Origin of the sequence: Pseudomonas sp. MH9.3 (assembly GCF_034354675.1) — a bacterium.
In the GTDB taxonomy this organism is placed as follows: domain Bacteria; phylum Pseudomonadota; class Gammaproteobacteria; order Pseudomonadales; family Pseudomonadaceae; genus Aquipseudomonas.
The window spans coordinates 4,529,559-4,585,729 of record NZ_CP133785.1; the positions used below are offsets into that span (position 1 = coordinate 4,529,559).

A 56,171-nucleotide genomic window follows, 5' to 3' on the forward strand; every position below is an offset into this window, starting at 1 on the left:
GCCCAGGGGCATTGGGGCCGGCTTGAAGGCCAGGGGCACTCGCCCGGTCACCAAATTCGCCAGCGTGCTGGTGATGTCACTGCGGTTGATGACGGGCGCGTGTTCGGCATAACGCCTGGCCAGCGGCTTGAGGGCTGCCTGCAGTTCGGCCTGGTCGTCCTGCGGCAGGTAACGTGAGGGATCGGCCTGATCACCGATCACGCGCGGGGTCAGGATGAACAGGCGTTCGCGACGATTGTTCTTGCGTTCGCTGGAGGAGAACAACACCTTGCCCAGTAGCGGTATATCCCCCAGCAAAGGGATCTTGTTGCGCCTGTCGGTGCTTTCGGTGACATGGAATCCACCGACCACCAGCGAGCGTTTTTCCGCCATCACCGCCTGCGTGCTGACATTGCCCCGGCGCACATCGGGGCCCAGGCGATTGGGGTCCGACTCGTCGAAGTTGCCGTCCTCGATGTCCACCAGCAGGTGAACCTGATGAGTGCCGCGGGTGGTAATCACCCTCGGCACCACTTGCAGGCTGGTGCCCACAGTAATGGGCAGTATAGTCGCGACCTCGGTGCCTGCTGTCAGGTACTGGGTGCGATTGAAGTCAATCACCGAAGGCTGGTTTTCCAGGGTGAGGACCGAGGGGTTGGAGACCATGGTTGCCAGGCCGCGTTGCTCCAGCGCCCGTATTTTGGCAAAGAAACGGTCACGGTTTTCGATCGACAGCTGCGATGAACTTCCCGGTGCCAGCCTCATGTCGCTGCTGAAACGACTGTTGCCCCAGTTGACCCCGAATTCGCGCAATTGACTGCGTTCTATGTCCAGGATGATGGCGTCGATTTCCACCATTTTTCGCGCGACGTCGAGCTGGGAAATCAGCTCGCGGTACATCGCTTGCCGCTCCGGCAGGTCATAGATCAGCACGGCGTTGTTACGCACATCGGCTTCGACGCGGATTCGGCCGGACGACACGGGGGCTCGCGGGGTAAGCGTTGCGCCGGTCTCCAACGGCCCGCCGTTCGCTGTCTGGCCGAGCATCTGCCCCAGCATCGGATTGTTCAACCTTGGATAACTCGGCGTGATGGGCGACGGCTTGGATGAAGAGGACCGTGGACTCATCGTCGACAGTGTGGAAGGCGACCGAGGCTCCAACAACCCGCGCAGCATGCTGGCGACGCCAGGAATGGATATTTTCTCGCCGCGATAATCTATCTGGCGATCTCCTGCGTTGGCGAATTTCAGCGGATAGCTGAGCACGCTCTGTTTTTCGTCGGCTGATTTACGCTGGCTACTGAATTGCTTGATCTGGTCGATGTAACGCTTGGGACCGGAGACCAGCACCACGCCATCATCGGGCAGTTCGCCCCAGCCGAAACGGCTGTCGAGCAGGCCGATATCGGTCAGGGCTCGCTTGAGGTCGGCGACGGTTTCGGCGGAGACTTCAAGGCGTGCGGACTCTTGCAGGTCCAGCGTGCTGATATAAAGCGTGTTGTTGTAGAGGTACCACTGGAAGCGGTGTTCCACCCCCAGTCTGTCGAGTAATGACTGCGGGGTATTGGCGCGTATCTTGCCATTTACGATGCCGTCCAGTAGGCCATCGATCTGCAACTGTGTGCCAAATGTCTGAGCGAAATCTTCCAGCACATCCCGCAGGGGCTTATGTTCGGCCTCGTAGGCGTAAGCGGTGTTTTTCCAGTCGGAGGGAATAGCGGCGACGGCGCTGTGAAGCGGTGCCAATAAAAAGGGCAGCGCGAGCAGGAGGCGCCATTGAGTGCGCTTAGCCTGGTGTGCGGGCGAATTTAAACGCAAGCGGGTGTGCTTGTGGGTCTTGCTATGCATGACAGGGTCTCTGTTTCAGTGCGCGAGCGCACTTGATGAAGTGAGCGTTGATTCGCACCCGGCCTTCGTCAGGCGCGCCGTTACGCTGCGCCAGGTCTCGTCTGGGTTGCATTGCGATTAAAGGGGGTTCAACCGCTGCAGCTGACTGCAATCGCGTAGCAGGGATTGCAGCAAGCAGAGGTGACCGGCGCCCGGCGAAAAGCCCGACGCGCCGTGCGGGGGGCCCGGGCTGAACTGCCCTGGAGGCTCCCGTGACGTTGCTGCCAGTCACTAGGCGACGTTGATGGCGTTTTTCAGGGTTTCGTGTTTGTAATTGACATAGACCGAGGTCACGGCGTAGCTATTGGCAACGACGATCTTCTCCTGCATAAGCTGGTCGAAGACTCTTGAGAGTTCCTCGTCGTCACCTCCAGCGGAAATATCCTCGTCGATCTGTCCAAAAGCCTTATCGGAGCGGCTCCGCTGGCGGTAGAGGCTATCAAGTATGCGGGCGTCATTATTCATTGCTTTAACTCCGGTGGGGGTCTACTCCTGTGTGGCAACTGATAGGTGTCCAGTTCCTTCGGCGGATTAATTTGTTAACAAAAAAGCAGAACAGAGTGTTCATTTGATTTGGCCCTGGGGCGGGATCGGCACCAGGCTGTCCACGGCATCCGTCCAGTTGATGTGATACCCGCCATCGTCTGTTTCAACAATCAGCGACTGGGCGGCAAGCCCGGCTTCAACCCGAAGCGTCCAGGGCACATCACAGTGTTGGATGAGCCAGAGCTCGACGGATTCGCGGTCCTGCGGATTGCACAGCAAGTTGGCCTCGACCGGCGGCAATCCGGCTGCCAGTAATTTATCGAGCAGTGCACTGATGCGTTGGGCAGGTGGGGCCTCATCGAGCAAGCTTCTAATGGCCGTATTGATGACTGAGGTGGCAACGCGCTCAAGATTCTCGGCCATTGCCAGGCGTTCTGACTCCCAACGATGAAGTTGGGCATTGGCGCGTTGCCAGAACTCACTGCTGGCGTTGTCCAGCAGCTGTTGGCACTTGGCTTGGGCCTGATTTATGAGCGCCTGTGCCTGAGCTTCGGCCTGTTCAAGCATCTGACGGGCGTGGGTATGTTCGACGAGCATTTCCCTGGATATCAGCGCTGTCGGCAGGTCGTCGGGGCGGGTGTGCAGCTCAATCTTGCGGGCGCAAAACATGCTTGGCGTTCTCCGGGGGGACGTGTAGCGCATCAACGGTGGGGGTCGAGGTCGCACGCCAAATGGCGGCTTGCCATAAAATACCCAGCCGGCCTTGAGTGTCCTCAAGCTTTGGGTATTGCTCCAGCTCAAGCACCCTCTGACAGGCAAAGCTCAGGCGCAGCCGCTGCCACACCGGCGGTGAGACCCACGCCCGCAGGTAGTGCAGCGGGTCGTCGATGGTTGCCGGTGTCGGGTCAGGCGGCAGTGCCTTGGCCAGGCGCTGGCACCAAAGCAGCTGTTCCTGATTGAGCCGACTGTGGTGAGGTGCGTTGTAGACCTCATTGACGAGTAGGAGTATGAGATCTCGTGATTGCGCGTCGATTTGCGCCAGTTGCAGCAGGGCCGGACTCATGGGTGGAGGAAGCTCGGGTTGGATATCGAACATCCTGCTCACCCGACCATGGTGGCTGCGTGAAAGCGCTGCTGTGTCCACAAAACCGGTTTGCGTGAGCCAGTCGATGTGGGCTTGCTGCCACGGGAAGGCCCACCACCTGACCCAATTGAGATCGTCACTCATGAGTGCGTGTTATCGCAGGGTCGTACCTTGTCTTTCGTCGCCACAGCAACCAGGCGACACCGCCCGACACGAGGACGACCAGCGGCATGAACAGGCTTATACGCCAGAATGCGAGATCGTGCTCGGGTAGCAGGAAAGGGCCGAGGTAGGCGAGTTGTTGTGTTTCCTTGTAAGCCGTGGCCGGTACGAAAACGACGGTAAGTTTTACCGTATTGTCTATCGCTGAGGCCATGCCGGGGAGGCTGCTGGCCACCATCCTGCGCACGCGCGCATTGATGTTGTCAGGGTCCAGCCGAGGGTCGTGCTTGATGAATACTGAGGCGGATGCCGGTTGTACGGGCTCGCCTGGCGCTATGCGTTCAGGCAACACCACATGCACCCGTGCGACGACTACACCGTCGATGTTCGACAAGGTCGCCTCCAGCTCCTGAGACAGCGCATAGATGTAGCGTGCGCGTTCTTCCAGTGGGGTAGAGATGACGCCTTCCTTGCGAAAGATCTGCCCCAAGGTCGAGCGTGCCACCTTGGGAAGTCCCACAGCGTCCAGTGTCCGAACCGCGCGATTGATGTCACTTGCTTTGACACGAACGGCGACGCCGTCTTTTCCCTGAATCTTTTGAGCCCGGATTTGTTTATCCGCCAGTTCAGCAATGATTTCATTGGCCTCCTGTTCGGAAATATTGCGATGAAGTTCGACGCTTTCACCGCAGCCCGTCAGCATCAGCGCCAATGAAAGAAATAACAGGGTGCTTAGACGGCGGAACATACCTCTACCCCATGCTTGAAATTTTGTCGCAGGCTTTTGCGATGGCGCCAACGACCTTGATCTGGGACATCACGTTTACCTGCGACTCGGCAAGAAGTTGGGGAAACTTGCTCGCGTCCGTTGTCTGCTTGTTCTGGCTTGCGTCACGAAACCCTTTGGACAGTTGTCTCGCTATCGTCGTCGACCCCGTAGCGGCCCACGTGGAGTCGGAAGAGGCGACGGCGTGCACGGTTCGTTTATCGATTTTGTCGGTCTGGTGTATTTCAGAGAGAAAAAAATTAATGTCAGACGCACGATCGTTCAGAGCAGGCGTGTCCGAGCGAGTGGTGATTTTTTCGCTTGTTGTAAACGCTGAGGGGGTGATGAACATTCGTTTCTCTCTTGTGGGTGTCGAGTGCGGCAAGCACAATGGGGAGGAAAGTCCCCTCAACGGTTGAGTTGAGAGGACCGCACCGCTTAAAAACGAATAGATTTGATATTGGTTATCGCGGCAGAGAATTTTTCATTCTCGGCGCCTTCTTTCGCCTTCTTCACTGCTTCCCATTTCTTTTGCTCTTCGATGCCTTTTGCTGCGACATCTTGTGGGCTTGTACCCAGGCCACCTACAGACATAGTTCACCTCTTGAATAGTAATAAAGTCTGATAGTTTTTTTCACTATCTCATTTTTTTTGAGCGATTTTTTAAGTGCTCATTTCATTCGTGGTGGGAAAGAAGTGAAGCGTTCCAATTTGTCTCGGAGGTGATGCGTCTAAAATTATTTCGGCGTAATGGATTACGATTGGAAAACTAAAAATTACCGCGAGAAGGGAAATTCCTTACGCTGATTTAGATAGCGAGTTGTTTCATCCGGTGGTAGAGCGTGCGCTTGGCAATGCCCATCTCAATGGCCACGCGATCCACGCAGCGGTCGTTGCGCAGCAATGACTCTTCGATCAGTGCTTTTTCGATTTCCTGCAGACGCGCTTTCAGGCTCATTTCATGGCCTTGCGGCTTGCTCAGGGGCAGCGAGAGCGGTGGCAGGCCCAGTACGAATCGCTTGGCCGTCGAGCGTAGTTCACGGATATTGCCCAACCAGCCTTGGCACAACAGCTGTTGCAACAGCTCGGCGGTAGGTGTCGGAGCAGCGCATTCGAAAAGCTCGGCTTCTTGCTGGACCATCTGCAGGAATAACGGGACGATCCTTTCTCGCTTGTCCCGCAGGGCCGGAAGCTGAATATTGACGACATTCAGGCGAAAGAACAGGTCACGCCTGAAAGTGCCCTGTTCGACCATCTCGTGCAGCGAACTCTGGGCCGAGGCGATGACTCGCATGTCCACGGGGATGAAGCGCGTCGAGCCCAGGCGTTCCACACCGCGCGACTCCAGCACACGCAGCAGTTTGGCCTGCAGGCTCAAAGGCATGCTGTCGATCTCATCGAGGTAAAGAGTGCCCAGATGGGCGGCCTCTACAAAGCCGGCCCGGGACTGCATCGCCCCGGTGAAGGCACCGCTGTTGACTCCAAACAGTTGGCTTTCTGCGAGACTTTCGGGAATGGCCGCACAGTTCACGGCAACGAAGTTACCTCGTCGCCCCGACAAGTAATGCACTCGTTGCGCCAGCGTGTCTTTGCCTGTGCCGGTTTCTCCGAGTAACAGGATATCTATATTGAGTGGCGCAGTACGATGAAGCGTGCTTTCAATGTCTGAGCCTTCCAGGAATGAAAAATCGTTTTCAATTTCCCCAGGAAAGGAGTCCGGCATCGAAAGAGTGCTCCATTATTTATATGCAATTAAGAAAGCAGTCATCAACTGCTGGTCTGTGGCGTGCAAATTATAGATTCCGCGCGTGAGTCTTAAAGTAGGAACTTGCGCGAGTGATGTAGGATAAATTAGATAGGGGGATGTTTTATTTTTACCCGATGCTTACACGTTAAACGTTTACCTGAAGAACCGCCCACAAAAAAGCCGATGCAGTGCATCGGCTTTTTTATTTGCGGTCAACGCCGCAGGCAATCTTTAGACGTTGAAACGGAAGTGCATCACGTCGCCATCTTTGACGATGTATTCCTTGCCTTCCAGGCGCCATTTACCGGCCTCCTTGGTACCCGCCTCGCCCTTGTACTGAATGAAGTCGTTGTAGGCGATCACTTCGGCGCGGATAAAGCCTTTTTCGAAGTCGGTGTGGATCACGCCGGCAGCCTGTGGCGCGGTAGCGCCAACCTTGACGGTCCACGCGCGGACTTCTTCAACGCCAGCGGTGAAGTAGGTCTGCAGGTTGAGCATTTCGTAGCCGGCACGGATTACACGGTTCAGGCCGGGCTCTTCCAGGCCCAGGGCCTCGAGGAACATGTCTTTTTCTTCGCCGTCATCGAGTTCGGCGATTTCTGCTTCGATCTTGTTGCACACCGGAACGACAATGGCGCCTTCTTCGTCGGCAATGGCCTTGACCACGTCGAGCAGCGGGTTGTTCTCAAAGCCGTCTTCGGCGACGTTGGCGATGTACATCACCGGCTTGGTGGTCAGCAGGTGGAAACCCTTGATCACCGCCTTCTCGTCGACGCCCATTTTTTTCATCAGGCTGCGTGCCGGCTTGCCTTCGGTGAAGTGTGCGATCAACTGTTCCAGCAGGCCTTTCTGGACCACGGCGTCCTTGTCCCCACCCTTGGCATTGCGCGCGACTTTCTGCAGTTGCTTCTCGCAGCTGTCGAGGTCGGCAAAGATCAGCTCCAGGTCGATGATCTCGATGTCGCGTTTCGGGTCGACGCTGTTGGAGACGTGAATCACGTTCTCGTCTTCAAAGCAGCGGACCACGTGGGCGATGGCATCGGTTTCACGGATGTTGGCCAAAAACTTGTTGCCCAGACCTTCACCTTTCGACGCGCCGGCCACCAGGCCTGCGATGTCGACGAACTCCATGGTGGTCGGCAGGACGCGCTTGGGGTTGACGATAGCCGCCAGGGCGTCCAGGCGCGGGTCCGGCATCGGTACGATACCGCTGTTGGGTTCGATGGTGCAGAAGGGGAAGTTCTCCGCCGAAATACCGGACTTGGTCAAAGCGTTGAACAAGGTGGATTTGCCGACGTTGGGCAGGCCGACGATGCCGCAATTGAATCCCATGGTGTTTCCCCTCGGTAAGAGTCAGGCCTTCTGGCTGTGCAGGTTTTTCATCGCGCGGTTCCATTCACCGGCGAAGATATCCGGCAGCACGCCGAGGGCAAAGTCGATGCTGGCATCGAGTTTTTCCTGTTCGGCGCGTGGCGCACGACCCAGGACGAAATTTGAAACCATACTGGCAACGCCCGGGTGGCCAATGCCAAGCCGCAGGCGGTAGAAATTATTCTGATTACCCAACTGCGCGATGATGTCGCGCAGACCATTGTGCCCGCCATGCCCGCCGCCCAGCTTGAGCTTGGCGACGCCGGGTGGCAGGTCCAGTTCGTCATGGGCCACCAGGATCTCTTCGGGTTTGATCCGGAAGAATCCCGCAAGCGCCGCGACAGCCTGGCCGCTGCGGTTCATGTAGGTGGTGGGAATCAGCAGACGAACATCCTGACCCTGGTGCGAGAAGCGCCCGGTCAGGCCAAAATATTTGCGGTCGGCCGCAAGGTTTACGCCTTGGGCGTGGGCAATACGCTCAACAAAAAGGGCCCCCGCGTTATGCCGGGTCTGTTCGTATTCGGCGCCTGGATTTCCCAGGCCAACGATCAGTTTGATGGCAGTCACGACAGGGGCCCTTCCTTTGGAGTTGTGGATAACATCGCCGCGCCAGGTGTGCGGCGAAAGGGGACGACAGGAGCTCACTTATCCAGAGATAAACTTCGCGTTATCGCCCGCTTTCTCGCTACGTTCCGGTCCGCGATGTTTCCTCAAGCTCCGACGTTACAGAGTGCATCACTCTGCAGCGGTTTCGCCTTCAGCAGCATCATCTTCTTCTACAACACGTGGCGCGTGGACGTTGGCAACAGCCTTGTCGTCGTTGTGAGCCAGTGCAACGAACTCAACGCCTTTAGGGGCCTTGAGGTCGGACAAGTGAATGATGGTGCCGATTTCAGCAGCCGACAGGTCGACTTCGATGAACTCAGGCAGGTCTTTCGGCAGGCAGGTCACTTCCAGTTCGGTAGTGGTGTGCGATACAACGCCGCCTTTCTTGACCGGAGCTTCTTCACCGATGAAATGCACAGGCACGATAGCGGTCAGTTTCTGGCCGGCTACAACGCGGATGAAGTCAGCGTGCAGGACGTGACCCTTGGACGGGTGGCGCTGCAGAGCCTTGATGATAACGTTCTGCTTCTTGCCGCCAACGTTCAGTTCGATAACGTGGCTGTAGGCAGCATCGTTTTCGAGCAGTTTGGCAACTTCTTTGGCCAGCATGCTGATGGACTCAGGGGCTTTGTCGCCACCGTAGACTACAGCTGGAACCAGGCTTGCGAGACGACGCAGGCGGCGGCTCGCACCTTTCCCCAGGTCGGAACGCAGTTCAGCATTCAAAGTAAAATCGTTCATGTTGTATCTCCAAATTAACCACATTCGCCCCAGCGTTTGCGACCAGCGCTAAAGGCGATATGGGCAAAAAAGCCCCGCCCCAACAGAATGCTGGGGCGGGGCGCTTTTCGTCAGGTTGATGTCGCCAAGGCCTGAGCCTTAACGGAACATCGCGCTGATCGATTCTTCGTTGCTGATACGGCGAACCGCTTCGGCAACGACCGGTGCGATATCCAGTTGACGGATACGCGCACAGGCTTGAGCAGCGGCGGACAACGGGATGGTGTTGGTCACCACCAGTTCGTCCAGCACGGAATTCTCGATGTTCTCGATCGCTCGGCCCGACAGCACAGGGTGTGTGCAATAGGCGAAGACTTTGGCCGCACCGTGCTCTTTCAAGGCTTTTGCCGCATGGCACAGGGTGCCGGCGGTGTCGACCATGTCATCAACCAGAATACAGGTACGCCCTTCGACATCACCGATGATATGCATCACTTCAGAGTGATTGGCTTTCTCGCGGCGTTTGTCGATGATCCCGAGATCAACGCCCAAGGATTTGGCAACAGCCCGTGCACGCACGACGCCGCCAATGTCCGGGGACACGATCATCAGGTTTTCAAAGCGCTGGTCTTCGATGTCATCCACCAGAACGGGGGAGCCGTAGATGTTATCTACCGGAATATCGAAGAACCCCTGGATCTGGTCAGCGTGCAGGTCAACTGTAAGCACACGGTCGATGCCTACCACGGTCAGCATGTCAGCAACGACTTTCGCGCTGATGGCCACACGTGCGGAGCGCGGACGGCGATCCTGACGGGCATAACCAAAGTAAGGGATTACAGCTGTGATTCGAGTTGCTGAGGAGCGGCGGAAGGCATCAGCCATCACGACGAGTTCCATCAGGTTATCGTTGGTCGGAGCGCAGGTCGGCTGAATAATGAAGACGTCTTTACCGCGAACGTTTTCATTGATCTCGGCTGTAATTTCGCCGTCGGAGAATTTACCGACAGAGATGTCACCGAGAGGGATATGCAGCTGACGTACGACACGTCGAGCCAGATCGGGGTTGGCGTTCCCCGTAAAGACCATCATCTTGGACACGCGCAGTACCTAGAGGCTGAGGGTAACCTGGATGAGTATAGGAAAATGGCAGGGGCGGCTGGATTCGAACCAACGCATGGCAGGATCAAAACCTGCTGCCTTACCGCTTGGCGACGCCCCTGTATCTGTTGCAACGAGTACCCAGTACTCGATTCCTTTTAGAGCAGACTTTGCAGCTTGCGATGCAACATCGAAACGTTGCTTCCCTTTGCTACAAATCCTGTAAGGGTCTCTGTAAGAAGGGCCGAGACTTTATCAGCTTCAGCTTTGCTTGGGAAGCCCCCAAACACACAACTTCCAGTGCCGGTTAATTTTGCTTCGGTAAATTTACCTAACAAATTCAAAGCGTTACGTACTTCTGGATAACGCCTTGCCACAACCGGCAAGCAGTCATTTCGACTGTTTCCCTTGGGAACGGGGCGCACTTTAATGGGAGGAGAGTTACGTGTCAACAGCGGATCTGAAAAAATTTCTGCTGTACTTACAGATACTTGCGGAACAAGCACAACATACCAAGGCTCTTCGGGGTATTCGGGGCTGAGTTTCTCGCCCACGCCCTCGGCAAAAGCCGCGTGCCCGCGCACGAAAACCGGAACGTCGGCACCCAGTGTCAGGCCCAAGGCTGCCAGGCGATCCTGGTCCCAGCCCAGTTGCCACAGGTGATTGAGACCCAGCAGGGTGGTCGCCGCATTCGAACTGCCGCCACCGATACCGCCGCCCATGGGCAGGATCTTGTCGATCCAGATATCGATGCCCAATGTGCAGCCGGATTGCGCTTGAAGTCTGCGGGCTGCCTTCACGATCAGATTGCTGTCGTGAGGTACGCCTTCAAATTCCGTGTGCAGTCGAATCACGCCGTCGTCGCGCAGGGCAAAGGTGAGTTCATCGCCATAGTCGAGAAATTGAAACAGCGTCTGCAACTCGTGGTAGCCGTCTTCACGGCGACCCAGAATGTGCAGCATCAGGTTGAGCTTGGCCGGGGAGGGCAGGGTCAGGCGCTCGCTCACGTCACTGCCCCAGCTTGCGCGGTTGCCAGTCCTTGATCACCAGCGTGACGTCAAGGTCGGTGCCATGCAGCTTGATGCGTTCGGGCAGCCAGTAGCCGCCTTGCTGTACATAACTCAAATACTCGACCTCCCAGCCATCCTGCTCCAGCGTGGCCAGACGGCTGTCGCCGTTGAGGCTCAGGCGACTCTTGCTGTCGGGTGCCGGCAGCCCGCGCACCCACCAGACCAGATGCGACACGGGCAACTTCCAGCCGATCTGCTGCTCCAGCAATGCTTCCGGAGACGTCGCCTCGTAGCGGCCCTGGTTGGCGACTTCCAGGCTCACCTGCCCCGGGCGGCCGGTCAGGCGTGCCGCGCCGCGGCCCAGCGGACCGGACAGGCGAATGTCGTAGTAATCCTGACGTTGCAGCCAGAACAGGGTTCCGCTGCCGGAATCTTTCGGCGCGCGCACCCCGACCTTGCCTTCTATCTGCCAGCCGTCGATGCTGCCGAGCTGGTCCTTGTGCTGTTGCCATTGCGCCGGGTTGCCCTGGCCTTCAACGGATTCGCGGCTGCCTGTGCCCGCGCAACCGGCGAGCAGGGCGATAAGACTGAATACAACAATGTGGCGCAGGAACATAAGCTTAAAGGGTCTCGGATCCGGTCAGGCGCTTGATGGTGCCGCGCAAAAGAGGGCTTTCGGGTTGTTCCTTGAGGAATTTTTCCCAGACTTGCCGGGCTTCGCGCTGCTTGCCATTGGCCCACAGCACTTCACCCAGGTGGGCAGCGACTTCCTGATCGGGAAAACGCTCCAGCGCCTGGCGCAGCAGGCGTTCGGCCTCGTCCAGGTTGCCCAGGCGGTAATTCACCCAGCCCAGGCTGTCGAGCACGGCCGGGTCTTCCGGATTGAGCTTGTGGGCCTGCTCGATCAGGGCCTTGGCCTCGGCATAGCGCGTGGTGCGGTCGGACAGGGTGTAGCCCAGAGCGTTGAGGGCCATGGCATTGTCCGGGTCGCGCTTGATGATCAGGCGCAGGTCTTTTTCCATCTGCGCCAGGTCATTGCGTTTTTCTGCCTGCATGGCGCGGGTATACAGCAGGTTCAGGTCGTCGGGGTATTGCAGCAAGGCTTGTTGCAGCAATTTCCAGGCGCGTTCGCCCTGCTTGTTGGCCGACAGTGTCTCGGCCTGGATCAGGTACAGCTGGATGGCGTAGTCCGGCTCGGCATCGCGCGCCGCCGCCAGGCGTTTTTCCGCCTCGTCGGTACGACCGTTGCTCATCAGGATATCGGCCTGGCGCAGCTGAGCCGGCAGGTAGTCATTGCCCGGGCCGACCTGGGCATATTCGAGCAGGGCGGCCTGCGGGTCGTTGCGCTCTTCAGCGATGCGGCCAAGGTTCAGGTGAGCCGAATCAACGTGGCTCTCACGCTGGATCAGTTCTTCCAGATACCCCTTGGCTTCCTCCCACGCCTTGGCTTCCAGGCACACCAGTGCCAGGGAGTAACGCAATTCGTCATCGTCGGGGTATTGCTGGACGAGGTTGGCGAACTGCACTTTGGCGTCCGCCATGCGGTCCTGTTCCACCAGCATGCGCGCGTAAGTCAGGCGCAGGCGCTTGTCTTCCGGGTATCGCTTGATGCTTTTTTCCAGCAATGGAATCGCTTCCTTGCCGCGATTGAGGTTCTGCAGCAGGCGCGCGCGCAGCAGGATCGGCGCGATTTCGCCGTCTTCCGGCGGGTTCTGTTCCAGCAGCTTGAGGGCGGCTTCGGCTTCATCATCCTGTTGCAGCAGCAAGGCCTTGCCAAAAATCAGCTGGCTGTTCTTCGGATGCTTTTGCAGCAGGCGGTCGAAGCTCTTCATCAGGCCATTGCGCGTGTCCTGGTCGGTGTCGGCGGCCGACAGCGCGAGGAAATCGAAGTGCGTGTCGCCCTTGCCCTGCAGGACTTTTTCCATATACACCATGGAATCGTCGTAGCGCCCGGCGCGCGCCAGCTGGACAGCCGCGGCCCGTTGCGCTTCGAGGTCATCCGGCGCGTTTTTCGCCCAGATCAGCGACGTGTCCAGCGCCGCCTGATCGGCTCCGAGGTACTCGGCGATGCGAAACGCCCGCTCGGAAATACCCGGGTCCTGGGTGTTGATGGCCTGAGTCACATAGTTATCCAGCGCAATATCGAAGCGATTGCGCTGCCCGGCCAGTTCAGCGCTCAGCAGGCTGAACACCGTTTCCTCACTGAACGAGGAATAAACCTTGGGCTTTTCAGGCGCGGGGGCGGTGTCTTCTGCCGGCGGCGTATCGCCCGGCGACACGGGTGCCATGGCCTGGCAGCCGCTGAGGAAGACAAAAGCTAGGAGCAACGCGGAGGATCTATTCATATAGGAAGAGGACGACTAACCTGCGGTCGGATCATCATGACACAAGCCTTCGGCCAAACATAACCGAGTCTCAGTGGGCGCCTTTATAGGCACAAGCTACTAGGACAATAGACGACGGTGGTTGTTCTGGATCTTTCGAAGTAGGACAATTGCCGGCTTCCCGACCTCATCAGCGATATTGAATGGCCTTCCTCGCACTCGGTATTAACCACAAGACTGCCTCAGTCGACGTGCGCGAGCGCGTGGCGTTTACGCCGGAGCAGTTGGTTGAGGCCTTGCAACAGCTCTGCCGGCTCACCGACAGCCGCGAAGCTGCAATCCTTTCGACCTGCAATCGCAGCGAGCTCTATATAGAGCAGGAACATCTGTCAGCGGATGTAGTGCTGCGCTGGCTCGCCGATTATCACCATTTGAGCCTCGACGACCTGCGCGCCAGCGCGTATGTGCACGAAGAGGATGCGGCCGTTCGTCACATGATGCGCGTCGCCTCCGGGCTTGATTCGCTGGTACTGGGCGAACCGCAGATCCTTGGTCAGATGAAGTCCGCCTATGCCGTCGCGCGCGAGGCCGGCACGGTCGGCCCGCTGTTGGGCCGTCTGTTCCAGGCCACGTTCAATTCTGCCAAGCAGGTGCGCACCGACACGGCCATCGGCGAAAACCCGGTGTCCGTCGCTTTTGCGGCGGTCAGCCTGGCCAAGCAGATTTTCAGCGATTTGCAACGCAGCCAGGCCCTGCTGATCGGCGCCGGCGAGACCATCACCCTGGTCGCCCGCCATCTGCACGAGCTGGGTGTGCAGCGCATCGTCGTCGCCAACCGCACCCTGGAACGCGCCAGCAGCCTGGCCGAACAGTTCGGTGCCCACGCGGTGTTGCTGTCGGATATTCCGGCCGAACTGGTGCGCAGTGATATCGTGATCAGCTCCACCGCCAGTCAATTGCCGATACTGGGCAAAGGCGCGGTAGAAAGTGCACTGAAGCTGCGCAAGCACAAGCCGATCTTCATGGTGGACATTGCCGTTCCACGGGATATCGAACCCGAAGTCGGCGAGTTGGACGACGTTTACCTCTATAGCGTCGATGACTTGCACGAAGTGGTCGCCGAAAACCTCAAGAGCCGCCAGGGCGCCGCCCAGGCCGCCGAGGAGATGGTCAGCGTCGGCGCCGAAGATTTCATGGTGCGCCTGCGCGAACTGGCGGCGGTGGACGTGCTCAAGGCCTATCGTCAACAGGGCGAACGCCTGCGTGACGAGGAGTTGATCAAGGCCCAGCGTCTGCTTGCCAACGGCAGCAGCGCCGAAGAGGTGCTGATGCAGCTGGCGCGTGGCCTGACCAACAAACTGCTCCACGCGCCCAGCGTACAGCTAAAAAAATTGACTGCCGAAGGCCGCCTCGATGCGCTGGCCATGGCCCAGGAACTCTTTGCCCTCGGTGAGGGCGCGTCAGACAGCTCTTCGGATAAAAAACCGCAATGAAAGCCTCACTGCTCAATAAACTGGACGTGCTCCAGGACCGTTTCGAAGAACTGACCGCCTTGCTTGGCGATGGCGAAGTCATTTCCGATCAGACCAAATTCCGCGCCTATTCCAAGGAATACGCCGAAGTTGAGCCTGTGGTCGCCACTTACAAAAATTTGCTGAAAGTGCAGGCCGACCTCGAAGGCGCCCAGGCGCTGCTCAAGGACAACGACCCGGACATGCGCGAAATGGCCGTGGAAGAAGTCCGCGAGGCCAAGGAAAAGCTGACTGAGCTGGAAGGCGACCTGCAACGCATGCTGCTGCCCAGGGACCCCAACGACGGGCGCAACGTATTCCTCGAAATCCGTGCCGGCACCGGCGGCGACGAAGCGGCCATTTTCTCCGGCGACCTGTTCCGCATGTACTCGCGCTACGCCGAGCGGCGCGGCTGGCGGGTGGAGATCCTGTCGGAAAACGAAGGCGAGCATGGTGGCTATAAAGAAGTCATCGCGCGGGTCGAGGGCGACAACGTCTACGGCAAGCTCAAGTTCGAGTCCGGCGCACATCGCGTGCAGCGGGTGCCGGCGACCGAGTCACAGGGCCGTATCCACACCTCGGCCTGTACCGTGGCGGTGTTGCCCGAGCCGGACGAGCAGGAAACCATCGAGATCAACCCGGCGGATCTGCGCGTCGACACCTACCGCTCCTCGGGCGCCGGTGGTCAGCACGTGAACAAGACCGACTCGGCGATCCGCATCACCCACTTGCCGTCGGGCATCGTGGTGGAATGCCAGGAAGAACGCTCCCAGCACAAGAACCGTGCGCGGGCCATGTCCTGGCTGTCGGCCAAGCTCAACGACCAGCAGACCAGCGCCGCCGCCAACGCCATTGCCAGCGAGCGCAAGCTGCTGGTGGGCTCGGGCGATCGCTCCGAGCGTATCCGCACCTACAATTTTGCCCAGGGCCGCGTCACCGACCACCGCGTCAACCTCACCCTTTATTCGCTCGACGAAATTCTTGCCGGCGGCGTGGACGCGGTGATCGAGCCGTTGCTGGCCGAATACCAGGCCGATCAACTCGCAGCCATTGGTGAATAAATGACCATCATCGCCAGCCTGTTGCGCGCCGCCGACCTGCCAGACTCGCCCACCGCGCGTCTGGATGTGGAGCTGCTGCTGGCGGCTGCGCTGGGCAAGTCGCGCAGCTACCTGCACACCTGGCCGGAAAAAATCGTCAGCAGCGAAGCGGCGCTCACGTTTGCCGGTTACCTGCAACGGCGCCGAGCCGGCGAGCCGGTGGCCTATATCCTCGGCCAGCAGGGTTTCTGGAAACTGGACCTGGAAGTGGCGCCGCACACGCTGATCCCGCGCCCGGACACCGAACTGCTGGTGGAGGCCGCGCTGGAATTGCTGCCGGCCACGCCCGCTACGGTGCTCGATCTGGGCACCGGCAGCGGCGCCATTGCCCTGGCCCTGGCCAGCGAGCGCCCGGCCTGGCAGGTGACCGCCGTTGATCGTGTGCTGGAGGCGGTGGCCCTGGCCGAGCGCAATCGCCAGCGGCTGCACCTTGCTAACGCCACGGTGCTGAGCAGTCATTGGTTCAGCGCCCTGGTCGGTCGTACATTTGATCTGATCATCAGCAACCCGCCCTACATTGCCGACAACGACCCGCACCTGGTGGCGGGCGATGTGCGTTTCGAGCCGGCCAGCGCGCTGGTGGCAGGCCGCGATGGCCTGGACGATCTGCGCTTGATCATCCAGCAGGCCGGGACTCACCTGAATGCCGGAGGCCGGCTGTTGCTCGAACACGGTTACGACCAGGCGCAGGCCGTGCGCGATCTGCTGCTGAGCCAGGGGTTCGAGGACGTTCACAGCCGCATCGACCTCGGCGGTCACGAACGCATCAGCCTGGGGCAATGGCCGTGCTGACCGACCAGGAGCTGTTGCGCTACAGCCGGCAGATTCTGTTGCAGCAGGTGGACATCGCAGGCCAGTTGCGCCTGAAAAACAGCCGCGCATTGATCGTCGGCCTGGGTGGCCTGGGCGCGCCGGTGGCGCTTTACCTCGCCGCAGCCGGCGTGGGCGAGCTGCACCTGGCCGACTTCGATACGGTCGACCTGACCAACCTGCAACGCCAGATCATCCACGACACCGACAGCGTCGGGCAGACCAAGGTCGACTCGGCCGTGCGCCGCCTGACCGCCGTCAATCCTGAGGTCAGGCTGGTTACCCACCGCAGCGCGCTGGACGCCGACTCCCTGGCCGCCGCCGTGGCGGCCGTAGACGTGGTGCTCGATTGCAGCGACAACTTCTCCACCCGCGAAGCGGTCAATGCGGCCTGCGTGGCCGCCGCCAGGCCATTGGTCAGCGGCGCAGCGATTCGCCTGGAAGGGCAATTGTCGGTGTTCGACCCGCGCCGCGCCAACAGCCCCTGCTATCACTGTTTATACGGGCACGGCAGCGATACCGAACTCACCTGCAGCGAAGCCGGCGTGATCGGCCCGCTGGTGGGACTGGTTGGCAGCCTGCAAGCCCTGGAGGCGCTGAAACTGCTGGCCGGGTTCGGTGAGCCGCTGGTGGGCCGTTTGCTGCTGATCGATGCCTTGAACACGCGTTTTCGTGAGTTGCGCGTCAAGCGCGATCCCGCTTGCAGCGTATGCGGGGCGCCGCATGCTTAAGGATGCGCCAATCGGCGTGTTCGACTCCGGCGTCGGCGGCCTGTCGGTGTTGGACGAAATCCAGCAGTTACTGCCCCACGAATCACTGCTGTATGTGGCCGACTGCGGGCATATTCCCTATGGCGAGAAAACCCCCGCGTTCATTCTCGAACGCTCGCGCCTGGTGGCCGAGTTTTTCCGCAGTCAAGGCGCCAAGGCCTTCGTGATTGCCTGCAACACTGCGACAGTGGCGGCCGTGGCCGACCTGCGTCTGGACTTCCCGGACTGGCCGTTGGTGGGCATGGAGCCCGCCGTCAAACCTGCCGCCGCCGCCACCCGCAGCGGGGTTGTCGGAGTGCTTGCCACCACCGGCACCCTGCAAAGCGCCAAGTTCACCGCCTTGCTCGACCGGTTCGCCACCGATGTGCGGGTGATCACGCAGCCGTGCCCGGGTCTGGTGGAGTTGATTGAAACCGGCGACTTGACCAGCCCGGCCCTGCGCCAGCTGTTGCAGGGCTATATCGAGCCGTTGCTCAACGCGGGCTGCGACACCATTATTCTCGGCTGCACCCACTATCCCTTTCTCAAACCGCTGCTGGCGCAGATGCTCCCACCCAGCGTCATCCTCATCGATACCGGCGCCGCCGTGGCCCGTCAGCTCAAGCATTTACTGGGCCAGCGCGACCTTTTAGCGATGGGCAACCCGAGTCCGGCCCAGTTCTGGACCAGCGGTGATCTGTATCACCTAAGAAATATCCTACCGACACTATGGAAATATCCGAGCGTTGTGCGAATATTTGGCGCGTGAAAAATTCGTGAAATAGCTCGCTATTGGTGTGGAACTTCCGTCTATGTGCCAGCTTCTATAGCGAGATAGCCTGTACAACACTCTATAACTTCGTTTGGAAAGGATGTTTCTCATGAAGCGCTTGTTCTGTTTGGCCGCGATTGTGGCCGCTGTGGTAGGACACTCTGTTTCGGCCAATGCTGCCGGCCTGGAATTCGGAGTGGGGGGAACGAGCGATTCAACCATGACCTATCGGCTTGGCTTGACCTCCGATTGGGACAAAAGCTGGTGGCAGAGCGACGTGGGTCGGCTGACCGGCTACTGGAGCGGCGCCTACACCTACTGGGACGGCGACAAGACTGCCGGTGCCAGCAGCCTGTCGTTCTCGCCAGTGTTTGTGTATGAGTTTGCCGGGCAGTCGGTCAAGCCTTACATCGAAGCGGGCATCGGCCTGGCCGTGTTCTCGCGCACTCAGCTGGAAGACAACAACATCGGCCAGGCCTTCCAGTTCGAAGACCGCATCGGCTTTGGTCTGCGCTTTGCCGGCGGGCATGAAGTGGGCATTCGTGCCACGCACTATTCCAATGCCGGCATGAGCAGCAACAACGATGGTGTGGAAAGCTACGCGGTGCACTACACCCTGCCGCTGTAATGCTTGAAGTGTGGGAGGGGGCAAGCCCTTCCCACATGGCGACTTTCGATCAAGCCTCAGCGATACGCCGTCGCAATACCCTGGCGCTCTTCAAGGCACTCCGGTGCCCCCATCTCGAACTCCCGACAGATCAGCGGGCGTCGCTCGTAGATCGTGCACATCATCGTGTCGCGGTCCAGCGCTGCACACCAGCCGTCATCCAGGCGCAGCATCACTTCGCCGCCCCAGTCATCGGTGTCGATGTAGCGTTCCGGCACGCCGGTGTCGGTGATCAGCAGCACTTCCAGCTGACAGCAACAGGCCGCGCACGTCGAGCAGGTGACGGCGGGTTCGTTGAGCTGTATGTGAGGGATGGTGGTCATGGGGGCAGCTTCCAGCTTTAAGCGGCAAGCTGCAAGTAGAAGCCGACCGGCTTCATCTTTTGCTTGCCGCTTGAAACTTGTCGCTGGTGGCTGCTGCGGTCAGCAGCGTGAACACAAACGCCCACAGCACCGCCAACCCGGCCATCGTCGGGCCTGTGGCGTAACCGAACTGCACGCCGGCCAATTGGCTCCCCGCGTAGTAGGACGCCGGGCCGCCCATCGCCCCCAGCAATGCCGCGCGCCACCATGGCCGCGCGCTCCAGGCCAGGCAATGGTGCAGCGTGGTTGCCAGCAGAGCCCACAGCAACATCAACCAGAACGGAATCAGTGGGCCCGGCTCGTTGAAGTGAAACACGCCAAGGGCACGTAACGCCGTGTCCAACAGCGTGCCCACCAGCGTGACGCTGATGATCAGCACGCCATCCTCGGCCGACGAACTGATCCACAGCAGGTGAATGGCCAGTACCGCCAGCCCACCAGCAACCACAGGCTGTCACCGCCCAGCACGCAGGCGAACCAGCCGCACTGGAACAGCGCCGCGTTGGCCAACGATTTAAGCATCGAAGCGCCCGAGCAATGGCGGGTTGATCGCCGCCGGCTTGGCCAACAGCAACTGCGCCGTGCCAATGGTGCGTTCCATGAAGCCTCCTTCGCAGTAGCACAGATAAAATTCCCACAGGCGCAGGAAGTATTCGTCGTAGCCCAATTCCGCAAGACGGCCATGAGCACGGCGAAAGTTCTCGTGCCACAGGCGCAGGGTGCGCGCGTAGTGCAGGCCGAAATCCTCCATGTGCAGCAGGTTCATGTCGGTGTCGCGGCTGACGATGTGCAACATGTTCTGCACGCTGGGCAGCGCCCCACCGGGGAAAATGTAGCGCTGGATGAAATCGACGCTGTTCCTGGCCTGCTCGAAGCGTTGCTCGCGAATCGTGATGGCCTGCAGCAGCATCAGCCCGTCGGGCTTGAGCAGGTGCGCGCATTGCTTGAAGTAGGTCGGCAGGAAGCGGTGGCCTACCGCTTCGATCATCTCGATGGACACCAGCTTGTCAAACTGGCCGGTGAGGTCGCGGTAGTCCCTCAGCAGCAGTGTCACCTGGTCCTGCAAACCCAGGGCGGCAATGCGCTGTTCGGTGTAGGCGAACTGTTCCTTGGACAAGGTGGTAGTGGTGACCTTGCAGCCGTAATGCTGCGCCGCGTACAGCGCCATGCTGCCCCAGCCAGTGCCGATTTCCAGCAGGTGGTCGCCGGGCTTGAGCGAGAGTTTCTGACAGATGCGTTCCAGCTTGTTCAGTTGCGCCTGTTCCAGGGTGTCGTCGGCCTTAAGAAACTGCGCCGCCGAGTACATCATGGTTGGGTCGAGGAATTCCTCGAACAGGTCGTTGCCCAGGTCGTAATGCGCCGCGATGTTTTTCTGCGAGCCCTTGCGCGTATTGCGGTTGAGCCAGTGCAGGCCCTGGGTGAACGGCCGTGCCAGGCGCGCCAGACCGCCTTCCATCGCATCGAGCACGTCGAGGTTGCTGACCATCACGCGCACCACGGCGGTGAGGTCGGGGCTGGTCCAGTAACCGTGGATAAATGCCTCACCCGCACCGATAGAGCCGTTGGCAGCCACCAGGCCCCACACGGCGGCGTCGAGGATATGGATCTCCCCCAACAGATGCGCTTCCCGTGCGCCAAATACGTGGCGTTCGCCGTCCTCGATCAGCACCAACTGGCCGTGGCGCAATTGGCTGAGCTGACGCAGCACGCCCTTGCGCAGCAGCGCACTGGTCATGCCATTGACGTTCAGGCGGGTGGCCTTGACCGATACATTAGGGGATTTCATGGCGGCGATCCTTGGTATACCCAACTGCAGTGCGAGAGGCGCCATCGGCGGCTCGGTGGGGGAAAATCGGTGTGCGTTTGAGCAACAGGCGCACGGCCTGCCAGTAAATGGCCAGGCAGGTCTTGGCGGTCATCCACGGGAAACGCCGCAGGTAACGGTGCAGGCTGGCGCGGGTGAGCGGCTCTTTTTGCAGGCTCAACGTGGCGTCGAAGACTTTGAGTTCGCCTTGCCAGTCGGCCATGTGCACGCCCAGCCGGTCGGCGGGCGGGCTGAAGCTCATGCGGTATTCGAGGTCGGGCGGCAAAAATGGCGACACATGGAACGCCTTGGCCACCGCGAAGTGCTGATGTTCGCCTGCGCCAAGGGCCAGGGCCGGCAGCACATAGTGATAGCGCTCGCGCCACGGGGTGTTGGTGACTTCACACAAAATCGCGGCCAGCTCGCCACCTGCCTCGTAGCAGTAGAAGAAACTCACCGGGTTGAACGCCAGGCCCCAACTGCGGGCCTGGGTCAGCAGGCAGATCGCGCCCTGGGGCGTGCGCCCCAGCGCCTTGCCCACCTCAAGACGCACCGCATCGGTGAGGCTCATGCCGTGGCGGGTCAAGGTGCGCAGGTAGTCCCGCTGGCGAAAGCCGAACGGTGCCAGGCGATGGGTGCCGGCCAGGGGCGAGAGCGCGAGCACCTGGTCCTGCTCGCTTAAGTCCAGGTACAGCAGGCCGATGCGGTAGCGAAAGGCGTGGGCCCTGGGCGCAAACCGGCGATGGGCGATCCAGCCGCTGTACAGGGCGCTGTTCACAGGGTTTCCCCGAAGGCCTGGGCCACGCGCAGCGCGCTGACCACGCCGTCCTCATGAAAGCCGTTGGCCCAGTAGGCGCCGCAGTAAAAGGTATTGCGCGCGCCGTTCAACTCTTCCCAGCGTTCCTGCGCGGCCACCGCCGCCAGGCTGTATTGCGGATGGGCGTAGGTGAAGCGCGCAAGAATTTTGCGCGGATCGATCATTGGCGTCTGGTTGAGGCTGACGCAAAACGTGGTGGCGCTGTCGATGCCTTGCAGGATGTTCATGTCGTAGGTGACGGCGGCCTGGGTGTCGGCGCTGCCGGTGAGGCGGTAATTCCAGCTGGCCCAGGCCAGTTTGCGCGTGGGCAGCAGGCGGGTGTCGGTGTGCAGCACCACGTCGTTGTCGGCGTAGGGCAGGGCGCCAAGGATGGCTTGCTCGGCCTCGCTCGGGTCGGCCAGCAGGGCCAGGGCCTGGTCGCTGTGGCAGGCGAACACCACGCGGTCGAATGTCTCGCTGCCAGCGGCGCTGTGGATCACCACGCCATCAGCGCTGCGCTCGACCTTGTGCACAGGGCAATCGAGACGAATTTTTTCGCGAAAGCCGCGGGTCAGCGGTTCGATGTAGGCGCTGGAGCCCCCTTCGATCACGCACCATTGCGGGCGGTTGTTCACCGACAGCAGGCCGTGATTCTTGAAGAAACGCACAAAGAACTGCAACGGAAAACCGAGCATGTCCGCCAGTGACATCGACCAGATCGCTGCGCCCATCGGCACGATGTAATGCCGGATGAATCGCGGGCCGTAGCCGCCGGCTGCCAGGTAGTCGCCCAGGGTCATGTCGGCGCTGATGCGTTGCTGTTCAAGGTCCAGCGGCGCCTGGCGGTTGAAGCGCAAAATGTCACGCAACATGCCCCAGAACCCCGGCGAGAGAATATTGCGGCGTTGGGCGAACAGGCTATTGAGGTTATTGCCGTTGTATTCGAAGCCACTGCGCTGGTCGTTCACCGAAAAACTCATTTCGGTGGGTTTGAATGTCACGCCGATCTGCCCCAGCAACCGGATGAAATTGGGGTAGGTCCAGTCGTTGAACACGATAAAACCGGTGTCCACCGCGTAAGGCTGGCCATCGACCGTCACATGGGCGGTATGGGTATGCCCGCCGATGCAGGCGTTGGCTTCGAAGACGCTGATGTCGTGGCGACGGCTGAGCAGGTAGGCGCTGGTCAGGCCGGCGATGCCGCTGCCGATGATGGCGATCTTCACAGGTCGTCCTTCTGCGGCGGCGGGCTGCGCAGCATGCGCTTGCCGATGATCAGTTGCGCGCGGTTCGGCAGTTTCGACAGTGGCCACAGGGCGGCGATGAACATGGCCGGGAACGCGATCTCCAGCGGGCGTTTGTCCAGCTTGGCGAAAATGTGCCGTGCCGCTTTGTCGGCCGGCCAGCTCAAGGGCATCGGGAAATCATTGCGCTCGGTCAGCGGTGTATCGACAAAGCCCGGGCTGATCACGGTGACGTCGATATGCTCCGGCGACAGGCTGATGCGCAGGGATTCGAACAGGTAACGCAAACCGGCCTTGGACGCGCCATAGGCTTCGGCCCGTGGCATCGGCAAGTAGGTCACGGCGCTGGCGACGCCCACCAGGTGCGGCGTGCGCCCGGCGCGCAGCAGCGGCAGAGCGGCTTCGATGCAGTAGCTGCTGGCCAACAGGTTGGTGCGCACCACGTGTTCGACGATGGACGAATCAAACTGACGCGCATCCACGTATTCGCAGGTGCCGGCATTGAGAATCACGGTGTCCAGCGCGCCCCAGGCCTCGCCGATGCGCTCGCCGATTTCGCGCACGGTCTGGCTGTTGGTCAGGTCGCCGGCCACCACCAGCACCTGGCCGGGGTAGCGCCGGGCTAGCGCGTCCAGCGGGCCTTGGGAGCGCGAGCTGACGGCCACGTGGGCGCCGCTGTCGAGCAGCTCCAGGGCCAGGGCGGCACCGATGCCACTGCTGGCGCCGGTCAACCAGTAACGGCGGGGCGAGGTCAGGCTCATGCGATTCTCCTTTTCAGCCAGCTTATGACTCGGCCGACTACCGGCAGGTGTTCATAGAGCATGGCGCCGGCATCGAAATAGTCGCGATGGCGGTACACCTTGTTGTCGCGCCACATCAGGTGCGAGCAGCCTTCCACTCGGATGACCTTGCCGCCGTTGAGGCGCGGGTGGCAAAAACTCATTTTCCAGCGCAGGTAGCCTTCGCCTTCGGCCACCTCATCGAAACCCTGATAGTCGAAACGCAGCTGGCTGATCTGGCTGTACAGCTCGCTGAAGTAGCGGCGCAGTTCAGGCAGGCCATGCACCTGATGCAGCGGGTCGGCGAAGGCGATGTCCTGGCTGTACAGGCTGTCGAGCAGGTGCAGGTTGTGCTTGTCCAGCGTGGCGAAGGCCTGGGCGAAGCGGCGCAGAAAGTCACTCATGCGCGGCCACCGCTTGACGGGACGGCAGGCTGCGGAAGGCGGCAAGGGCGCGCTCGCGGGATTTTTTCAGGTCGACGATCGAACGCGGGTAGTCCGCCACGCCGAACAGCCCACCGGCGGCCTCGGGGTTGTGCACGTCCTTTTTGTTCAGCGCCCCCAACTGCGGCAGCCAGTGCTTGATGAACACGCCCTCGCCGTCGAATTTTTCCGACTGGCTCAGCGGGCTGAAAATGCGGAAATAGGGCGCCGAGTCGGTGCCGGTGGAAGAACTCCACTGCCAGCCGCCGTTATTGGCGGCGAGGTCGCCGTCGATCAGGTGGCGCATGAAAAAACGCTCGCCCTCGCGCCAGTCGATCAGCAGATTCTTGGTCAGGAACATCGCCACCACCATGCGCAGGCGGTTGTGCATCCAGCCGGTCTCCAGTAACTGACGCATGGCCGCGTCGATGATCGGCAGGCCGGTGCGCGCTTCCTGCCACGCCGCCAGGTCCTCGGGCGCGTGGCGCCAGGCGACGGCTTCGGTCTCGGGCCGGAATGCGCGGTGGCGCGATACCCGTGGGTAGCCGACCAGAATATGTTTGTAGAACTCACGCCACAGCAATTCGTTGATCCAGGTGACGGCGCCAACGTTGCCCGTTTCGAACTCGCCGCTGTTGCTCTGCAACGTCGCGTGCAGGCACTGACGCGGCGACACCACACCGGCGGCGAGGTAGGCGGAGAGCTGGCTGGTGCCCGGTTTGGCCGGGTAGTCGCGCTCGTCCTTGTAATAGCCGATCTGCTGGTCGGTGAAGGCGTCGAGGCGGCGTCGGGCTTCGTCTTCGCCGGCCGGCCAGAGTGCGCGCAGGCTGTCGCTGGGCGTTTCGAAGCCGGGCAAGCTGTGCGGAATCGGGTCGCTGGCGAACGGCAGTTTTTGCTGGGCTTTCGGCGTTGCCACCAAGCGCGGCAGCGCGCTGTGCAAGCGGCTGTAACACACCTTGCGAAACTGGCTGAAGACCTGGAAGTAGGTGCCGGTCTTGGTCAGCACACTGCCGGGTTGGAAAAACAGTTGGTCGAGGTAGCGGTGGAACGTCACGCCGCAGGCTTCCAGCGCCTGGGCCACGGCCTGGTCGCGACGGCTTTCGTGGATGCCGTATTCCTCGTTGATGTGCACCGACTCCACCGACAGTTCCTGGCACAGCGTGCTCAGCACGGCGGGTGCCTGGTCCCAGGTCGGGGCGGTGCGAATCAGTAAGGGAATGTTGAGTGTGCCCAGCGCCTGGCTCAGGGACTGCAGGTTGCGCAGCCAGAAGTCGACCTTGCACGCGGCATCGTCGTGGGCCAGCCATTGCTCGGGCGTGATCAGGTACACGGCGGCCATCGGGCCGCGCTGGCTCGCGGCGGCCAGGGCGGTGTTGTCGTGCAGGCGCAAGTCGGTGCGCAGCCAGATCAAATGCATTTAGACAATTCCACGCTCAATCAGTATCTGATGGGCCGCCAAGGGGTCTTCGGCGACGAACAGGTCAGGGATGTCCTGGGTTAGTACGGCCAGTTCGGCGTGGTGGATGCACACCGTTGGTCCGGCGAGCAAAATCGGGCAACTGACGCCGCCCAATAGTTTGGTCAACGCCGGCACATTGAGGGCCTTGCTCGAATACAGCAACACCGCGCGCGGTTGCAGGTGTTCTACCGCGAGGGCCAGTTCGCCGGCAGGCAGCGGCCAGTCGAAGACTTCCACCGGGCAGTCGGCGCTGCTGGCCAGCCACGCGCTGAGCCACAGGTGCGGCTCCAGGTGCAGGTCGGAGTGATTGACCAGCAGCAGTGGCGCGCCCTGTAACTGGCGATTGGTGTGGTAGATGCGTGCACCGAACTTGCTGCGTAGCCAGGACAGGAAAAATACCCGCTCCATCTGCGCGCCGAACTGGCCCTGCCAGCGTTGCTCCAGCGCCTGCAGCAGCGGCAACAGTAATTGCGCGCAGAGCGTGCGCGGCGGGTACAGCGCCATGGCCTGGTTGAAGGCGTCGTCGACCCGGCGCTCGGCCAGTTCGCTGATGGCGGTCAGCAGGTTCTGGTGCAGCGCGTGCCATTCGTTTTCCACGGCGTCCGGCCCGGTCTGCGCAGAGTCGATCAGGTTTTTCACTTGGCTGACCGGCACGCCTCGATTGAGCCACGTAAGGATGGTGTGGATGCGTTGCACATGGACATCGCTAAATAGCCGATGCCCCTTGGGCGTACGCTGCGGCACGATCAGGCCGTAGCGCCGCTCCCAGGCGCGCAGGGTGACCGCGTTGACGCCGGTCTGGCGCGCCACCTCGCGAATCGGCAGCCAGCCGTCTTCGAGGGCTTGGGCGATGTCATCGGGTTCGTCTAGCAGGGCGGCTTTCATGGCTTAGATCGCATTTCGCAGGCTGAGGTTTTCCGGGTGCGGTTGCAGGTAGGCCTGCTGCGCGATGTAGCGATCCGGGTGTTGGCGAAAGTGGTGCTTGAGCAGGGTCAGTGGCACCACCAGCGGCACGATGCCGTGGCGGTATTGGTCGATGACGGTCTGCATTTCCTGCTTGTCGTCGCTGCTGATGGCCTGCTTGAGGTAGCCACTGATGTGCTGCAGCACGTTGGTGTGGGTGCCGCGGGTGGCGCATTTTTTCAGGCCGGTCATCAGGTCGCTGAAATAACAGTCGGCCAACTCCGAGAGGTTATCGCCCTTGCTCATGCTGCCCAGCAGGTTACCCAGGCTTTTGTAATGCGCCGGGCTGTGGGCCATCAGCAAATATTTGTAGCGCGCATGGAAGGACAGCAAGCGATGACGCGTCAGGCCTTCGGCCAGCAGCTGTTGCCAGCTGTCGTAAACGAACACACGGGTGAGGAAATTTTCCCGCAGCACCGGATCGTTCAGCCGGCCGTCTTCTTCCACCGGCAGGTTGGGGTGGCGCGCGCAGAATGCCTGGGCGTAGATGCCGCGCCCGCCGCCGTCGACCGGGGCGCCGTTGTCACGGTACACCTTGACCCGTTCCAGGCCGCAGGACGGCGACTTCTGCATGAAGATGTAGCCGCACAGGTCGGTGTGTTCACGGGCCATCTGCTGGCCGTATTCGTCGAGGGGCTGGGTGACGTTCAGCTCACGGTGCACGGTGCCCACCGCCTGCGGGTTGGCGGCGTCGCCGACCAGGCGGATGGTTTCACGCGGGATACCCAGGCCGATGGCGACTTCGGGGCACAGCGGCACGAAGTCGAAGTAATCGGCGAGCGTCTCGCTGCACAGCTGGGATTGTTTGTGTCCGCCGTTGAAGCGCACGTTCTCGCCCAGCAAGCAGGCGCTGATGCCAATCCTGGGTTTTGCGGTGCTGGGCATGGGCAAACCTCGGCAAAAAAATCCTGTACAGGCTTAAGGCTCTGTACAACTAATCTCATCATAGGTTTGATGGTGTACAAGTCAAATATTTTGTACAGGTTTTGCGGCGGGGGTTACTTCCAGCCCATGGTCCAGTGGTCAGCGTCTTGCAGGGTTTGCCAAGCAAGGCGTTGGGTGCGCCGGGTCATTACTGCCTGAAGTTCGATTTCCAGTACGGTGTTTTCCTCGTCACGAAACAGCTCGGTGACGAGGAAATGCTTTTCCTTGTTCTTCGGCGCGGTCGCGGTCCATTTCGACAGCAGCAGCTTGGCCGGATTGATGCGGTTCATTGCAGATGCTCGATCAGGCGTCGCGCCGCTTCCTGGCCGCTGAGCCATGCGCCTTCGACACGGCCGGACAAGCACCAGTCACCGCACACGAACAGGCCCAGGTCGGCGTCGGCCAGTACGCCGAACTCGTGGCTGCCGGACGGGCGGGCATAGAGCCAGCGGTGAGCCAGGCTGAACGACGGCGCCGGCATGGCGCAGTGCAGCAACTCGGCGAAGGCGCCGTGCAGGTGTTCGATCACGGCTTCCCTGGACAGGTCCAGGTGCGCCTTGCTCCAGGCGCTGGTGGCGTGCAGTACCCAGGTGTCGAAGGTGGTGTCACGCCCGGGCTTGCTGCGGTTTCGCGCGAGCCAGTCCAGCGGGCTGTCTTGCACGAAACAGCCTTGCATCGGCGTATCCAGAGGTTTGTCGAAGGCCAGGGCGATGGCCCAGGTCGGGTCCATCTTCACGCCGGCAGCGGCACTCGCCAGCTTGGGCGCGGCCGCCAGCAGCGCAGTGGCCTGGGGAGCGGGCGTGGCGATGATGACGTGGCTGAACGGGCCATGGTTGCCGCCGTCGGCGTCCAGCAGGTTCCAGTGTTGTTCGCCCTGGAATACGTCGGTGATGCGGCAACCGAATGTCACCGGCAGGTCGTCGAGCAGCGCACGGGTGATGGCGCTCATGCGCGGTGTGCCGACCCAGCGGATCTGCTCGTCGGGGGAGGGCGTGAGCTGGCCGGCCTTGGAGTTGTACAACTGCGGCTTCCACTGCTCGGCCCAACCGTTGCTCTGCCAGCGCTGTACTTCGTTGACGAAGCGGCGGTCGCGGGCGGTGAAGTATTGCGCGCCCATGTCCAGCGCGCCGGCATCGCTGCGCTTGCTGGACATGCGGCCGCCGCTGCCGCGGCTTTTATCGAAAAGGTGTACGACCTGCCCCGCGTCTCGTAACGCTCGGGCAGCGGACAAGCCGGCGATGCCGGTGCCGATGATTGCGATGGGAACACTCATGGGAGGCCTCGTTTTACCGTTGGGTACAGCCTACGCCGACACCAATAGCTGTACAATCTCGTTTTTTGGTATAAGTTTTGGCGTGCCTGATTGTGTGGCGTGACCTATGGTTAACGTCGGTGACTTAACCAACGTTACGTCCGAATTCAACATTGTCCCTAATTAGTAAAATAGACCAGTGACGGGCGGTGAACGTTACATGAGGAAGATCCCATGCATATTTTGCTGACCGGCGGTACAGGTTTGATCGGCCGCCAACTGTGTCGCCACTGGCTTGCCCAGGGCCATCGCCTGACTGTCTTGAGCCGTCAGCCGGAAACAGTGGCCAGGTTGTGTGGCGCCCAGGTACTGGGCGTTGGCCGTTTGCAGGACGTGATCGGCGAGGTGGACGCGGTGGTCAACCTTGCCGGCGCGCCGATCGCCGACCGTCCGTGGACGCACAAGCGCAAGGCGTTGCTGTGGAGCAGTCGCATCAGCCTCACCGAAAGCCTGCTGGCGTGGATCGAAGGCCTGGCGCAGAAACCGGCGGTGTTGATTTCCGGTTCGGCGGTGGGCTGGTACGGCGACGGGGGTGAGCGCGAATTGACCGAAGCCAGTGGCCCGGTGCAGGACGATTTCCCCAGCCAGCTGTGCATCGCCTGGGAAGAAACCGCCCAGCGCGCCGAAGCCCTCGGGGTGCGCGTGGTGCTGGTGCGCACTGGCCTGGTGCTGGCGGCCGAGGGCGGCTTTTTGTCGCGCCTGCTGCTGCCGTTCAAACTGGCGCTGGGCGGGCCTATCGGCAATGGGCGGCAGTGGATGCCGTGGGTGCACATCAAGGACCAAATCGCCCTGATTGATTTTCTTCTGCACAAGGAAGGCGCCAGCGGTCCTTATAATGCCTGCGCGCCACACCCGGTGCGCAACCGCGAGTTTGCCAGGACCCTGGGCCAGGTGCTGCATCGCCCGGCCTTCATGCCGATGCCGGCGTTTGCGTTGAAGGTGGGGTTGGGCGAGTTGTCGGGATTGCTGCTGGGCGGGCAGAAGGCCGTGCCTGAACGGCTGCTGGCCGCCGGTTTTACATTTCAGTTCACGCAGTTGCATGCGGCCCTGGACGATTTGTCCAGCCGCCTTTAAGCCATAGGAAGTTGCATGACGGATCACGCGTTGTTACTGGTCAACCTGGGTTCTCCCGCGTCCACTTCGGTGGCCGATGTGCGCAGCTACCTCAACCAGTTTTTGATGGACCCTTATGTGATCGACCTGCCGTGGCCGGTGCGGCGCCTGCTGGTGTCGCTGATCCTGATCAAGCGCCCCGAGCAGTCGGCGCATGCCTACGCCTCCATCTGGTGGGACGAGGGCTCGCCCCTGGTGGTGCTCAGCCGTCGCCTGCAAGAGCAGATGACCCGGCAATGGACCCAGGGCCCGGTCGAACTGGCGATGCGTTACGGTGAGCCGTCTCTGGAAACCACGCTGACGCGCCTGGCCGCGCAGGGCATCCAAAAGGTAACGCTGGCGCCGTTGTACCCGCAGTTTGCCGACAGCACGGTCACCACGGTGATTGAAGAGGCCTGGCGGGTGATACGTGAGAAGCAGCTGAAGGTGCAACTCTCGATCCTGCAGCCGTTCTACGATCAGCCGGAATACCTCGACGCCCTGGCGCAGAGCGCGCGGGCGTATGTGGAGCAGGATCACGATCACCTGTTGCTCAGTTTTCACGGGCTGCCCGAGCGCCATTTGACCAAACTCGACCCCACTGGCCAGCATTGCTTCAAGGACGCCGATTGCTGCAGGAATGCTTCGCCTGCGGTGCTCGCCACCTGTTATCGCGCGCAATGCTTCAGCGTTGCGCGTAATTTTGCCGAGCGGCTGGGGTTGCCGGACGGCAAGTGGTCGGTGGCGTTCCAGTCGCGCCTGGGCCGCGCCAAGTGGATCGAGCCCTACACCGAAGCGCGCCTTGAAGCGCTGGCCCAACAGGGTGTGAAAAAGCTGTTGGTGATGTGCCCGGCATTTGTGGCCGACTGCATCGAGACGCTGGAAGAGATCGGCGATCGCGGGCGCGAGCAGTTTTGCGCAGCGGGGGGCGAGGAATTGGTGCTGGTGCCGTGTCTCAACGATGACCCGCAATGGGCGGCGGCGCTCAACACGCTCTGCGAGCGCGCGCCGGTGTCACTGTAATCGAAACCGGCACAGCTCCAAATGTGGGAGGGGGCTTGCTCCCGATTGCGGAGGGTCAGTTACTGCATCTGGTGACTGATCCACTGCTATCGGGAGCAAGCCCCCTCTTATTAAACACAAAATAACTTATTGATTTTAAAGCCTGAAGTTTCAGGCAGCCACATTCCTGTGGCGAGCGGGCTTGCCCCGCGTTGGGGTGCGAAGCGCCCCCAATCAAGCAAAACGCGGTGTACCTGATACGGCTCAGCGTCTGGTTTTGGGGCTGCTGCGCAGCCCAACGCAGGACAAGCCTGCTCGCCACAGGGAATCTGCGCTTAACTGAACGGCATTAGGGCAAGCCTGCTCGCCACAGAGGCCCCAGTTTGCTGCGCGACAGCGCTAAGTCGAAGACTTGGCGGAGCCTCGCACATTTTTGCTCTGTGTTTACAGGTTGAAGGTCAGGCTGACCGTGAGGTTGCGCGGCTCGCCCGGATTCACCCAGTAAGTGCTGTAGGACCGTTCGTAATACTTTTCATCGAACAGGTTATTCAGGTTCAAACCCACGGTCACGTTTTTGCTGGCCTTGTAGTGGGCCAGCAAATCCACGGTGTGGTAGGCGGGCAATTCAAAGCGGGTACCCGCCTCGCCGGAGCGATCGCCCACGTAGGTAAACGCCGCGCCCAGGTCTGATCCGCGCAGCGCGCCATCCTGGAATTCATACACCCCCAGCAGACTGCCGCTGTGCCTGGCCACGCCGAGAATGCGGCTGCCGGCGGGAATAGTGGCGTCGCCCTTGGTCACTTCGGCATCGATGTAAGCGTAGGCGCCGATCACCCGCACGGCGTCAGTCAGTTTCCCGCTCAGTTGCAGGTCAACGCCCTGGCTGCGGGCCTTGCCCATGGCGCGGTTGGTGTTGGTGGCCGGGTCCAGGGCGAGCACGTTTTCCTTCTCGATATGGAACGCGGCGACGGTGGCGCTCAGGCGGTCTTCGAACAGCTCAGTCTTGATCCCCACCTCGTAACCCACGCCTTCTTCCGGCTTGAACGTGTTGCCGCCGGCATCCAGCCCGCTGTTGGGCTTGAACGAGGTGGATGCGTTGGCGAACACTCCGACTTCAGGCGTGAGCTGATACAGCAGGCCGGCGCGCTGGGTGAGGGCGTCGTGGGTCTGCTGGCTGGTGAGGTTGCGGGTGAAATCGTCGGTGCTCTGCTCGAAATGCTCAACGCGCGCGCCCACCATGCCGCGCAGGCGGTCGGTGAAGATGATCTGGTCCTGCAGGTTCAGCGCGTGGCTTTTGGTCTGTTCGAAAAAATCGGTACCGGAGCGCAGGCCATTGGGCTTGGGCTGGCCGTAGACCGGGTTGTAGAGGTCGATGGCGTAATTGCTGCCGCCGATGGCGGTCACGCGTTCCTTCTTGCGGTAGTCCTCGTATTCGGTGCCGATCAGCACCTCATGCTGCCAACTGCCAATGTCGAACAGGCCGCGCAACTCCAGCTGGGTGATGCTGTCGTGCCAACCCATGGAGCGTTCGCGGTAACGACGGTTGAGGGTGTGGCCGTCGGGATTCAGCGCGCGGTTTTCCGACGCATCGCCCCACAGGCTGCCCTGTTTGTAATGGCTGGCCAGGCGCAGTTTCCAGGCGTCATTGAGGTGGTGTTCGAGGGTGGCCTGGATACGGTTGTTGTGGTTGTCGATGTCACCGTCATCGGGTTCGCCGAGGAAGGTGGAACGCGAAACACCGGGGGCGGCGACGATGCCACGGTCGAAGGTGGAGCTGTGGCGCACGAATTCACTTTCCACCAGCAGGCTGGTGTCCGGGTCCATCTGCCAGCTGAACGAGGGCGCGACGAACACGCGCTTGCTCTCGACGTGATCGCGAAAGCTGTGGTTGTCCTCCACGGCCAGGTTGACCCGTGACAGCACCTTGCCTTCGGCGTCGAGCGGAGTGTTGACGTCCAGCGCAGTGCGATAGCGGTCCCAGCTGCCAGCGCTGGTTTGCAGGGTGGTGAAGGCTTCGGGCTGGGGCTTTTTGGTGACGATGTTCACCGTGCCGCCGGGATCGCCACGCCCATAGAGGCTGGCGGCGGGGCCCTTGAGCACTTCGATGCGTTCGATATTGGCCGCATCCGGTGTGCTCGGGTAGCCGCGGTTGGCGCTGAAACCGTCCTGGTAGAACTCCGAGGTGGTGAAACCGCGCACGCTGTATTCGTAGAGGGTCAGGCCGCCGAAGTTGTTCTGCTTGGACACGCCGCCGGCAAATTCCAGCGCGCGTTCCACGCTGGTGCTGCCCAGGTCCTTGAGCACTGTGGCGGGGATCACGCTGATCGATTGCGGGATGTCGCGCAGAGCTGTGTCGGTTTTCGTCGCGCTGGCAGAGCGGCTGGCGCGGTAGCCAGTGACCGGGCTGGTGGCGGACTCATAGGTATCACCGGTGACGCTGATGGTGTCCAGTTCCACGGTGTTTTCTTCGGCGTAGGCGGGATCGAGCAGCAAACCCAGGGCAAGGCCGGCCAGGGGGGCAAACTTTCGAGACGACATGAGAGAGCGTTCCAAGGACTATATTGAAACAATATAACATGCCAATAGAGAGGTTTTTGCGGCGAAACATAAAGTTACAGGTGCTCGCGAAAGGAGCACCTGAACGGCTTATTCCTCTTCTTTAACCGGCGCAGGCGGCGGACGCAGGCCGACTTCCGCCATCAGCTTGATCTCCTTGCCATTGCGCATTACCTGGATCGCCACCTTGTCGGTCGGCTTGATGCGCGCCACCTGGTTCATCGACTTGCGCCCGTCGCCTGCGGGTGCGCCGTCGATGCTGAGGATCACGTCGCCCAACTGCAGGCCGGCTTTCTGTGCCGGGCCGTCGCGGAAAATTCCGGCGACCACGATCCCCGGGCGCCCGGTGAGGCCGAACGATTCCGCCAACTCCTTGGTCAACGGCTGCACTTCGATACCCAGCCAGCCGCGAATCACCTGGCCGTGCTCGATGATCGACTTCATCACTTCCATCGCCAGCTTCACCGGGATCGCAAAACCGATGCCCTGGGAGCCGCCGGACTTGGAGAAAATCGCCGTGTTGATCCCGGTCAGGTTGCCATTGGCGTCCACCAGCGCGCCGCCGGAGTTGCCGGGGTTGATGGCGGCGTCGGTCTGGATGAAATCTTCGTAGCTGTTAAGACCCAGCTGATTACGCCCGGTGGCGCTGATGATGCCCATGGTCACGGTCTGGCCCACGCCAAACGGGTTACCGATGGCCAGCGCCACGTCGCCCACGCGCAGGCCGTCGGAGCGGCCGAGGGTGATCGCGGGGAGGTTTTTCAAGTCGATTTTCAACACCGCGAGGTCGGTTTCCGGGTCGCTGCCCACTACGCGCGCCAGGGTTTCGCGGCCGTCACGCAGGGCTACCACAATCTGGTCGGCGCCGGTGGTCACGTGGTTGTTGGTAAGGATGTAGCCTTCGGGGCTCATGATCACCCCGGAACCGAGGCTCGATTCCATACGGCGTTTCTTGGGCCCGTTGTCGCCGAAGTAGCGACGAAATTGCGGGTCTTCAAACAGCGGATGGGCCGGCTTGTTGATGACCTTGGTGGTGTACAGGTTGACCACCGCCGGAGCGGCGATGACGACCGCGTCTGCATACGTCACCGGGCCTTGCACCACCGTGGTGGCTTGCGGCGCCTGCTGCAGGTTTACGTCAAGGCTTGGCAGGCCCACCCACTGGGGGAAACGCTGAATGATCAGCGTCGCGATCAGCACGCCAGCCAGCAATGGCCATCCAAAAAAACGCAGTGCCTTGAGCATCAAGTAAGTCCTGACAGGTTGCAGGGGGCGGGGGAGCGCCCATAATGTCGCGCATTATACGAGGCTGCGAGCGCCTCGGAACCGGATATTTAGGAGTCTTTTATGGCCGTCCCCCTTACTACCCTCGTCGAGGAAGCGGACCGCTACCTCGCCAGCGCAAAAATCGCCGATTACTGCCCCAATGGCCTGCAGGTGGAAGGGCGCCCGCAGGTGATGCGCATCGTCAGCGGCGTCACCGCCAGCCAGGCCCTGCTGGACGCGGCGGTCGACGCGCGCGGTGACCTGGTGCTGGTGCACCACGGGTATTTCTGGAAGGGCGAAAACCCATGCATCACCGGCATGAAGCAGCGCCGCCTGAAAACCCTGCTCCAGCACGACATCAGCCTGCTGGCCTACCACCTGCCGCTGGACCTGCACGCCGATGTCGGCAATAACGTGCAACTGGCGCGGCAGCTGGATATCACGGTCGAAGGCCCGCTGGACCCGGGCAACCCCAAGGTTGTCGGCCTGGTCGGCTCCCTGGCCGAGCCATTGTCGCCCCGCGACTTCGCCCGTCGTGTGCAGGACGTGATGGGCCGCGAGCCGTTGCTGATCGAAGGCAGCCCGATGATCCGCCGTATCGGCTGGTGCACCGGGGGTGGCCAGGGCTACATCGACCAGGCGATTGCCGCAGGTGTCGACCTGTACCTGAGCGGAGAAGCCTCCGAGCAAACCTTCCACAGCGCGCGGGAAAACGACATCAGCTTCATCGCCGCCGGCCATCACGCCACCGAACGCTATGGCGTGCAGGCGCTGGGCGATTACCTGGCGCGGCGCTTCGCCCTGGAACACCTGTTCATCGACTGCCCCAATCCAATCTAAGCCACTAATTTGCGGCACATGTGGGAGCGAGCCCCCTCCCACATTGACTGCATTGCACTGCCAAACTCGGCGGCATATTCATATACCGTTTCGATCTAGCTGGCTCCCTGAATAGAAGAAGTCGCTGTGCTAGCATGCCCCGCTCGAACACGGCCCGCAGGCCGTCCATAAGATCGTTTTTCCGTGAGTAACCATGGTCGACAAACTGACGCATCTGAAACAGCTGGAGGCGGAAAGCATCCACATCATCCGCGAGGTCGCCGCCGAGTTCGATAACCCGGTGATGCTCTACTCGATCGGTAAAGACTCCGCCGTGATGCTGCATCTGGCACGCAAGGCCTTCTTCCCGGGCAAACTGCCGTTTCCGGTGATGCACGTCGACACCCGCTGGAAATTCCAGGAAATGTACAAGTTCCGCGACCAGATGGTTGAAGAACTGGGCCTGGACCTGATCACCCACATCAATCCGGACGGCGTGGCGCAAGGCATCAACCCCTTCACCCACGGCAGCGCCAAGCACACCGATATCATGAAGACCGAGGGCCTCAAGCAGGCCCTGGACAAGCATGGTTTCGACGCAGCGTTCGGCGGTGCCCGTCGCGATGAAGAGAAATCCCGTGCCAAAGAGCGCGTGTACTCGTTCCGCGACAGCAAGCACCGCTGGGATCCGAAAAACCAGCGCCCCGAGCTGTGGAACGTCTACAACGGCAACGTCAACAAGGGCGAGTCGATCCGTGTGTTTCCGCTGTCCAACTGGACCGAGCTGGACATCTGGCAGTACATCTACCTGGAAGGCATCCCGATCGTGCCGCTGTACTTCGCCGCCGAGCGCGACGTGATCGAGAAGAACGGCACGTTGATCATGATCGACGACGACCGCATCCTCGAGCACCTGTCCGACGAAGACAAAGCCCGCATCGTCAAAAAGAAAGTACGTTTCCGTACCCTTGGCTGCTACCCGTTGACGGGCGCGGTGGAGTCCGAAGCCGAGACGCTGACGGACATCATTCAGGAAATGCTCCTGACGCGAACTTCCGAGCGCCAGGGCCGGGTCATCGACCACGATGGCGCCGGCTCCATGGAAGATAAAAAACGGCAAGGGTATTTCTAGGCTTTGAGTTACAAGCGGCAAGCTGCAAGTTAAAGGCGGTATGCGTAGCTTTGTGGTTTGGTGCTTGCAGCCGGTTGTTGCGAGCCGCGATTGAGTGACTCGTAATGGACTTCGAGAAGTTGCTTGTTTGGCAAAGAAGCAAGGGTTTGGCGGTGGGAATCTATCGAGAGTTTGCGCGATGCAAGGATTTTGGCTTCAAAGACCAGATTACTCGCTCGGCACTCTCAATACCCTCCAATATTGCCGAAGGCATGGAGCGTTGCAGTGCCAAAGAAAAGATCCGTTTTCTTTGGATTGCGAAGGCTTCCTGTGGAGAGTTACGGACACAAATTCTCATTGGTAGTGACGTTGCTTACATCGCCCAGCCGCTGGCTGACAACTGGATTACAGAAACTCGCGAGCTGTCAAAAATGCTCTGCGGCCTGATCAACAAAATTTCTGACTAGCTGTACGCCGACAAGCTTGCCGCTTGAAGCTTACAGCTTGGAGCTTGAACCCAATGAGCCATCAATCTGATTTGATCAGCGAGGACATCCTCGCCTACCTGGGCCAGCACGAGCGCAAAGAGATGTTGCGCTTCCTGACCTGCGGCAACGTCGACGACGGCAAGAGCACCCTGATCGGGCGCCTGCTGCACGACTCCAAGATGATCTACGAAGATCACCTGGAAGCCATCACCCGCGATTCGAAGAAGTCCGGCACCACCGGCGATGACATCGACCTGGCCTTGCTGGTCGACGGCCTGCAGGCCGAGCGCGAGCAGGGCATCACCATTGATGTTGCCTACCGCTACTTCTCCACCGCCAAGCGCAAATTCATCATTGCCGACACCCCGGGGCATGAGCAGTACACCCGCAACATGGCCACCGGTGCCTCCACCTGTGACCTGGCGATCATCCTGATCGATGCCCGCTATGGCGTGCAGACCCAGACCCGTCGCCACAGCTTCATCGCCTCGTTACTGGGCATCAAACACATCGTGGTGGCCGTCAACAAGATGGACATCAATGGCTTCGACCAAAGCGTATTCGAGCAGATCAAGGCAGATTACCTGAAGTTCGCCGACGGTATCGCCTTCAAGCCCAGCACCCTGGCTTTCGTGCCAATGTCGGCGCTCAAAGGCGACAACGTGGTGAACAAGAGCGAGCGTTCGCCCTGGTACACCGGGCAGTCGCTGATGGAGATTCTCGAAACCGTCGAGATCGCCAACGATCGCAACTACACCGACCTGCGTTTCCCGGTGCAGTACGTCAACCGTCCGAACCTGAACTTCCGTGGTTTCGCCGGCACCCTGGCCAGCGGCATCGTGCACAAGGGTGACGAGATCGTGGTGCTGCCGTCCGGCAAAAGCAGCCGCGTCAAATCCATCGTCACCTTCGAGGGTGAACTGGAGCAGGCAGGCCCCGGCCAGGCCGTGACGCTGACCATGGAAGACGAAATCGATATCTCCCGTGGCGACCTGCTGGTACACGCCGGCAACGTGCCGCAAGTGACCGACGCCTTCGACGCCATGCTGGTGTGGATGGCCGAAGAGCCGATGCTGCCGGGCAAGAAATACGACATCAAGCGCGCCACCAGCTACGTGCCGGGTTCCATCACCAGCATCGTGCACCGTGTGGACGTGAACACCCTGGCCGAAGGCCCGGCCAGTTCCCTGCAGTTGAACGAGATTGGCCGGGTCAAGGTCAGCCTCGACGCCGCCATCGCCCTGGACGGTTACGACAGCAACCGCACCACCGGCGCTTTTATCGTTATCGACCGCTTGACCAACGGCACCGTGGCGGCGGGCATGATCATCGCGCCACCGGTCGGTCATGGCGGCGCGGCGCAACACGGCAGCCTCGCCCACGTGGGCACCGAAGAACGCGCCCAGCGCTTCGGCCAGCAGCCGGCCACCGTGTTGTTCAGCGGCCTCTCTGGCGCCGGCAAGAGCACGCTGGCCTATGCGGTCGAGCGCAAGCTGTTCGACATGGGCCGCGCGGTGTTCGTGCTGGATGGCCAGAACCTGCGTCACGATCTGAACAAGGGCTTGCCGCAGGACCGCGCCGGTCGCACCGAGAACTGGCGTCGCGCCGCGCATGTGGCGCGCCAGTTCAACGAAGCCGGTCTGCTGACCCTGGCCGCGTTTGTCGCCCCGGATGCCGAAGGCCGTGAACAGGCCAAGGCGCTGATCGGCAGTGACCGCTTGCTGACCGTGTATGTACAGGCTTCGCCGCTGGTGTGTGCCGAGCGTGATCCGCAAGGCTTGTACGCGGCGGGCGGGGACAACATCCCCGGTGAGTCCTTCCCTTACGACGTGCCGTTGAACGCCGATCTGGTGATCGACACCCAGGCCGTGTCGCTGGAAGACAGCGTCAAGCAGGTGCTGGAGTTGTTGCGTCAGCGCGGCGCGATCTAAACCTCGCTCCCACAAAAAAAGCCCGCCACCGAGCACTCGGTGGCGGGCTTTTTCATGCCCGATCTTCTGCAGGCAGCAGACAATATCTATACAAATACTTTGTTATTTGTCCGCGTGGTGCGCAGGTCTAAATTTAGGAATTTTCCCTCAGACGCAAAGGATCTTGCCTATCGCTATCACCTCCTAAGTGTATTTATTCTGTCTGAATTCGAACATCAGGCAGTATGAAAACAAGGATGTAAGTAGTGGATGACTTTGTGAGTGATGTAATTGAAGTTGTTGGGGGTTCTGTAGAGCAGGAGCTCAAGGTTTTTAGTTTTGACAGGCATCAATCAAACTTGCTTCATAAGTTTTCCGAGGGCTTGGTAGCCATTGGTGGCCCGCAAGCATCAGGGGCCAGGACCAAGGCCCTATCCGCGGCCACCGAGTTAAAGTACTCATTTTCAAAAGGTCAATGCGAACTTCTTCGGGCTTATTCCGACGGGTTGGTCTCTCTGCTGATTTTTGAGGGGCTGCAAAAAATTACCGATACAGGACCTCCCGAAGAACTCCCCGATCTTATTTCTCTCGAACGCCGGCATGACGTCCTATGTTTGGCAGCACGCAATCAAATCCTGCTTAATTTAGTAGATAATACGGCCTTCGCGTATGACATGGACAATAACGGAAAACTGGTTCGGCTAGTGGCTAATTTCAAGGGCGGCGGGCTCAATGAAATCCAAGTCGAGCCTGATGTTAAAGAGCTGAGTTCCCATTCCGGTCTTGCGCTGGGCCCACATACTGAAGCGCCTTATTGGTGTTCAGTAAATGCAAAAAATGGACATTCACCGTCTCCTTCCTCACTCATACTCTCGGCTTTGTGGAATCCAGGCATGGAACCAACAACTGTTATTCCTTTGCCTCCTGTGTTGGAGAGAATAGGCATTGCCAATTGCCTCGCTTTGACCACTGATAATTTTCAGTTCACCCGCAGTGATTCTTTCGTCAGTGGCAAAGGAGAAAATGGATACGGTGTTTCGATCTTAGAATTTGACGACAAATTTGGCTTCTCCGCCCGTTTTAACTCATACCGATTTTCGGTAAGTGATGACGCCTCGGACTTTGTAAAAAATGCCTATAACGTTTTTTGCCAGTGTGTGGGAGAGGCGGCTCCCATTGAGTATTGTCTGACTCAGGAGTCGGCAATTATTATCAATAACGTTCGGGCATTACATTGTCGTGATGTCATTAAAAACAATAGACGCGTCTTGGTGCGAATCTTCGGTCTTTCAAAGTCTTCTTCTTCTCTTGTTATTTCTGAAGATCCGCTACTGCTCAAGGGATGAAAACAGTGTGACTCAGGATTGTTTAATAGTCAGTCACACGCATGATTGGCAAGCACTCATAAAGGAAATGTAATGTCTTGGGATGTTATTGGCATATTGGCACTCGTTGCTTTTTGTGCCGGTTTTTTTGATGCGATTGCTGGAGGGGGCGGTTTGATCACATTGCCAGCGTTGTTTTTGGCTGGTGTAGATCCTATCAGTGCAATTGCAACAAACAAGTTTCAAGCTGCTTCAGCAACTGTCTCCGCAACCCTGACGTTCGCTCGCAAGGGATTGATAGAGTGGCGTGAAAGCCGTTTCTTGATCATTTGCGGGTTTATCGGGGGCGCCAGCGGGGCACTCTTGGTTAGCTCTATTGATAAACACTACCTGGAAGTATGTGTTCCGATTATGCTGATTTTGGTTGCCGTTTATTTTGCGCTCTCGCCAAAGCTAGCGAATGAAAATCGACGCAAAAAAATCAGCATTTTGCTTTTCTCATTTACAGTGGCGCCGATTTTGGGGTTTTACGACGGAATTTTTGGTCCCGGTGTAGGCTCCTTTTTTATCGTCGGTTTTGTTCTTCTCTGCGGCTTGGGCATGATGCGGGCTATGAGTTTTACCAAGCTCGCCAATGCGTCGTGTAACCTGGGTTCATTAGCGGTCTTTATTACAAAGGGTGTAATTATCTGGCCATTAGCGATCGCGATGGCTTTGGCGGCGTTCATTGGTGCGCAGCTTGGTGCCCGCGCCGCTGTGCGGGTCGGTCCGCGGCTTATCAAGCCAATGTTGATCGTGGTCTGCTGTGCATTAGCTATCAAGTTGTTGAGTGTAGAAACCAATCCTTTGCGCGTTGCGGTTATTCGGCTATTAACTTAGTGGTAATCGCCAGTCTGGAATGATTTTTGATTTCTGGCGTGGTAAGGATCGCGGCCACAAAAAAGCCCGCCACCGAGCACTCGGTGGCGGGCTTTTTTGTGGGAGCTGTCCCGTCCTGAATAAGGTTTACACCTTCTGACCTTTCTTCAGGAGGACTCAATGGATACGGGAAAAAGGCGCAGCCAACGCGATTACACGCTAGCTTTTAAATTGTCGGTCGTAGACCAAGTCGAAAAAGGCGAGTTGAGTTATAAAGAGGCTCAACGGCGCTTTGGCATTCAGGGCCGGTCCACGGTACTGGTTTGGCTACGCAAGCATGGCCGACAGGACTGGAGCCAAGGCGCCTCAATCCGAGCGCCGCGGAGCAGGCCGATGACCGACCCCAACCTCCCGCTGACACCCGAGCAGCGGATTAAAGAGCTTGAAGAACAGTTGGCGCTGAGCAATCAAAAGGCCCAGTTCTTTGAAGCTGTCGTGAACGTCTTGAAAAATGATTACGGTGTGTCCATCGTAAAAAAGCGACCCGGCAAGTCCTCTCGCAAGGGCAAATCCAAGACCTGAGCATTACCAGGGCTTGCCTGTTCATGGGAATTTCGCGCCAAGCGTATTACAAACGTAACCGAGCCGTTGATGCGAGAGCTCACCAAGACCAGCAAGTAGTGGACTTTGTTCTGGAAAAGCGGCGTCGCCAGCCGAGGTTAGGCACGCGCAAGCTGCATTATCTGATGAGCACTGAGGCTGAAGTGCAGGTAATTGTTGGTCGAGACCGTCTTTTTTCCATCTTGCGCGAAGCGCGAGAGCTGGTTCCTCGAAAGCGTGCTTATCATAAAACTACGCATAGCCATCATCGGTTCCGCCGCCATCCCAACCTGCTCAAAGCAGGCCCGGAACAAGTTGTCGCTGGCAGGCCCGAGCAGGTTTGGGTTGCAGATATTACCTATCTGCCCACGCGGGAAAGTGTCGTTTACGTCAGCCTGATAACAGACGCGTACTCACGCAAGATCGTGGGTCATCATGTACATGACAGCCTGCATACGGAGTCGGTGGTCAAAGCATTGCAGAAAGCTGTTAGCCAGCGAAAATCCAAGCAATCGCTGATCCATCACTCGGATCGCGGGGCCCAATACTGCTCCGACCTGTACCAGCAAATGCACGCCAAGCATGGGATCAAGTGCTCAATGACGGATGGCTACGATTGCTATCAGAACGCGATGGCAGAGCGGGTAAACGGGATTTTGAAAACTGAGTTTTTGCTGCACCGGCCCAAAGATTTGGCGGATGCCGTAAAAATGGTGGATGAGTCGGTGCTGATCTACAACGGGGAGCGGCCGCACTTATCCCTGAAATACAAAACGCCCGATGCGGTGCATCAGGCGTTTTGAGACTGAAACAGGTGTAAACCTATTTCAGGACTAGACAAGCTTTGAAAAATCACTTGGTCAACTGTGGGAGGGGCGGTGCGACGATTCGACTTGCCCCCGATTGCAGTGTGTCAGCTAGTAGATGCTCGGCTCACACACCGCTATCGGGAGCAACCCCCCTCCCACATTTTTGATCATTGTTTGCCTGGGAAATCGGTGTGAAGTTTGTCCAGCAGGGCATCCTTCTCTTCCCACAACCGATTGATCCAGCCTTGGAACGCCAACCGGTACTCCCCGTCCTGCTCATAATTCTTGCCAATGAACTCGGCTGGAATCTGCACCTCTTCAAACTGCACCACCACATCCTGCACGTTCCCACACAGCAAATCCCAGTAACCCGGGCGGCCGGCAGGGTAGTGGATGGTCACGTTCACCAGTGACTTCAGTTGTTCACCCATTGCATCCAGCACAAACGCAATCCCGCCAGCCTTGGGCTTGAGCAGATAGCGAAACGGCGATTTCTGCTGGGCATGCTTGCCCGGTGTAAACCGCGTGCCTTCGGCAAAATTGAAAATCCCCACCGGATTGTGACGAAACTTCGCACAGGTCCTGCGGGTGGTTTCCAGGTCCTTGCCTTTCTTCTCCGGGTGCTTTTCCAGGTAGGCCTTGGTGTAGCGCTTCATGAACGGGAAGCCCAATGCCCACCAGGCCAGACCAATCACCGGCACCCAGATCAGCTCCTGCTTGAGGAAGAACTTCAGCGGGCGAATCCGCCGATTCAACACGTATTGCAGCACCATGATATCGACCCAGCTCTGGTGGTTGCTGGTCACCAGGTACGAGTGCTGGTAGTCCAGGCCCTCAAGGCCGCTCAGGTGCCAGCGCGTGCGGCGCACCAGGTTCATCCAGCCCTTGTTGTTGGTCACCCAGGCTTCATGCGTGTGGTTCATCAGCCATTCGCTGAAACGCTTGGCGAAGGGCAGCGCCTTGAACAGCGCGACGATAAACAGGAACGAACACAACAGGATCGTATTCAACGCCAGCAGCAGGGAAGCAATCACCCCGCGCACGGCAGCAGGCAGAAAATCCAGCATTCAGATATCCATAGGTCGGTTGGCGGCTTGGATCGCAGTCAGTGCGATGGTGTACACGATATCGTCTACCTGCGCGCCGCGCGGCAGATCGTTGACCGGTTTGCGCAGGCCCTGAAGCATCGGCCCCAGGCTCACGCAATCAGCGCTGCGTTGCACGGCCTTGTGGGTGGTGTTGCCGGTATTCAGGTCAGGGAACACGAACACCGTGGCCTTGCCGGCCACCTGGCTGTTGGGCGCCAGTTGCCGGGCCACCGCTTCGTTGGCGGCGGCGTCGTATTGCAGCGGGCCGTCGATCAGCAGCGCGCTTTGCTGTTCTTGGGCGAGCAGGGTGGCTTCGCGGACTTTCTCCACTTCTTCGCCGCTGGCCGAGTCGCCGCTGGAGTAGCTGATCATCGCCACTCGCGGGGTAATGCCGAACGCGGCCGCCGAGTCGGCGCTTTGCAGGGCGATTTCCGCCAGCTCCGCCGCACTTGGGTGCGGGTTCATCACGCAGTCGCCGTACACCAGCACCTGCTCGGGGAACAGCATGAAGAACACCGACGACACCAGCGTGCAGCCCGGTGCGGTTTTGATCAACTGCAGGGCGGGGCGGATGGTGTTGGCGGTGGAGTGAATCACGCCGGAGACCAGGCCGTCGACTTCATCCAGCGCGAGCATCATGGTGGCGATCACCACGGTGTCTTCCAGTTGCTGCTCGGCCATCGGTGCGTTGAGGCTCTTGCTCTTGCGCAGCTTCACCATCGGTTCGACATAGCGTTGGCGAATCAGGTCCGGGTCGAGAATCTCGAGGCCGGCGGGCAGTTCGATGCCCTGGGCACGAGCCACCGCTTCCACATCCGCAGGTTTGGCCAGCAACACGCAGCGGGCGATGCCCCGCGCCTGGCAGATGGCGGCGGCCTGCACGGTCAGTGGCTCGCTGCCTTCGGGCAATACGATGCGCTTGTTGGCGGCCTGGGCGCGCTGGATCAACTGGTAGCGGAACACCGCCGGCGACAGGCGCATCTCCCGTGGCGTGCCGCACCGTTGGTGCAGCCAGCGCGCATCGAGGTGGCTGGCGACGAAATCGGTGATGATCTCGGCGCGCTCGCGGTCGTCGATGGGGATTTCCTTGTTCAGGCTGTTGAGCTGGTTGGCCGTGTCGTAGGAACCGGTGCTCACCGACAGCACCGGCAGCCCGGCCTGCAAGGCGCCCCGGCACAAATCCATGATGCGTGGGTCGGGCAGGGTGTCGCTGGTCAGCAGCAGGCCGGCCAGCGGCACGCCGTTGATGGCGGCCAGGCTCACCGCGAGGATGATGTCGTCGCGATCACCGGGGGTCACCACCAGCACGCCGGGCTTGAGCAGCTCCACGGTGTTACGCATGGTACGGGCGCAGATGATGATCTTGGTCATGCGCCGGGTTTCGTAATCGCCGGCGTTGAGCACCTGCGCGCCCATCAGGTCGGCCACGTCGCGGGTACGCGGGGCGTTGAGTTCGGGTTGGTAGGGAATGCAGCCCAGAAGGCGGAAATCACCGCTGCGCAATAAAGGCGAGTGCTCTTTAAGGCGCGCCGAGAAGGCTTCCATACTTTCATCGGTGCGCACCTTGTTGAGGATCACGCCGAGCACTTTCGGGTCTTTCGGCCCGCCGAACAGCTGGGCCTGCAATTCGACGCGGCCGGAGAGTTCGGTGAGCACTTCGTTTTCCGGGGCCGACACCAGGATCACTTCGGCATCCAGGCTCTTGGCCAGGTGCAGGTTGACCCGCGCCGCGTAACTGGCGCTACGGGTCGGCACCATGCCTTCGACAATCAGCACGTCCTTGCCCACGGCAGCCTGCTGGTAAAGGGTGATGATTTCTTCGAGCAGCTCATCCAGCTGACCGTCGCCGAGCATGCGTTCCACATGGGCCAGGCCCAGCGGTTGCGGTGGTTTCAGGCCATGGGTGCGGGCGACCAGCTCGGTGGAGCGTTCAGGGCCGGTGTCGCCCGGGTGCGGCTGGGCGATCGGCTTGAAGAAGCCGACTTTGAGCCCGGCCCGCTCGAGGGTGCGCACCAGCCCGAGGCTGATGGAGGTCAGACCCACACCAAAATCGGTGGGCGCGATAAAAAAAGTCTGCATGCGAATTCTCTGGAGGTGCATGGCTTGGGTGGCGCTCTATGCGTGAGCGTCTACCGTAAATCAGGTGCCAAGGTTATCGTTATTCGGTCCCGTCCGTCCGGGTTCTGTTCGCTTTCGGGCAAATCCTTGTTTAGACTTGTCCGTTCTTCATTCTTCTGCAAAAGGTCTCGCCCCATGCCGATCGCCGCCAACAAGGCTGTCTCCATTGACTATACCCTGACCAACGACGCTGGTGAGGTCATCGACAGCTCCGCCGGCGGCGCGCCGCTGGTCTACCTGCAAGGCGCAGGTAACATCATCCCAGGCCTGGAAAAGGCTCTGGAGGGCAAAGAGGTGGGTGATGAGCTGACCGTTGCCGTAGAACCTGAAGATGCCTACGGCGAATACTCCGCCGAACTGGTCAGCACCCTGAGCCGCAGCATGTTCGAAGGTGTCGACGAGCTGGAAGTGGGTATGCAGTTCCACGCTTCAGCGCCGGATGGCCAGATGCAGATCGTCACCATCCGCGACCTGGACGGCGATGACGTCACCGTCGACGGCAACCACCCGCTGGCTGGCCAGCGTCTGAATTTCCAGGTGAAGATCGTGGCCATCCGCGACGCTTCCCAGGAAGAAGTGGCTCACGGCCACGTTCACGGCGAAGGCGGTCACCAGCACTGATTGATGCGTTAATCAGCTGGCAGCAAAAACGCCCCGACTGGTTCGGGGCGTTTTTTTGTCCTGAGAATGTACGCGATCCAAATGTGGGAGGGGCTTGCTCCCGATGGCTGAGGGTCAGTCAGCACATCTGGTGACTGATCCTCCGGCATCGGGAGCAAGCCCCCTCCCACAGGTGGAGCTGTGGTGATTTTCAGGCACACACAAAAATGCCCCGGACCTTTCGATACGGGGCATTTTCTAACTGTTACGCAACTGACGTCGCGTGTGCAGTTGTTACCACTCAGGCTGCAGCAGGAACGCTCAGAGCCTTGATGTGGCCATTCAGGCGGCTCTTGTGGCGAGCGGCCTTGTTCTTGTGGATGATGCCTTTATCAGCCATACGGTCGATAACCGGCACAGCCAGAACGTAGGCTGCTTGAGCTTTTTCAGCGTCTTTGGTGTCGATGGCTTTAACTACATTCTTGATGTAGGTACGAACCATGGAACGCAGGCTGGCGTTGTGGCTGCGACGCTTCTCAGCCTGTTTTGCACGTTTTTTGGCGGAAGGTGTGTTGGCCACCGTCGAGCTCCTCGAAAGACTTTTTAGGAAATAGCAAACAAAATAGGCCGCGAATCATGCCGATGACTTGACGGGTTGTCAAGGGCGGCTGATGCGAACTGCTGAGTGGTCGATCTGAAGAGGCGGGTGATTTATTTCCGGCGCTTGACCTGTAAACTCGCGAGCTTTGGCGCTGTGCTGTTGCAGGCGCGCAGTATCGCATAAGTAGGCGCTTAGTTCGCCTGCTCTTTATCTATAGGCGCAAACTCTTTCAATGAATCTGCTCAAATCGTTGGCTGCCGTCAGCTCTATCACGATGATCTCCCGGGTTTTGGGGTTTGTGCGCGACACCCTGCTGGCGCGCATTTTCGGCGCCAGCATGGCCACGGATGCGTTCTTCATCGCCTTTAAACTGCCCAACCTGCTACGACGGATCTTTGCCGAGGGTGCGTTTTCACAGGCGTTTGTGCCGATCCTGGCCGAATACAAAACCCAGCAGGGCGAGGAGGCCACCCGCACCTTTATTGCCTACGTCTCAGGCCTGCTGACCCTCGTGCTGATGCTGGTAACGATCCTGGGCATGCTCGCCGCGCCCTGGGTGATCTGGGCCACGGCCCCCGGTTTTGCCAATACCCCGGAAAAATTCGCGCTGACCACCGATCTGCTGCGCGTGACCTTTCCTTATATATTGCTGATCTCGCTGTCGTCCCTGGCCGGCGCTATCCTCAACACCTGGAACCGCTTTTCGGTGCCGGCGTTCGTGCCGACCCTGCTCAACGTCAGCATGATTATTTTCGCGCTGTTCCTCACGCCCTACTTCGACCCGCCGGTCATGGCGCTCGGCTGGGCTGTCCTCGCCGGTGGCCTGGCGCAGCTGCTTTACCAGCTGCCGCACCTGAAAAAAATCGGCATGCTCGTGCTGCCGCGCCTGAATCTCAAGGACACCGGCGTCTGGCGCGTCATGCGCAATATGCTGCCGGCGATCCTTGGCGTGTCGGTGAGCCAGATCTCTCTGATCATCAACACCGCGTTCGCCTCGCTGCTGGTCTCGGGCTCGGTGTCATGGATGTACTACGCCGATCGTCTGATGGAGCTTCCCTCCGGCGTGCTCGGCGTGGCGCTGGGCACGATTCTGTTGCCGACCCTGGCGCGCACTTACGCCAGCAAGGATCGCCAGGAGTACTCGCGCATTCTCGATTGGGGCCTGCGCCTGTGTTTCGTGCTGGTGCTGCCGTGCTCCCTGGCCCTGGGAATCCTGGCCGAACCATTGACCGTCTCACTGTTCCAGTACGGCCAATTCGACGCGCATGACGCCTTGATGACCCAGCGCGCACTGATCGCCTATTCGGTGGGCCTGCTCGGCATCATCGTGATCAAGGTGCTGGCGCCGGGCTTCTATGCCCAGCAGAACATCCGCACACCGGTGAAAATCGCCATTTTCACGCTGGTCGTCACGCAACTGCTCAACCTGGTGTTTATCGGCCCGCTGGCCCATGCCGGCCTGGCCCTGGCCATCAGCGCAGGTGCCTGCATCAACGCAGGCCTGTTGTTCTACCAGTTGCGCAAGCAGCAGATGTATCAGCCGCAACCGGGCTGGGGCCTGTTTGCGCTCAAGCTGCTGGTGGCGGTGGTGGTGATGTCGGCGGTGCTGCTCGGGCTGATGCACTTCATGCCGGCGTGGGACCAGGGCTTCATGCTGGAGCGCTTCATGCGCCTTGGCGTATTGGTGGTGGCCGGGGGGGGGCGTACTTCGGGATGTTGCTGCTGCAGGGTTTCCGCTTGCGCGATTTCAATCGCAAGTCCCTGCAATAGAGAGTTTGCCGCGATAAAACAGCTGTTTTATCGATTCGACCCATTTGGCCTGCGCTGTTGCCTGTCGTCCGGGGCCGGGTGTGGTTATAATCGACCACTTTATGAGCAAGAAGCGCGTTATGCAGCTGGTTCGAGGTCTCCACAACCTGCGCCCCGAGCATCGGGGCTGCGTCGCCACTATTGGCAACTTTGACGGTGTTCACCGTGGTCACCAGGCTATCCTGGCCCGGCTGCGTGAGCGTGCTGTCGAGCTGGGCGTGCCCAGCTGCGTGGTGATTTTTGAACCACAGCCGCGGGAGTTCTTCAGCCCCGATACAGCGCCTGCGCGTCTGGCGCGTTTGCGCGACAAGCTGCAGTTGCTGGCCGAAGAAGGCGTCGACCGCGTGCTCTGCCTGGCCTTCAATCAGCGCTTGCAAAGCCTCAGCGCTGCTGAATTCGTCGACCGTATCCTCGTCGACGGCCTGGGCGTGCAGCACCTGGAGGTCGGCGACGACTTCCGTTTTGGCTGCGACCGCGTGGGCGATTTCGATTTCCTGCAACACGCCGGCGTCAACCAGGGATTCACCGTTGAAGCCGCGCAAACCGTCGAACTGGACGGCCTGCGCGTGAGCAGCACCCAGGTGCGTAACGCCCTGGCCGCTGCCGACTTTGCCCTCGCCGAGCGTTTGCTCGGTCGCCCGTTCCGCATTGCCGGGCGGGTCCTGCACGGTCAGAAGCTGGCGCGCCAACTGGGCACGCCAACGGCCAATGTGCAACTCAAGCGCCGCCGTGTGCCGCTGACCGGGGTCTATCTGGTTGGCGTGGACATTGACGGCCAATCGTGGCCAGGAGTCGCCAACATAGGCGTCAGGCCCACGGTTGCAGGTGATGGCAAGGCCCACCTGGAAGTTCATCTGCTGGATTTTGCCGGCGATTTATACGACCGGCGCATTACGGTGGTTTTCCACCAGAAGCTGCGTGAAGAGCAGCGCTTCGCCTCGCTTGAGGCATTGAAAACGGCGATCAATGCGGATGTCGCCGCCGCCCGTGCACTAGCCGCACCTAGCGCCCATCGCTAACCGAAGAGCCTTAAATGACCGACTATAAAGCCACGCTAAACCTTCCGGACACCGCCTTCCCAATGAAGGCCGGCCTGCCACAGCGCGAACCGCAGATCCTGCAGCGCTGGGACAGTATTGGCCTGTACGGTAAGTTGCGCGAAATTGGCAAGGATCGTCCGAAATTCGTCCTGCACGACGGCCCTCCTTATGCCAACGGCACGATTCACATCGGTCATGCGCTGAACAAGATTCTCAAGGACATGATCCTGCGCTCCAAGACCCTGTCGGGCTTCGATGCGCCGTATGTCCCGGGTTGGGACTGCCACGGCCTGCCGATCGAACACAAGGTCGAAGTGACCCACGGCAAGAACCTGGGCGCCGATAAAACCCGCGAGCTGTGCCGTGCCTACGCCACCGAGCAGATCGAAGGGCAGAAGTCCGAATTCATCCGCCTGGGGGTACTGGCCGAGTGGGACAACCCCTACAAGACCATGAACTTCAAGAACGAGGCCGGTGAAATCCGCGCCTTGGCCGAAATCGTCAAGGGCGGTTTCGTGTTCAAGGGCCTCAAGCCCGTGAACTGGTGCTTCGACTGCGGTTCGGCGCTGGCCGAAGCGGAAGTCGAGTACGAAGAGAAGAAGTCTTCGACCATCGACGTGGCCTTTCCGATCGCCGACGAAGCCAAACTGGCCCAGGCGTTCGGCCTGGCGAGCCTGAGCAAGCCGGCGGCCATCGTGATCTGGACCACCACCCCGTGGACCATCCCGGCCAACCAGGCGTTGAACGTTCACCCGGAGTTCACCTATGCCCTGGTGGATGTGGGTGATCGCCTGCTGGTGCTGGCCGAGGAAATGGTCGAGGCGTGCCTGGCGCGCTACGAACTGCAAGGGTCGGTGATCGCCACCGCCACCGGCTCCGCGCTGGAGCTGATCAATTTCCGCCATCCGTTCTATGACCGCCTGTCGCCGGTGTATCTGGCCGAGTATGTCGAGCTGGGTTCGGGTACTGGCGTGGTGCACTCCGCGCCGGCTTACGGCGTGGACGACTTCGTGACCTGCAAGGCTTATGGCATGGTCAACGACGAGATCCTCAACCCGGTACAGAGCAACGGCGTCTATGCGCCGTCCCTGGAGTTCTTCGGCGGCCAGTTCATCTTCAAGGCCAACGAACCGATCATCGAAAAACTGACGGAAGTCGGTGCGCTGCTGCACACTGAAACCATCAAGCACAGCTACATGCACTGCTGGCGCCACAAGACCCCGCTGATCTACCGCGCCACCGCGCAGTGGTTTATCGGCATGGATAAAGAGCCTGTCAGCGGCGACACCCTGCGCAAGCGCGCAATCAGCGCCATCGAAGACACCCAGTTTGTCCCCGCCTGGGGCCAGGCGCGTCTGCACTCGATGATCGCCAACCGTCCGGACTGGTGCATCTCCCGCCAGCGCAACTGGGGCGTGCCGATCCCGTTCTTCCTCAACAAGGAAAGCGGCGAACTGCACCCGCGCACCGTCGAACTGATGGAAGTCGTGGCCCAGCGCGTCGAACAGGAAGGCATCGAAGCCTGGTTCAAGATGGACGCTGCCGAGCTGTTGGGCGACGAAGCGCCGCTGTACGACAAGATCAGCGACACTCTCGACGTGTGGTTCGATTCCGGCACCACCCACTGGCACGTGCTGCGCGGTTCGCACCCGATGGGCCACGAGACCGGCCCGCGTGCCGACCTGTACCTGGAAGGTTCCGACCAGCACCGTGGCTGGTTCCACTCGTCATTGCTGACCGGTTGCGCCATCGACAACCACGCGCCGTACCGCGAGCTGCTGACCCACGGCTTCACCGTCGACGAGACGGGCCGCAAGATGTCCAAGTCGCTCAAAAACGTGATCGAGCCGAAAAAGATCAACGACACCCTGGGCGCCGACATCATGCGTCTGTGGGTAGCGTCGACCGACTACTCGGGCGAGATCGCTGTTTCCGAGCAGATCCTGGCGCGCAGCGCCGATGCCTACCGGCGCATCCGCAATACCGCACGGTTCATGCTGTCCAACCTGACCGGCTTCAACCCGGCCACCGACCTGCTGCCGGCCGAGGACATGCTGGCCCTGGACCGTTGGGCTGTGGACCGTACCCTGTTGCTGCAGCGCGAGTTGCAGGAACACTACGGCGAATACCGTTTCTGGAACGTCTACTCGAAGATCCACAACTTCTGCGTGCAGGAGCTGGGTGGTTTCTACCTCGACATCATCAAGGACCGCCAGTACACCACCGCCGCCAACAGCACGGCGCGCCGCTCGGCGCAGACTGCGCTGTACCACATCAGCGAAGCGCTGGTGCGCTGGATCGCGCCGATCCTGGCGTTCACCGCCGACGAACTGTGGGAATACCTGCCGGGCGAGCGTAACGAGTCCGTGATGCTCAACACCTGGTACGAAGGCCTGACCGAACTGCCGGCCGACTTCGAACTGGGCCGCGAGTACTGGGAAGGCGTGATGGCCGTCAAGGTCGCGGTGAACAAGGAGCTGGAAGTCCAGCGTGCGGCCAAGGCCGTCGGTGGCAACCTGCAAGCCGAAGTCACCCTGTTTGCCGAGGAAGGCCTGACCGCCGACCTGAGCAAGCTGAGCAACGAACTGCGCTTCGTGCTGATCACTTCCACCGCGAGCCTGGCACCGTTCGCCCAGGCCCCGGCAGACGCGGTCCCCACCGAAGTGCCGGGCCTCAAGCTCAAAGTGGTCAAGTCGGCCTTCCCCAAGTGCGCCCGTTGCTGGCACTGCCGCGAAGATGTCGGCGTGAATCCTGAGCATCCGGAAATCTGCGGTCGTTGCGTCGACAACATCACAGGCAGTGGCGAGGTACGCCACTATGCCTGAGGCAACCAGCCGTTTCGGACGCCTGGGCTGGCTCGTATTGAGCTTGCTGGTGCTGGTCATCGACCAGGTCAGCAAAGCTCATTTCGAAGGCTCCCTGGAAATGTTCCAGCAAATCGTGGTGATCCCGGATTACTTCAGCTGGACCCTGGCCTACAACACCGGCGCCGCCTTCAGCTTCCTGGCTGACAGCGGCGGTTGGCAACGCTGGCTGTTCGCCCTGATCGCCGTGGTGGTCAGTGCGGTGCTGGTAGTGTGGCTCAAGCGTCTGGGCCGTGATGACACCTGGCTGGCCGTCGCCCTGGCGCTGGTGCTGGGTGGCGCGCTGGGCAATCTGTACGACCGCATTGCCCTCGGCCATGTGATCGACTTTATCCTGGTGCATTGGCAGAACCGCCACTATTTCCCGGCGTTCAACTTTGCTGACAGCGCCATCACCGTCGGTGCCATCATGCTCGCGCTGGATATGTTCAAGAGCAAGAAGACCGGGGAGCCCGTCAATGACTGATCAACGCATCGGCCAGAACACCCAAGTTACCTTGCACTTCGCACTGCGCCTGGAAAATGGCGACACCGTCGACAGCACCTTCGACAAGGCCCCGGCGACCTTCAAGGTCGGCGACGGCAACCTGCTGCCGGGTTTTGAAGCGGCCCTGTTCGGGTTCAAGGCCGGCGACAAGCGCACCCTGCAGATCCTGCCGGAAAACGCCTTTGGCCAGCCCAACCCGCAAAACCTGCAGATCATCCCGCGTTCGCAGTTCCAGGACATGGACCTGTCGGAAGGTTTGCTGGTGATCTTCAATGATGCGGCCAATACCGAATTGCCCGGCGTGGTCAAAACCTTCGATGACGCGCAAGTGACCATCGACTTCAACCACCCGTTGGCCGGTAAAACCTTGACGTTCGACGTTGAAATCATCGACGTTAAAGCGCTGTAACTAAATGTGGGAGGGGCTTGCTCCCGATAGTGGTGGGTCAGGTATGAAAAAATTGACTGACGCACCGCCATCGGGAGCAAGCCCCTCCCACCTTTGATCTCCACAGGCAGTTCGGCCAGCGTCAACACCTGACTCAAACTGGCTGCAAGACACGAGGCACAGCATGCAAATCAAACTCGCCAACCCCCGTGGCTTCTGTGCCGGCGTGGACCGGGCGATCGAAATCGTCAACCGCGCCCTGGAAGTCTTCGGGCCACCGATTTACGTGCGTCATGAGGTCGTCCACAACAAATTCGTGGTCGAAGACCTGCGCGCACGCGGTGCCATTTTTGTCGAAGAGCTTGACCAGGTGCCGGACGACGTAATCGTCATCTTCAGCGCCCACGGGGTTTCCCAGGCCGTGCGCACCGAAGCGGCGGGGCGGGGCCTTAAAGTATTCGACGCCACCTGCCCGCTGGTCACCAAGGTGCACATCGAGGTGGCGCGCTACAGCCGCGACGGCCGTGAATGCATCCTGATCGGCCATGCCGGTCACCCGGAAGTCGAAGGCACCATGGGCCAGTATGACGCCACTAACGGCGGCTCCATTTATCTGGTGGAAGACGAAAAAGACGTCGCCAGCTTGCAGGTGCAGAATCCCGAGCGTTTGGCTTTCGTGACCCAGACAACGTTGTCCATGGACGACACCAGCCGTGTGATCGATGCCTTGCGCACGCGCTTCCCGGCCATTGGCGGCCCGCGCAAGGACGACATCTGCTACGCCACGCAGAACCGCCAGGATGCGGTCAAGCAACTGGCCGACGAATGCGATGTGGTATTGGTGGTCGGCAGCCCCAACAGCTCCAACTCCAACCGCTTGCGCGAGCTGGCTGAGCGCATGGCGACACCAGCGTATCTGATCGACGGCGCCGAAGACCTGCAGCGCAGCTGGTTCGACGGTGTCGAGCGCATCGGCATCACCGCTGGCGCCTCGGCTCCGGAAGTGCTGGTGCGCGGCGTGATCCAGCAACTGCACGCCTGGGGTGCCACCGGTGCCGACGAGTTGGCCGGTCGTGAAGAAAACATCACTTTCTCCATGCCCAAGGAGCTGCGGGTTCGCTCGCTGCTCTGATTGCCAGGGTGCCGGAGCCACTCCGGCACAACGCCTGCTCGGCCCTGTCGCTGCGCAGGCTGATGCGTCCGCTGGGCGCCAGCACCACCTGATACAGGCTCAGCGCCTGATCCGCGCCGCATACATGCACAGTGCCAGCACGAAATCCCCCGCCGGCGAAGACCGGCTCGCCCATCCCACTGAAACGCACCTGGCTTCTGACCGGGCTGTTACCTACCATCGGCACGCGTGCGCCGTCCTGGCGTACCCGCAGCACCGGATTATCGTCGTCCTTATAGCCGCGTCCGCTCATGTCCACTACCACGCGCCATCCACGGCTCCAGTCGTCGTCCACGGCGTGAATGATCACTGGCCGATTCCGTGCGATGGCCTCGGTGCGCGCGTAGCGCATGCCGCTGGCCAGGGATTGCGCGGCGTCCTGGCGGTGCCGGGACTCCAGCAAGCCCTTGAAGCTCGGCACGGCCAAATGCGCCAGGATGCCGCTCATAATTAACCCGATCAGCAGTTCGATCAGGGTAAAGCCTCGCTGTTTCATAAGTCGTCCCTCCGTGGACGCGATGGGCATTGAGGTTGCCTGTTCAGGTATAGCGCGCCAGTCCGTGCGCTGAATGATGGCCTTCATGTCCAAAGTATTTCCCTTTGTTCCGGCAGCGGCGGGGTTCGAAAAGCGCCGCTAGTCTTGGGTCGCACCGCAGGATCTTCCTGCTTGTTTTCGGCCCTCGACATGGATAACGACGGTAAATGCCTGGCTGCCCAACTCCCTTTTGCCCCAAGTGCCAAGCGGGCATGACCTTGATCGAAGTGCTGGTGGCGATGCTCATACTCGCCGTCGGCCTGCTGGGCGCGGCGGTGGTCCAGCTCAACGCGCTCAAGTACACCGACAGCGCACGCATGATCAGTCAGGCCAGCTTCATCGCCTACGACATGCTGGACCGCATGCGCGCCAATGCCGGGGCTGATTACGCATGGGCGCGCACCGGGCACGCGCCACCGGCCAGCTCGAGCGCCAGTGTGCGTGACCTCGACTTGCATGATTTCGACGCAAACATCACCGAGTTTGCCGGTGAAAGTGCCAAAGGCGCGGTCGCCATTCGCGGTAGCGATGTGACCGTCAGTCTCAGTTGGGATGACACGCGGGGCTCGAACATCCAGGGGGCACGGCAAACCTTCACCCTGACCAGCCGCATCAGCGGCGACGCGGACGTGACCCGATGAATCGCGCTGTTCGAGGTTTCAGCCTGGTGGAGATGCTGCTGGCGTTGGCAGTCGGCCTGCTGCTGACCCTGGGTGT

55 protein-coding genes, 1 tRNA gene and 3 pseudogenes (2 of these 59 cut by a window edge) are annotated in these 56,171 nt (G+C 60.3%); 24 read left to right on the forward strand and 35 right to left on the reverse strand.

Annotated features, from left to right (window positions below; all coding sequences use genetic code 11):
- The 16 genes from sctC to RHM60_RS20080 all read right to left on the reverse strand — a co-directional run.
- Positions 1–1,827, reverse strand: the 5' portion of a protein-coding gene (gene sctC / locus RHM60_RS20005) for a type III secretion system outer membrane ring subunit SctC (protein ID WP_209988304.1). Its footprint begins 306 nt before the window's first position; only the first 1,827 of its 2,133 coding nucleotides appear in the window; it begins with the start codon at positions 1,825–1,827; its stop codon lies off the left edge, out of view.
- Positions 1,828–2,097: 270 nt separating this feature from the next.
- The gene (locus RHM60_RS20010; RefSeq protein ID WP_209988308.1) at positions 2,098–2,331 is read right to left on the reverse strand and encodes a hypothetical protein; all 234 of its coding nucleotides are present in this window, start codon (positions 2,329–2,331) and stop codon (positions 2,098–2,100) included.
- A gap of 99 nt (positions 2,332–2,430) precedes the next feature.
- Positions 2,431–3,021, reverse strand: a complete 591-nt coding sequence (gene sctL / locus RHM60_RS20015) for a type III secretion system stator protein SctL (RefSeq protein ID WP_231423765.1) — start codon at positions 3,019–3,021, stop codon at positions 2,431–2,433.
- Positions 2,999–3,580: a type III secretion protein gene (locus RHM60_RS20020; protein ID WP_322212574.1), complete on the reverse strand. Its 582-nt coding sequence runs from the start codon at positions 3,578–3,580 to the stop codon at positions 2,999–3,001. The genes sctL and RHM60_RS20020 overlap by 23 nt, the downstream gene beginning before the upstream one ends.
- Positions 3,573–4,346 carry a type III secretion system inner membrane ring lipoprotein SctJ gene (gene sctJ, locus RHM60_RS20025; protein ID WP_209988314.1) on the reverse strand — a complete coding sequence of 258 codons (774 nt, stop codon included), beginning with the start codon at positions 4,344–4,346 and terminating at the stop codon, positions 3,573–3,575. Before sctJ ends, RHM60_RS20020 begins: the two co-directional genes overlap by 8 nt.
- Positions 4,347–4,350: 4 nt before the next feature.
- Positions 4,351–4,716, reverse strand: coding sequence for a hypothetical protein (locus RHM60_RS20030; RefSeq protein WP_209988317.1), 366 nt, complete (start codon positions 4,714–4,716; stop codon positions 4,351–4,353).
- An 86-nt stretch (positions 4,717–4,802) separates the two neighbouring features.
- Entirely contained in the window at positions 4,803–4,958 is a 156-nt protein-coding gene (locus RHM60_RS20035) for a hypothetical protein (RefSeq protein ID WP_209988320.1), read from the reverse strand.
- Between the two features lie 214 nt (positions 4,959–5,172).
- A complete protein-coding gene (locus tag RHM60_RS20040; RefSeq protein ID WP_209988321.1) occupies positions 5,173–6,087 on the reverse strand; it encodes a sigma 54-interacting transcriptional regulator in 915 nt (304 codons plus the stop codon).
- Between the two features lie 255 nt (positions 6,088–6,342).
- Positions 6,343–7,443 (reverse strand): redox-regulated ATPase YchF, encoded by a 1,101-nt coding sequence (ychF, locus tag RHM60_RS20045; protein ID WP_322212576.1) that lies wholly within the window; start codon positions 7,441–7,443, stop codon positions 6,343–6,345.
- A 21-nt stretch (positions 7,444–7,464) separates the two neighbouring features.
- A complete protein-coding gene (pth, locus tag RHM60_RS20050; protein ID WP_003171596.1) occupies positions 7,465–8,049 on the reverse strand; it encodes an aminoacyl-tRNA hydrolase in 585 nt (194 codons plus the stop codon).
- Positions 8,050–8,217: 168 nt separating this feature from the next.
- Positions 8,218–8,829, reverse strand: a complete 612-nt coding sequence (locus RHM60_RS20055) for a 50S ribosomal protein L25/general stress protein Ctc (RefSeq protein ID WP_004372493.1) — start codon at positions 8,827–8,829, stop codon at positions 8,218–8,220.
- Between the two features lie 138 nt (positions 8,830–8,967).
- Positions 8,968–9,909: a ribose-phosphate pyrophosphokinase gene (locus tag RHM60_RS20060; protein ID WP_003171603.1), complete on the reverse strand. Its 942-nt coding sequence runs from the start codon at positions 9,907–9,909 to the stop codon at positions 8,968–8,970.
- A 46-nt stretch (positions 9,910–9,955) separates the two neighbouring features.
- A tRNA-Gln gene (locus tag RHM60_RS20065) sits at positions 9,956–10,030 on the reverse strand.
- Between the two features lie 37 nt (positions 10,031–10,067).
- Positions 10,068–10,916 (reverse strand): 4-(cytidine 5'-diphospho)-2-C-methyl-D-erythritol kinase, encoded by an 849-nt coding sequence (ispE, locus tag RHM60_RS20070; RefSeq protein WP_231422457.1) that lies wholly within the window; start codon positions 10,914–10,916, stop codon positions 10,068–10,070.
- 1 nt (position 10,917) lies between these two features.
- The gene (gene lolB / locus RHM60_RS20075) at positions 10,918–11,535 is read right to left on the reverse strand and encodes a lipoprotein insertase outer membrane protein LolB (RefSeq protein ID WP_231422458.1); all 618 of its coding nucleotides are present in this window, start codon (positions 11,533–11,535) and stop codon (positions 10,918–10,920) included.
- 4 nt (positions 11,536–11,539) lie between these two features.
- Positions 11,540–13,264 (reverse strand): tetratricopeptide repeat protein, encoded by a 1,725-nt coding sequence (locus RHM60_RS20080; RefSeq protein WP_231422459.1) that lies wholly within the window; start codon positions 13,262–13,264, stop codon positions 11,540–11,542.
- Between the two features lie 182 nt (positions 13,265–13,446).
- Between RHM60_RS20080 and hemA the strand changes: the two genes are divergently transcribed.
- The 6 genes from hemA to RHM60_RS20110 all read left to right on the forward strand — a co-directional run bounded on the left by hemA (position 13,447) and on the right by RHM60_RS20110 (position 18,813).
- Positions 13,447–14,736 carry a glutamyl-tRNA reductase gene (gene hemA / locus RHM60_RS20085; RefSeq protein WP_209988334.1) on the forward strand — a complete coding sequence of 430 codons (1,290 nt, stop codon included), beginning with the start codon at positions 13,447–13,449 and terminating at the stop codon, positions 14,734–14,736.
- Entirely contained in the window at positions 14,733–15,815 is a 1,083-nt protein-coding gene (prfA, locus tag RHM60_RS20090) for a peptide chain release factor 1 (RefSeq protein ID WP_322212587.1), read from the forward strand. The genes hemA and prfA overlap by 4 nt, the downstream gene beginning before the upstream one ends.
- A complete protein-coding gene (prmC, locus tag RHM60_RS20095) occupies positions 15,816–16,646 on the forward strand; it encodes a peptide chain release factor N(5)-glutamine methyltransferase (protein ID WP_322212588.1) in 831 nt (276 codons plus the stop codon).
- Positions 16,640–17,395, forward strand: a complete 756-nt coding sequence (locus tag RHM60_RS20100; protein ID WP_322212589.1) for a molybdopterin-synthase adenylyltransferase MoeB — start codon at positions 16,640–16,642, stop codon at positions 17,393–17,395. Before prmC ends, RHM60_RS20100 begins: the two co-directional genes overlap by 7 nt.
- Entirely contained in the window at positions 17,388–18,182 is a 795-nt protein-coding gene (gene murI / locus RHM60_RS20105) for a glutamate racemase (protein ID WP_322212590.1), read from the forward strand. The genes RHM60_RS20100 and murI overlap by 8 nt, the downstream gene beginning before the upstream one ends.
- A gap of 112 nt (positions 18,183–18,294) precedes the next feature.
- Positions 18,295–18,813, forward strand: coding sequence for an acyloxyacyl hydrolase (locus RHM60_RS20110; protein ID WP_209988344.1), 519 nt, complete (start codon positions 18,295–18,297; stop codon positions 18,811–18,813).
- Positions 18,814–18,869: 56 nt separating this feature from the next.
- Here the strand turns inward: RHM60_RS20110 and RHM60_RS20115 are convergent, their stop codons facing one another.
- The 12 genes and pseudogenes from RHM60_RS20115 to RHM60_RS20170 form a co-directional block, all read right to left on the reverse strand.
- Positions 18,870–19,175, reverse strand: coding sequence for a YkgJ family cysteine cluster protein (locus RHM60_RS20115; RefSeq protein WP_004372444.1), 306 nt, complete (start codon positions 19,173–19,175; stop codon positions 18,870–18,872).
- Between the two features lie 52 nt (positions 19,176–19,227).
- Positions 19,228–19,736: pseudogene (locus RHM60_RS20120) on the reverse strand (DUF2878 domain-containing protein).
- Positions 19,729–21,000 carry an SAM-dependent methyltransferase gene (locus RHM60_RS20125; protein ID WP_209988349.1) on the reverse strand — a complete coding sequence of 424 codons (1,272 nt, stop codon included), beginning with the start codon at positions 20,998–21,000 and terminating at the stop codon, positions 19,729–19,731. The pseudogene RHM60_RS20120 and the gene RHM60_RS20125 overlap by 8 nt, the downstream one beginning before the upstream one ends.
- Positions 20,987–21,796: a DUF1365 domain-containing protein gene (locus tag RHM60_RS20130; protein ID WP_322212593.1), complete on the reverse strand. Its 810-nt coding sequence runs from the start codon at positions 21,794–21,796 to the stop codon at positions 20,987–20,989. Before RHM60_RS20130 ends, RHM60_RS20125 begins: the two co-directional genes overlap by 14 nt.
- On the reverse strand, positions 21,793–23,040 hold the full coding sequence (locus tag RHM60_RS20135; RefSeq protein WP_322212594.1) for an NAD(P)/FAD-dependent oxidoreductase: 1,248 nt from the start codon (positions 23,038–23,040) through the stop codon (positions 21,793–21,795). Before RHM60_RS20135 ends, RHM60_RS20130 begins: the two co-directional genes overlap by 4 nt.
- Positions 23,037–23,819, reverse strand: a complete 783-nt coding sequence (locus RHM60_RS20140; RefSeq protein WP_209988357.1) for an SDR family NAD(P)-dependent oxidoreductase — start codon at positions 23,817–23,819, stop codon at positions 23,037–23,039. Before RHM60_RS20140 ends, RHM60_RS20135 begins: the two co-directional genes overlap by 4 nt.
- A complete protein-coding gene (locus RHM60_RS20145) occupies positions 23,816–24,241 on the reverse strand; it encodes a nuclear transport factor 2 family protein (RefSeq protein WP_231422469.1) in 426 nt (141 codons plus the stop codon). Before RHM60_RS20145 ends, RHM60_RS20140 begins: the two co-directional genes overlap by 4 nt.
- Positions 24,234–25,676 (reverse strand): deoxyribodipyrimidine photo-lyase, encoded by a 1,443-nt coding sequence (gene phrB / locus RHM60_RS20150; RefSeq protein WP_231422470.1) that lies wholly within the window; start codon positions 25,674–25,676, stop codon positions 24,234–24,236. Before phrB ends, RHM60_RS20145 begins: the two co-directional genes overlap by 8 nt.
- A complete protein-coding gene (locus RHM60_RS20155) occupies positions 25,677–26,603 on the reverse strand; it encodes a MerR family transcriptional regulator (protein ID WP_209988365.1) in 927 nt (308 codons plus the stop codon).
- Positions 26,604–26,606: 3 nt separating this feature from the next.
- Positions 26,607–27,566 carry a YbgA family protein gene (locus RHM60_RS20160; RefSeq protein ID WP_209988368.1) on the reverse strand — a complete coding sequence of 320 codons (960 nt, stop codon included), beginning with the start codon at positions 27,564–27,566 and terminating at the stop codon, positions 26,607–26,609.
- 113 nt (positions 27,567–27,679) lie between these two features.
- The gene (locus tag RHM60_RS20165; protein WP_057006989.1) at positions 27,680–27,895 is read right to left on the reverse strand and encodes a TIGR02450 family Trp-rich protein; all 216 of its coding nucleotides are present in this window, start codon (positions 27,893–27,895) and stop codon (positions 27,680–27,682) included.
- Complete coding sequence (locus tag RHM60_RS20170; RefSeq protein ID WP_322212597.1) at positions 27,892–28,878, reverse strand: NAD(P)/FAD-dependent oxidoreductase; 987 nt, start codon at positions 28,876–28,878, stop codon at positions 27,892–27,894. Before RHM60_RS20170 ends, RHM60_RS20165 begins: the two co-directional genes overlap by 4 nt.
- A gap of 213 nt (positions 28,879–29,091) precedes the next feature.
- On the opposite strand from RHM60_RS20170, the gene RHM60_RS20175 reads away from it, so the two are divergent.
- Positions 29,092–29,991, forward strand: coding sequence for a TIGR01777 family oxidoreductase (locus RHM60_RS20175; RefSeq protein ID WP_209988379.1), 900 nt, complete (start codon positions 29,092–29,094; stop codon positions 29,989–29,991).
- A 15-nt stretch (positions 29,992–30,006) separates the two neighbouring features.
- Positions 30,007–31,032: a ferrochelatase gene (gene hemH / locus RHM60_RS20180; RefSeq protein WP_322212598.1), complete on the forward strand. Its 1,026-nt coding sequence runs from the start codon at positions 30,007–30,009 to the stop codon at positions 31,030–31,032.
- A gap of 423 nt (positions 31,033–31,455) precedes the next feature.
- Here hemH and RHM60_RS20185 read toward each other — a convergent pair whose 3' ends face one another.
- Together RHM60_RS20185 and algW are read right to left on the reverse strand one after the other, a co-directional pair.
- A complete protein-coding gene (locus RHM60_RS20185; protein ID WP_322212599.1) occupies positions 31,456–33,549 on the reverse strand; it encodes a TonB-dependent siderophore receptor in 2,094 nt (697 codons plus the stop codon).
- 108 nt (positions 33,550–33,657) lie between these two features.
- Positions 33,658–34,812, reverse strand: a complete 1,155-nt coding sequence (gene algW / locus RHM60_RS20190; RefSeq protein WP_209988388.1) for a Do family serine endopeptidase AlgW — start codon at positions 34,810–34,812, stop codon at positions 33,658–33,660.
- A 102-nt stretch (positions 34,813–34,914) separates the two neighbouring features.
- Here algW and RHM60_RS20195 point away from each other — a divergent pair, with 102 nt between their 5' ends.
- The 7 genes from RHM60_RS20195 to RHM60_RS20225 all read left to right on the forward strand — a co-directional run bounded on the left by RHM60_RS20195 (position 34,915) and on the right by RHM60_RS20225 (position 42,747).
- On the forward strand, positions 34,915–35,673 hold the full coding sequence (locus tag RHM60_RS20195) for a Nif3-like dinuclear metal center hexameric protein (protein WP_322212600.1): 759 nt from the start codon (positions 34,915–34,917) through the stop codon (positions 35,671–35,673).
- A 193-nt stretch (positions 35,674–35,866) separates the two neighbouring features.
- The gene (cysD, locus tag RHM60_RS20200) at positions 35,867–36,784 is read left to right on the forward strand and encodes a sulfate adenylyltransferase subunit CysD (protein ID WP_122456775.1); all 918 of its coding nucleotides are present in this window, start codon (positions 35,867–35,869) and stop codon (positions 36,782–36,784) included.
- A gap of 104 nt (positions 36,785–36,888) precedes the next feature.
- On the forward strand, positions 36,889–37,230 hold the full coding sequence (locus RHM60_RS20205) for a four helix bundle protein (RefSeq protein WP_209988394.1): 342 nt from the start codon (positions 36,889–36,891) through the stop codon (positions 37,228–37,230).
- Positions 37,231–37,283: 53 nt separating this feature from the next.
- Entirely contained in the window at positions 37,284–39,182 is a 1,899-nt protein-coding gene (gene cysN / locus RHM60_RS20210; RefSeq protein ID WP_209988397.1) for a sulfate adenylyltransferase subunit CysN, read from the forward strand.
- 245 nt (positions 39,183–39,427) lie between these two features.
- Complete coding sequence (locus RHM60_RS20215) at positions 39,428–40,507, forward strand: hypothetical protein (protein ID WP_322212601.1); 1,080 nt, start codon at positions 39,428–39,430, stop codon at positions 40,505–40,507.
- 72 nt (positions 40,508–40,579) lie between these two features.
- A complete protein-coding gene (locus tag RHM60_RS20220) occupies positions 40,580–41,365 on the forward strand; it encodes a TSUP family transporter (protein ID WP_122674817.1) in 786 nt (261 codons plus the stop codon).
- A gap of 159 nt (positions 41,366–41,524) precedes the next feature.
- Positions 41,525–42,747, forward strand: a protein-coding gene (locus RHM60_RS20225; RefSeq protein WP_322212102.1) for an IS3 family transposase whose coding sequence is annotated in 2 segments (ribosomal slippage) — positions 41,525–41,876 and positions 41,876–42,747 — 1,224 coding nt in all. Because the reading frame shifts where the segments join, the coding sequence is not laid out codon by codon here.
- Between the two features lie 173 nt (positions 42,748–42,920).
- Here RHM60_RS20225 and RHM60_RS20230 read toward each other — a convergent pair.
- The 3 genes and pseudogenes from RHM60_RS20230 to RHM60_RS20240 all read right to left on the reverse strand — a co-directional run.
- Entirely contained in the window at positions 42,921–43,820 is a 900-nt protein-coding gene (locus tag RHM60_RS20230) for an acyltransferase (RefSeq protein WP_322212602.1), read from the reverse strand.
- Positions 43,821–45,920 carry a phosphate acetyltransferase gene (pta, locus tag RHM60_RS20235; RefSeq protein WP_209988404.1) on the reverse strand — a complete coding sequence of 700 codons (2,100 nt, stop codon included), beginning with the start codon at positions 45,918–45,920 and terminating at the stop codon, positions 43,821–43,823.
- A gap of 77 nt (positions 45,921–45,997) precedes the next feature.
- Positions 45,998–46,126: pseudogene (locus tag RHM60_RS20240) on the reverse strand (DUF3565 domain-containing protein); the annotation flags it as partial.
- On the opposite strand from RHM60_RS20240, the gene RHM60_RS20245 reads away from it, so the two are divergent.
- Positions 46,095–46,580 (forward strand): FKBP-type peptidyl-prolyl cis-trans isomerase, encoded by a 486-nt coding sequence (locus RHM60_RS20245; RefSeq protein ID WP_004372402.1) that lies wholly within the window; start codon positions 46,095–46,097, stop codon positions 46,578–46,580. The pseudogene RHM60_RS20240 and the gene RHM60_RS20245 overlap by 32 nt on opposite strands.
- A 280-nt stretch (positions 46,581–46,860) precedes the next feature.
- Here RHM60_RS20245 and rpsT read toward each other — a convergent pair whose 3' ends face one another.
- Positions 46,861–47,139 carry a 30S ribosomal protein S20 gene (rpsT, locus tag RHM60_RS20250; RefSeq protein WP_003188401.1) on the reverse strand — a complete coding sequence of 93 codons (279 nt, stop codon included), beginning with the start codon at positions 47,137–47,139 and terminating at the stop codon, positions 46,861–46,863.
- 253 nt (positions 47,140–47,392) lie between these two features.
- Here rpsT and murJ point away from each other — a divergent pair.
- From murJ to ispH, 6 genes and pseudogenes are all read left to right on the forward strand, one after another.
- Positions 47,393–48,930: pseudogene (murJ, locus tag RHM60_RS20255) on the forward strand (murein biosynthesis integral membrane protein MurJ).
- 119 nt (positions 48,931–49,049) lie between these two features.
- Entirely contained in the window at positions 49,050–49,988 is a 939-nt protein-coding gene (ribF, locus tag RHM60_RS20260) for a bifunctional riboflavin kinase/FAD synthetase (RefSeq protein ID WP_209988410.1), read from the forward strand.
- A 14-nt stretch (positions 49,989–50,002) separates the two neighbouring features.
- Complete coding sequence (gene ileS / locus RHM60_RS20265) at positions 50,003–52,834, forward strand: isoleucine--tRNA ligase (protein ID WP_322212606.1); 2,832 nt, start codon at positions 50,003–50,005, stop codon at positions 52,832–52,834.
- Positions 52,827–53,339, forward strand: a complete 513-nt coding sequence (gene lspA / locus RHM60_RS20270) for a signal peptidase II (RefSeq protein WP_322212608.1) — start codon at positions 52,827–52,829, stop codon at positions 53,337–53,339. The genes ileS and lspA overlap by 8 nt, the downstream gene beginning before the upstream one ends.
- Positions 53,332–53,769, forward strand: coding sequence for an FKBP-type peptidyl-prolyl cis-trans isomerase (fkpB, locus tag RHM60_RS20275; RefSeq protein WP_322212610.1), 438 nt, complete (start codon positions 53,332–53,334; stop codon positions 53,767–53,769). The genes lspA and fkpB overlap by 8 nt, the downstream gene beginning before the upstream one ends.
- Positions 53,770–53,932: 163 nt before the next feature.
- Positions 53,933–54,880 carry a 4-hydroxy-3-methylbut-2-enyl diphosphate reductase gene (gene ispH / locus RHM60_RS20280; RefSeq protein WP_209988424.1) on the forward strand — a complete coding sequence of 316 codons (948 nt, stop codon included), beginning with the start codon at positions 53,933–53,935 and terminating at the stop codon, positions 54,878–54,880.
- Here the strand turns inward: ispH and RHM60_RS20285 are convergent.
- Positions 54,834–55,415, reverse strand: coding sequence for a GspH/FimT family pseudopilin (locus RHM60_RS20285; protein ID WP_322212611.1), 582 nt, complete (start codon positions 55,413–55,415; stop codon positions 54,834–54,836). The genes ispH and RHM60_RS20285 overlap by 47 nt on opposite strands.
- Positions 55,416–55,621: 206 nt before the next feature.
- Between RHM60_RS20285 and pilV the strand changes: the two genes are divergently transcribed.
- A complete protein-coding gene (pilV, locus tag RHM60_RS20290) occupies positions 55,622–56,095 on the forward strand; it encodes a type IV pilus modification protein PilV (RefSeq protein ID WP_322212613.1) in 474 nt (157 codons plus the stop codon).
- Positions 56,092–56,171: the beginning of a PilW family protein gene (locus RHM60_RS20295; protein WP_322212614.1), read on the forward strand. Its footprint extends 628 nt past the window's final position; 80 of the gene's 708 nt are visible here — the first part of the coding sequence; the start codon lies at positions 56,092–56,094; the stop codon falls past the right edge of the window. The genes pilV and RHM60_RS20295 overlap by 4 nt, the downstream gene beginning before the upstream one ends.

What these genes read in the sequence shown, in the direction of transcription:
- RHM60_RS20010 (WP_209988308.1), bottom strand. Translation starts at nt 2,331, where the DNA reads ATGAATAATGACGCCCGCATACTTGATAGCCTCTACCGCCAGCGGAGC.
- sctL (WP_231423765.1), bottom strand. Translation starts at nt 3,021, where the DNA reads ATGTTTTGCGCCCGCAAGATTGAGCTGCACACCCGCCCCGACGACCTG.
- RHM60_RS20020 (WP_322212574.1), bottom strand. Translation starts at nt 3,580, where the DNA reads ATGAGTGACGATCTCAATTGGGTCAGGTGGTGGGCCTTCCCGTGGCAG.
- sctJ (WP_209988314.1), bottom strand. Translation starts at nt 4,346, where the DNA reads ATGTTCCGCCGTCTAAGCACCCTGTTATTTCTTTCATTGGCGCTGATG.
- RHM60_RS20030 (WP_209988317.1), bottom strand. Translation starts at nt 4,716, where the DNA reads ATGTTCATCACCCCCTCAGCGTTTACAACAAGCGAAAAAATCACCACT.
- RHM60_RS20035 (WP_209988320.1), bottom strand. Translation starts at nt 4,958, where the DNA reads ATGTCTGTAGGTGGCCTGGGTACAAGCCCACAAGATGTCGCAGCAAAA.
- RHM60_RS20040 (WP_209988321.1), bottom strand. Translation starts at nt 6,087, where the DNA reads ATGCCGGACTCCTTTCCTGGGGAAATTGAAAACGATTTTTCATTCCTG.
- ychF (WP_322212576.1), bottom strand. Translation starts at nt 7,443, where the DNA reads ATGGGATTCAATTGCGGCATCGTCGGCCTGCCCAACGTCGGCAAATCC.
- RHM60_RS20055 (WP_004372493.1), bottom strand. Translation starts at nt 8,829, where the DNA reads ATGAACGATTTTACTTTGAATGCTGAACTGCGTTCCGACCTGGGGAAA.
- lolB (WP_231422458.1), bottom strand. Translation starts at nt 11,535, where the DNA reads ATGTTCCTGCGCCACATTGTTGTATTCAGTCTTATCGCCCTGCTCGCC.
- RHM60_RS20080 (WP_231422459.1), bottom strand. Translation starts at nt 13,264, where the DNA reads ATGAATAGATCCTCCGCGTTGCTCCTAGCTTTTGTCTTCCTCAGCGGC.
- hemA (WP_209988334.1), top strand. Translation starts at nt 13,447, where the DNA reads ATGGCCTTCCTCGCACTCGGTATTAACCACAAGACTGCCTCAGTCGAC.
- prfA (WP_322212587.1), top strand. Translation starts at nt 14,733, where the DNA reads ATGAAAGCCTCACTGCTCAATAAACTGGACGTGCTCCAGGACCGTTTC.
- prmC (WP_322212588.1), top strand. Translation starts at nt 15,816, where the DNA reads ATGACCATCATCGCCAGCCTGTTGCGCGCCGCCGACCTGCCAGACTCG.
- murI (WP_322212590.1), top strand. Translation starts at nt 17,388, where the DNA reads ATGCTTAAGGATGCGCCAATCGGCGTGTTCGACTCCGGCGTCGGCGGC.
- RHM60_RS20110 (WP_209988344.1), top strand. Translation starts at nt 18,295, where the DNA reads ATGAAGCGCTTGTTCTGTTTGGCCGCGATTGTGGCCGCTGTGGTAGGA.
- RHM60_RS20115 (WP_004372444.1), bottom strand. Translation starts at nt 19,175, where the DNA reads ATGACCACCATCCCTCACATACAGCTCAACGAACCCGCCGTCACCTGC.
- RHM60_RS20125 (WP_209988349.1), bottom strand. Translation starts at nt 21,000, where the DNA reads ATGAAATCCCCTAATGTATCGGTCAAGGCCACCCGCCTGAACGTCAAT.
- RHM60_RS20140 (WP_209988357.1), bottom strand. Translation starts at nt 23,819, where the DNA reads ATGAGCCTGACCTCGCCCCGCCGTTACTGGTTGACCGGCGCCAGCAGT.
- RHM60_RS20145 (WP_231422469.1), bottom strand. Translation starts at nt 24,241, where the DNA reads ATGAGTGACTTTCTGCGCCGCTTCGCCCAGGCCTTCGCCACGCTGGAC.
- phrB (WP_231422470.1), bottom strand. Translation starts at nt 25,676, where the DNA reads ATGCATTTGATCTGGCTGCGCACCGACTTGCGCCTGCACGACAACACC.
- RHM60_RS20155 (WP_209988365.1), bottom strand. Translation starts at nt 26,603, where the DNA reads ATGAAAGCCGCCCTGCTAGACGAACCCGATGACATCGCCCAAGCCCTC.
- RHM60_RS20160 (WP_209988368.1), bottom strand. Translation starts at nt 27,566, where the DNA reads ATGCCCAGCACCGCAAAACCCAGGATTGGCATCAGCGCCTGCTTGCTG.
- RHM60_RS20165 (WP_057006989.1), bottom strand. Translation starts at nt 27,895, where the DNA reads ATGAACCGCATCAATCCGGCCAAGCTGCTGCTGTCGAAATGGACCGCG.
- RHM60_RS20170 (WP_322212597.1), bottom strand. Translation starts at nt 28,878, where the DNA reads ATGAGTGTTCCCATCGCAATCATCGGCACCGGCATCGCCGGCTTGTCC.
- RHM60_RS20175 (WP_209988379.1), top strand. Translation starts at nt 29,092, where the DNA reads ATGCATATTTTGCTGACCGGCGGTACAGGTTTGATCGGCCGCCAACTG.
- hemH (WP_322212598.1), top strand. Translation starts at nt 30,007, where the DNA reads ATGACGGATCACGCGTTGTTACTGGTCAACCTGGGTTCTCCCGCGTCC.
- RHM60_RS20185 (WP_322212599.1), bottom strand. Translation starts at nt 33,549, where the DNA reads ATGTCGTCTCGAAAGTTTGCCCCCCTGGCCGGCCTTGCCCTGGGTTTG.
- algW (WP_209988388.1), bottom strand. Translation starts at nt 34,812, where the DNA reads ATGCTCAAGGCACTGCGTTTTTTTGGATGGCCATTGCTGGCTGGCGTG.
- RHM60_RS20195 (WP_322212600.1), top strand. Translation starts at nt 34,915, where the DNA reads ATGGCCGTCCCCCTTACTACCCTCGTCGAGGAAGCGGACCGCTACCTC.
- cysD (WP_122456775.1), top strand. Translation starts at nt 35,867, where the DNA reads ATGGTCGACAAACTGACGCATCTGAAACAGCTGGAGGCGGAAAGCATC.
- RHM60_RS20205 (WP_209988394.1), top strand. Translation starts at nt 36,889, where the DNA reads ATGGACTTCGAGAAGTTGCTTGTTTGGCAAAGAAGCAAGGGTTTGGCG.
- cysN (WP_209988397.1), top strand. Translation starts at nt 37,284, where the DNA reads ATGAGCCATCAATCTGATTTGATCAGCGAGGACATCCTCGCCTACCTG.
- RHM60_RS20220 (WP_122674817.1), top strand. Translation starts at nt 40,580, where the DNA reads ATGTCTTGGGATGTTATTGGCATATTGGCACTCGTTGCTTTTTGTGCC.
- RHM60_RS20230 (WP_322212602.1), bottom strand. Translation starts at nt 43,820, where the DNA reads ATGCTGGATTTTCTGCCTGCTGCCGTGCGCGGGGTGATTGCTTCCCTG.
- pta (WP_209988404.1), bottom strand. Translation starts at nt 45,920, where the DNA reads ATGCAGACTTTTTTTATCGCGCCCACCGATTTTGGTGTGGGTCTGACC.
- RHM60_RS20245 (WP_004372402.1), top strand. Translation starts at nt 46,095, where the DNA reads ATGCCGATCGCCGCCAACAAGGCTGTCTCCATTGACTATACCCTGACC.
- ribF (WP_209988410.1), top strand. Translation starts at nt 49,050, where the DNA reads ATGCAGCTGGTTCGAGGTCTCCACAACCTGCGCCCCGAGCATCGGGGC.
- ileS (WP_322212606.1), top strand. Translation starts at nt 50,003, where the DNA reads ATGACCGACTATAAAGCCACGCTAAACCTTCCGGACACCGCCTTCCCA.
- lspA (WP_322212608.1), top strand. Translation starts at nt 52,827, where the DNA reads ATGCCTGAGGCAACCAGCCGTTTCGGACGCCTGGGCTGGCTCGTATTG.
- fkpB (WP_322212610.1), top strand. Translation starts at nt 53,332, where the DNA reads ATGACTGATCAACGCATCGGCCAGAACACCCAAGTTACCTTGCACTTC.
- ispH (WP_209988424.1), top strand. Translation starts at nt 53,933, where the DNA reads ATGCAAATCAAACTCGCCAACCCCCGTGGCTTCTGTGCCGGCGTGGAC.
- RHM60_RS20285 (WP_322212611.1), bottom strand. Translation starts at nt 55,415, where the DNA reads ATGAAACAGCGAGGCTTTACCCTGATCGAACTGCTGATCGGGTTAATT.
- pilV (WP_322212613.1), top strand. Translation starts at nt 55,622, where the DNA reads ATGCCTGGCTGCCCAACTCCCTTTTGCCCCAAGTGCCAAGCGGGCATG.